40 protein-coding genes, 9 tRNA genes, 3 pseudogenes and 1 riboswitch are annotated in these 49,744 nt (G+C 57.8%); of the genes and pseudogenes, 33 read left to right on the plus strand and 19 right to left on the minus strand.

The window, feature by feature from the left end:
• Positions 1-54: 54 nt before the first annotated feature.
• Complete coding sequence (locus tag F8N12_RS28050; protein ID WP_263596520.1) at positions 55-450, plus strand: helix-turn-helix domain-containing protein; 396 nt, start codon at positions 55-57, stop codon at positions 448-450.
• Positions 399-1,277 carry an IS3 family transposase gene (locus F8N12_RS21650; protein WP_263596521.1) on the plus strand — a complete coding sequence of 293 codons (879 nt, stop codon included), beginning with the start codon at positions 399-401 and terminating at the stop codon, positions 1,275-1,277. Before F8N12_RS28050 ends, F8N12_RS21650 begins: the two co-directional genes overlap by 52 nt.
• Before the next feature lie 35 nt (positions 1,278-1,312).
• Here the strand turns inward: F8N12_RS21650 and F8N12_RS21655 are convergent, their stop codons facing one another.
• On the minus strand, positions 1,313-1,621 hold the full coding sequence (locus tag F8N12_RS21655; RefSeq protein WP_150582222.1) for a PepSY domain-containing protein: 309 nt from the start codon (positions 1,619-1,621) through the stop codon (positions 1,313-1,315).
• 164 nt (positions 1,622-1,785) lie between these two features.
• The gene (locus F8N12_RS21660; protein WP_150582223.1) at positions 1,786-2,913 is read right to left on the minus strand and encodes a glycerophosphodiester phosphodiesterase; all 1,128 of its coding nucleotides are present in this window, start codon (positions 2,911-2,913) and stop codon (positions 1,786-1,788) included.
• A 217-nt stretch (positions 2,914-3,130) separates the two neighbouring features.
• On the opposite strand from F8N12_RS21660, the gene F8N12_RS21665 reads away from it, so the two are divergent.
• Entirely contained in the window at positions 3,131-3,457 is a 327-nt protein-coding gene (locus tag F8N12_RS21665) for a DUF2025 family protein (protein ID WP_150582224.1), read from the plus strand.
• 9 nt (positions 3,458-3,466) lie between these two features.
• On the opposite strand, the gene F8N12_RS28335 is transcribed toward F8N12_RS21665, so the two are convergent.
• The 3 genes and pseudogenes from F8N12_RS28335 to F8N12_RS21675 form a co-directional block, all read right to left on the minus strand.
• Positions 3,467-4,027, minus strand: coding sequence for a methyl-accepting chemotaxis protein (locus tag F8N12_RS28335; protein WP_263596525.1), 561 nt, complete (start codon positions 4,025-4,027; stop codon positions 3,467-3,469).
• Positions 4,019-4,786, minus strand: a pseudogene (locus tag F8N12_RS28340) (PAS domain-containing protein); the annotation flags it as partial. The gene F8N12_RS28335 and the pseudogene F8N12_RS28340, both read right to left, overlap by 9 nt.
• 263 nt (positions 4,787-5,049) lie before the next feature.
• Positions 5,050-5,658 carry a TetR/AcrR family transcriptional regulator gene (locus tag F8N12_RS21675; RefSeq protein ID WP_150582226.1) on the minus strand — a complete coding sequence of 203 codons (609 nt, stop codon included), beginning with the start codon at positions 5,656-5,658 and terminating at the stop codon, positions 5,050-5,052.
• A gap of 214 nt (positions 5,659-5,872) precedes the next feature.
• Here F8N12_RS21675 and F8N12_RS21680 point away from each other — a divergent pair, with 214 nt between their 5' ends.
• Complete coding sequence (locus F8N12_RS21680; RefSeq protein WP_150582227.1) at positions 5,873-6,931, plus strand: MBL fold metallo-hydrolase; 1,059 nt, start codon at positions 5,873-5,875, stop codon at positions 6,929-6,931.
• 122 nt (positions 6,932-7,053) lie between these two features.
• On the opposite strand, the gene F8N12_RS21690 is transcribed toward F8N12_RS21680, so the two are convergent.
• From F8N12_RS21690 to F8N12_RS21735, 10 genes and pseudogenes are all read right to left on the minus strand, one after another.
• On the minus strand, positions 7,054-7,371 hold the full coding sequence (locus F8N12_RS21690) for a helix-turn-helix domain-containing protein (RefSeq protein ID WP_150582254.1): 318 nt from the start codon (positions 7,369-7,371) through the stop codon (positions 7,054-7,056).
• A 331-nt stretch (positions 7,372-7,702) separates the two neighbouring features.
• Positions 7,703-8,692 carry a hypothetical protein gene (locus tag F8N12_RS21695; protein ID WP_150582228.1) on the minus strand — a complete coding sequence of 330 codons (990 nt, stop codon included), beginning with the start codon at positions 8,690-8,692 and terminating at the stop codon, positions 7,703-7,705.
• A gap of 275 nt (positions 8,693-8,967) precedes the next feature.
• Entirely contained in the window at positions 8,968-10,146 is a 1,179-nt protein-coding gene (locus tag F8N12_RS21700; RefSeq protein ID WP_150582229.1) for a gamma-butyrobetaine dioxygenase, read from the minus strand.
• Positions 10,147-10,173: 27 nt separating this feature from the next.
• Positions 10,174-11,091, minus strand: a complete 918-nt coding sequence (gene choX, locus F8N12_RS21705; RefSeq protein ID WP_150582230.1) for a choline ABC transporter substrate-binding protein — start codon at positions 11,089-11,091, stop codon at positions 10,174-10,176.
• Between the two features lie 46 nt (positions 11,092-11,137).
• On the minus strand, positions 11,138-11,770 hold the full coding sequence (betI, locus tag F8N12_RS21710; protein WP_191623200.1) for a transcriptional regulator BetI: 633 nt from the start codon (positions 11,768-11,770) through the stop codon (positions 11,138-11,140).
• Position 11,771: 1 nt separating this feature from the next.
• Positions 11,772-12,956: an iron-containing alcohol dehydrogenase gene (locus F8N12_RS21715; protein WP_150582232.1), complete on the minus strand. Its 1,185-nt coding sequence runs from the start codon at positions 12,954-12,956 to the stop codon at positions 11,772-11,774.
• A 560-nt stretch (positions 12,957-13,516) separates the two neighbouring features.
• Positions 13,517-13,781, minus strand: a pseudogene (locus tag F8N12_RS27950) (phage antirepressor protein); the annotation flags it as partial.
• 107 nt (positions 13,782-13,888) lie between these two features.
• Positions 13,889-14,782: an HNH endonuclease gene (locus F8N12_RS27685; protein ID WP_191623201.1), complete on the minus strand. Its 894-nt coding sequence runs from the start codon at positions 14,780-14,782 to the stop codon at positions 13,889-13,891.
• A gap of 140 nt (positions 14,783-14,922) precedes the next feature.
• Positions 14,923-15,129 (minus strand): annotated as a pseudogene (locus F8N12_RS21730) (N-acetyltransferase family protein); the annotation flags it as partial.
• Between the two features lie 254 nt (positions 15,130-15,383).
• Positions 15,384-16,634 carry a ribonucleotide-diphosphate reductase subunit beta gene (locus tag F8N12_RS21735; protein ID WP_028622416.1) on the minus strand — a complete coding sequence of 417 codons (1,251 nt, stop codon included), beginning with the start codon at positions 16,632-16,634 and terminating at the stop codon, positions 15,384-15,386.
• 36 nt (positions 16,635-16,670) lie between these two features.
• On the opposite strand from F8N12_RS21735, the gene F8N12_RS21740 reads away from it, so the two are divergent.
• The gene (locus tag F8N12_RS21740; protein ID WP_150582233.1) at positions 16,671-17,066 is read left to right on the plus strand and encodes a hypothetical protein; all 396 of its coding nucleotides are present in this window, start codon (positions 16,671-16,673) and stop codon (positions 17,064-17,066) included.
• Positions 17,067-17,161: 95 nt separating this feature from the next.
• On the opposite strand, the gene F8N12_RS21745 is transcribed toward F8N12_RS21740, so the two are convergent.
• Positions 17,162-17,425 (minus strand): DUF2790 domain-containing protein, encoded by a 264-nt coding sequence (locus F8N12_RS21745; protein WP_150582234.1) that lies wholly within the window; start codon positions 17,423-17,425, stop codon positions 17,162-17,164.
• A 608-nt stretch (positions 17,426-18,033) separates the two neighbouring features.
• On the opposite strand from F8N12_RS21745, the gene acs reads away from it, so the two are divergent.
• The 7 genes from acs to F8N12_RS21780 all read left to right on the plus strand — a co-directional run bounded on the left by acs (position 18,034) and on the right by F8N12_RS21780 (position 26,095).
• Positions 18,034-19,989 (plus strand): acetate--CoA ligase, encoded by a 1,956-nt coding sequence (gene acs / locus F8N12_RS21750; protein WP_150582235.1) that lies wholly within the window; start codon positions 18,034-18,036, stop codon positions 19,987-19,989.
• Between the two features lie 698 nt (positions 19,990-20,687).
• The gene (locus F8N12_RS21755) at positions 20,688-21,461 is read left to right on the plus strand and encodes an ABC transporter substrate-binding protein (protein ID WP_150582236.1); all 774 of its coding nucleotides are present in this window, start codon (positions 20,688-20,690) and stop codon (positions 21,459-21,461) included.
• Positions 21,462-21,552: 91 nt separating this feature from the next.
• A complete protein-coding gene (locus tag F8N12_RS21760; RefSeq protein ID WP_150582237.1) occupies positions 21,553-22,242 on the plus strand; it encodes an ABC transporter permease in 690 nt (229 codons plus the stop codon).
• Positions 22,239-22,937, plus strand: coding sequence for an ABC transporter permease (locus F8N12_RS21765; RefSeq protein ID WP_150582238.1), 699 nt, complete (start codon positions 22,239-22,241; stop codon positions 22,935-22,937). Before F8N12_RS21760 ends, F8N12_RS21765 begins: the two co-directional genes overlap by 4 nt.
• A 1-nt stretch (position 22,938) precedes the next feature.
• Positions 22,939-24,051 carry a M14 family metallopeptidase gene (locus F8N12_RS21770; RefSeq protein WP_150582239.1) on the plus strand — a complete coding sequence of 371 codons (1,113 nt, stop codon included), beginning with the start codon at positions 22,939-22,941 and terminating at the stop codon, positions 24,049-24,051.
• Between the two features lie 27 nt (positions 24,052-24,078).
• A complete protein-coding gene (locus F8N12_RS21775) occupies positions 24,079-24,843 on the plus strand; it encodes an ABC transporter ATP-binding protein (protein ID WP_150582240.1) in 765 nt (254 codons plus the stop codon).
• Positions 24,844-25,114: 271 nt separating this feature from the next.
• Positions 25,115-26,095, plus strand: coding sequence for a GlxA family transcriptional regulator (locus F8N12_RS21780; protein WP_150582241.1), 981 nt, complete (start codon positions 25,115-25,117; stop codon positions 26,093-26,095).
• A 46-nt stretch (positions 26,096-26,141) separates the two neighbouring features.
• Here the strand turns inward: F8N12_RS21780 and F8N12_RS21785 are convergent, their stop codons facing one another.
• Entirely contained in the window at positions 26,142-30,980 is a 4,839-nt protein-coding gene (locus F8N12_RS21785; RefSeq protein WP_191623202.1) for a leucine-rich repeat domain-containing protein, read from the minus strand.
• Between the two features lie 54 nt (positions 30,981-31,034).
• On the opposite strand from F8N12_RS21785, the gene F8N12_RS27690 reads away from it, so the two are divergent.
• The gene (locus F8N12_RS27690; RefSeq protein ID WP_191623203.1) at positions 31,035-31,361 is read left to right on the plus strand and encodes a hypothetical protein; all 327 of its coding nucleotides are present in this window, start codon (positions 31,035-31,037) and stop codon (positions 31,359-31,361) included.
• A 374-nt stretch (positions 31,362-31,735) separates the two neighbouring features.
• On the opposite strand, the gene F8N12_RS21790 is transcribed toward F8N12_RS27690, so the two are convergent.
• Positions 31,736-33,445: a dermonecrotic toxin domain-containing protein gene (locus F8N12_RS21790; protein WP_150582243.1), complete on the minus strand. Its 1,710-nt coding sequence runs from the start codon at positions 33,443-33,445 to the stop codon at positions 31,736-31,738.
• Positions 33,446-33,731: 286 nt separating this feature from the next.
• Here F8N12_RS21790 and F8N12_RS21795 point away from each other — a divergent pair, with 286 nt between their 5' ends.
• From F8N12_RS21795 to astE, 7 genes are all read left to right on the plus strand, one after another.
• On the plus strand, positions 33,732-34,952 hold the full coding sequence (locus F8N12_RS21795; RefSeq protein WP_150582244.1) for an aspartate aminotransferase family protein: 1,221 nt from the start codon (positions 33,732-33,734) through the stop codon (positions 34,950-34,952).
• Positions 34,953-35,253: 301 nt separating this feature from the next.
• Positions 35,254-36,273: an arginine/ornithine succinyltransferase subunit alpha gene (gene aruF / locus F8N12_RS21800; protein WP_150582245.1), complete on the plus strand. Its 1,020-nt coding sequence runs from the start codon at positions 35,254-35,256 to the stop codon at positions 36,271-36,273.
• Positions 36,274-36,345: 72 nt separating this feature from the next.
• Positions 36,346-37,371, plus strand: a complete 1,026-nt coding sequence (gene astA, locus F8N12_RS21805; RefSeq protein ID WP_150582246.1) for an arginine N-succinyltransferase — start codon at positions 36,346-36,348, stop codon at positions 37,369-37,371.
• On the plus strand, positions 37,368-38,837 hold the full coding sequence (gene astD / locus F8N12_RS21810) for a succinylglutamate-semialdehyde dehydrogenase (protein WP_191623204.1): 1,470 nt from the start codon (positions 37,368-37,370) through the stop codon (positions 38,835-38,837). The genes astA and astD overlap by 4 nt, the downstream gene beginning before the upstream one ends.
• Positions 38,838-38,973: 136 nt before the next feature.
• Positions 38,974-40,320 (plus strand): N-succinylarginine dihydrolase, encoded by a 1,347-nt coding sequence (astB, locus tag F8N12_RS21815; RefSeq protein WP_150582248.1) that lies wholly within the window; start codon positions 38,974-38,976, stop codon positions 40,318-40,320.
• Positions 40,321-40,378: 58 nt separating this feature from the next.
• Complete coding sequence (locus F8N12_RS21820; protein WP_150582249.1) at positions 40,379-40,669, plus strand: topoisomerase II; 291 nt, start codon at positions 40,379-40,381, stop codon at positions 40,667-40,669.
• 12 nt (positions 40,670-40,681) lie between these two features.
• Positions 40,682-41,689: a succinylglutamate desuccinylase gene (gene astE / locus F8N12_RS21825; RefSeq protein WP_150582250.1), complete on the plus strand. Its 1,008-nt coding sequence runs from the start codon at positions 40,682-40,684 to the stop codon at positions 41,687-41,689.
• 121 nt (positions 41,690-41,810) lie between these two features.
• Here the strand turns inward: astE and F8N12_RS21830 are convergent, their stop codons facing one another.
• Positions 41,811-42,323 carry a 6,7-dimethyl-8-ribityllumazine synthase gene (locus F8N12_RS21830; protein WP_150582251.1) on the minus strand — a complete coding sequence of 171 codons (513 nt, stop codon included), beginning with the start codon at positions 42,321-42,323 and terminating at the stop codon, positions 41,811-41,813.
• A 102-nt stretch (positions 42,324-42,425) separates the two neighbouring features.
• Positions 42,426-42,597: riboswitch (FMN riboswitch) on the minus strand.
• Positions 42,598-42,794: 197 nt separating this feature from the next.
• On the opposite strand from F8N12_RS21830, the gene ltaE reads away from it, so the two are divergent.
• The 13 genes from ltaE (at position 42,795) to F8N12_RS21895 (ending at position 49,645) form a co-directional block, all read left to right on the plus strand.
• Entirely contained in the window at positions 42,795-43,799 is a 1,005-nt protein-coding gene (gene ltaE / locus F8N12_RS21835; protein WP_150582252.1) for a low-specificity L-threonine aldolase, read from the plus strand.
• A 144-nt stretch (positions 43,800-43,943) separates the two neighbouring features.
• A complete protein-coding gene (gene alaS, locus F8N12_RS21840; RefSeq protein ID WP_150582253.1) occupies positions 43,944-46,565 on the plus strand; it encodes an alanine--tRNA ligase in 2,622 nt (873 codons plus the stop codon).
• 91 nt (positions 46,566-46,656) lie between these two features.
• Positions 46,657-47,898: an aspartate kinase gene (locus F8N12_RS21845; protein ID WP_028620560.1), complete on the plus strand. Its 1,242-nt coding sequence runs from the start codon at positions 46,657-46,659 to the stop codon at positions 47,896-47,898.
• A 185-nt stretch (positions 47,899-48,083) separates the two neighbouring features.
• Positions 48,084-48,272, plus strand: coding sequence for a carbon storage regulator CsrA (csrA, locus tag F8N12_RS21850; RefSeq protein WP_002554426.1), 189 nt, complete (start codon positions 48,084-48,086; stop codon positions 48,270-48,272).
• A gap of 62 nt (positions 48,273-48,334) precedes the next feature.
• Positions 48,335-48,425, plus strand: a tRNA-Ser gene (locus F8N12_RS21855).
• A gap of 107 nt (positions 48,426-48,532) precedes the next feature.
• Positions 48,533-48,609: transfer RNA gene (locus F8N12_RS21860), tRNA-Arg, on the plus strand.
• 71 nt (positions 48,610-48,680) lie between these two features.
• Positions 48,681-48,757 (plus strand) — tRNA-Arg (locus F8N12_RS21865).
• A 71-nt stretch (positions 48,758-48,828) separates the two neighbouring features.
• Positions 48,829-48,905: transfer RNA gene (locus F8N12_RS21870), tRNA-Arg, on the plus strand.
• Between the two features lie 71 nt (positions 48,906-48,976).
• Positions 48,977-49,053 (plus strand) — tRNA-Arg (locus tag F8N12_RS21875).
• A gap of 71 nt (positions 49,054-49,124) precedes the next feature.
• Positions 49,125-49,201: transfer RNA gene (locus F8N12_RS21880), tRNA-Arg, on the plus strand.
• Between the two features lie 71 nt (positions 49,202-49,272).
• Positions 49,273-49,349, plus strand: a tRNA-Arg gene (locus F8N12_RS21885).
• A 71-nt stretch (positions 49,350-49,420) separates the two neighbouring features.
• Positions 49,421-49,497 (plus strand) — tRNA-Arg (locus F8N12_RS21890).
• 71 nt (positions 49,498-49,568) lie between these two features.
• Positions 49,569-49,645 (plus strand) — tRNA-Arg (locus F8N12_RS21895).
• Positions 49,646-49,744: the final 99 nt, after the last annotated feature.

The following is a 49,744-nucleotide window of genomic DNA, read 5'->3' on the forward strand; positions in this document are numbered from 1 at the left end:
GTGTCTCGTCCTGAATAAGGTTTACACCTTCTGGCTTCTTATCAGGAAGGTGCAATGGACACGGGCGCAAAACGTAGTCAGCGTGATTACACGCTGACTTTTAAATTGTCGGTCGTCGATCAGGTCGAAAAAGGCGAGTTGAGTTATAAAGAGGCTCAACGGCGTTATGGGATTCAGGGCCGGTCGACGGTGTTGGTTTGGTTACGCAAGCATGGTCGACAGGACTGGAGCCAAGGCGCTTCCATTCGCTCCCAGAGGATCCGACCGATGGACGAGCCCATCTTGCCGCTGACGCCCGAGCAACGAATCAAAGAGCTTGAGGAGCAGTTGGCGCTGGCGAATCAGAAAGCCAAATTCTTCGAGGACGTGGTCGATGTGCTGAAAAACGACTACGGCGTATCCATTCTAAAAAAGCGGCCCGGCAAGTCGTTGCGCAAACCCAAACCCTGAGTGTCAGCAGGGCTTGCCAGTTTATGGGGATCAGTCGCCAAGCTTATTACAAGCGTGATCGGGTCTACCGGGCCCGGCTCGAGCAAGACCAAAAGCTCATCAATTTCGTGCGCGAGATTCGCGTTCGACAGCCCTGCATCGGTGCCCGCAAGCTGCACTCCCTGATGCATGCCAAGCTTGATAGGCAAGATTTGCATGTTGGCAGAGATCGCCTGTTTGAAGTCTTGCGTGATCACCGCCAACTGGTTCGTAGAAAACGGGCCTATCACAAGACGACCGATAGCCATCATCGCTTCCGCTGCCATCCCAACCTTCTGAAGCCCGGTCCACGGCAAGTCGTTGCGACTGGGCCGGAGCAGGTCTGGGTCGCGGATATCACCTACCTCCCTACGCAAGAAGGCTCCGCCTATCTGAGCCTGGTGACGGATGCCTACTCCAGAAAGATCGTTGGCTACCACGTACATGAAAGTCTTCATGCGAAATCTGTGGCTCAAGCCTTACGCATGGCCTTAAAGACGCGTCGAACCAGCCAGAAACTGGTTCATCACTCCGATCGGGGCTCGCAGTACTGCTCCGATCTGTATCAAAAGCTGCATACCCAGCACGAGATTAGCTGCTCAATGACTGATGGCTACGACTGCTACCAAAACGCCATGGCAGAGCGGGTCAATGGCATATTGAAAACTGAACTGCTGATCTACCGGCCCACAGGTCTGGCACAGGCTGAGCAGATGGTGCGAGAGGCAATTACGATCTATAACCAGGAACGTCCGCACCTGTCTCTGAAATACAAAACGCCCGATGCGGTGCATCGGGCGTTGTGGTGAAACAGGTGTAAACCTATTTCAGGACTAGACAGGGATCAGTCGTCTTGTTTGTTTTTCAAGACTTCGCCGGTGGCGGCGTTCAAATCCACATCCCACTCAACGCCTTTGGCATCTTTGAGTTCGACTTCGTATTCGTAACCGTTGAAGTGGTTGTCCAGGTCGCTGTCGGTGATCGTGGCGCCTGGGTGCAGGTCCATCACAATCTTGTTCAGGGCTTCAACAGATTTGATTTTGCCATCCTTGACCAGCTGAGGGATTTGGCTGACTGGAACATCATCAGCCTGCGCGAGGCCAGCGGTCAGGGTCAGGGCAGCAGCGGTGAACAGGGCAGTTAATGTTTTCATCGGGTCATTCCTTGGGTTGCTGTTTAAGTGAGTCCACAGTAACTGGGGCAACTTAATCCATCCTTAATTCCCGAAATCATTTCGTCTCGATGATTTTAGAGGCGACTGTTGAGCAAGCGATGTGGGAGCAAGGCTTGCCCGCGATGCAGTCACCTCGGTTTCAATCAATACCCATTATTCGTCAGCACTTGCGCCACACTCGCCGCCGCCGGGCGTTTATAGAACTTGAGTAATTCACTGGCGCGGTTGGTGAAGATGCCATCGACCCCGGCATTCATGACGTTCTGATAGTCCACTGCATCGTCAACAGTGTAGACGTGCACCAGCAGGCCCTGATCGTGGGTGTACTGATTCATCCATGGCTTCACCAGGTCCGAATAACTCTGATCGCCTCCCTTGGTCAGCGCTGCAGAAGGACCGGTGCCGATAGCGCCCTGGGCCTTGGCATAGTCGACCCAGCGCTGGAATTCGGCTTTGTCTTTCGGCTCCTGTTTAGCGTAGTAAGCCGCCTTGTCCTTGTCACCGGATTCGGCAAATTTCACCTTGGATTTTGGCTCGATGCTGCCTTCGCCGACCCACAGCAGGAGGATTTTCGGCACTTGCGGCATCTCTTTCTGCAACAATTCGAGGCTGCTTTTCTCAAACGTTTGCAGCACCACCTTGCCTTTGCCCTGGCCAACGCCCAGGGCGCTTTTCGCCAGTTTCGAAGCGGTCGGGCTCAACCAGCCGCGATCATGCAGCTTTTCCTTGAGGTCGCGTTCGAGCCCGGGAAACTGCTTGGCTTCTTTGGTTTCAATGTACAGGCCGGGTTTGTGCAGCGGGTTGCCCTGGGCGATGTCGATGATTTCATCAAGGGTCAGGACTTTCAGGCCCTCGTACGAAGGGCGCGCGCGATCCGGATACGCCGTGTTGAACCAGCTGCCGGCGTCCAGGGTTTTCAGTTCGGCCATAGTGAATGCGTTGGCCGGGCTGTCCTTGCGCTCGGGGAATTTGCTCGCGACGTCGGTGGTGCGTTGCAGATTGTCGTCATGCAGCGCAAACAGCACGCCGTCCTTGCTGCGCTGCAGGTCCAGCTCGAGGTAATCGGCGCCAAGGTCGCGCGCCAGTTTGTAGGCGGGCGCGGTGGATTCCGGCGCATCGAAAGAGGCGCCGCGGTGAGCAATCACCGCCGGGTGCGGAATGCCTGAACGGTTGGCCAGCGCGGCCGGACTCGGCTGGTTGGCCGCGTGGGCCTGGCCAATGCCGAGCAGCATGCTCAGCAGCAGGGCGCTCTTGGTGAAGGTAACAGGCATGGTCGAGATCCTTTCGCAGAGATTTTCGAAGACGTCCCTTTTAACAACTGAAAGCTGCCAGCGCCATCGCCAGAGCGACATTAAGCATTTCAGAAGAGAAATTTCCGGTCCATTTGTGCGGTGCTTTGCAGTACTCTTGGACCTGGCAGTTTCCCCGGCAGAGGGAGCGCCCCATCCCTTGCGTGTAGACCCTCGATCAATTTTCTGTGAGGTTTACATGCGCATTACGTCTCAACTCATTTGCCAGGCCGCAGACCAACTCAAAGGCTTCGTCGGCCTTAATCGCAAGACTGGTCATTACATCGTTCGTTTCAGCGAAGACTCATTCGGCATGGACGTGGCGGATGACGGCATCATTGCGTCCAGCGAATTCGTTTGGGCAGCCGGCCCGGACGCAGCGATGACGCTCAAGCGTGAGTTGATTCAGTTGCTGCTGGATCAGCATGTCGATGACCGGATCAATATTACCGAGCCGTTGCGGGTGTACATGAATCGGCGGGAGGTGCCGGAGATTTCGGCGCTCAGAAGCCTTGTGCAGAGTTGACTCTGCGCTTCAACCGGGCAGACGCTCGTTGGCGAACATGCTTACCGCCTGCACAGCGTTGCTCGCACCGTCGCGGATCTGCAGGATCACCGTGCCAGCCTGATTGGCCAGTTCGACACCTTCCGCCGCCCGATCACGCGTGCCATCCATGCTCTTGATCGCCTGGCGGGTTTCACTCTGGATCAGGCCAATCATGCTGGAAATCTCCGCCGTCGAGCCACTGGTGCGCGCGGCCAGCTGGCGCACCTCGTCCGCCACCACGGCAAAGCCGCGACCCTGCTCCCCGGCGCGCGCCGCTTCGATGGCTGCATTGAGCGCCAACAGGTTGGTCTGATCGGCGATGCCACGGATGGTGTTGACAATGGCGGTGATCTGCTCCGAGCGCTCGCCCAGTTGTGCAATCAATGTCGACGATTGCTCGATATCGGCGGAGATTTCGCGCATTTCGCTGGCCGCCTGCTGGATCACCTGAGTGCCTTGCTCGGCGATTTTGCGCGTCTGCACCGAGATGTGATAAGCCTCACTGGCGCTGCGTGCATCCCGGTCATGCTGCTCGACCCGCGCCGTCACGTCAGAGGCGAACTTGACCACTTTGCACAAACGCCCACTCGCGTCGTATACCGGGTTGTAGTTGGCCTCCAGCCAAACGCGTTGTCCGCGCTTGTCAACCCGCTGAAACTGGCCGTGGAAAAACTCACCTTGATTCAGGCGGCGCCAGAAATCCTCATACGCGCTGCTGTTGACCAGCTCTGCCGTACAGAACAGTCGATGATGCTTACCTTTGAGTTCGGCGAGGGTGTAACCCATGCGTGTCAGAAAATTCTGATTAGCGCTGATGATACTGCCATCCAGGTTGAACTCGATCACCGCCATGGCGCGGTCGATTGCCTGCAACCGGGCAGCGGATTCACTTTCATGCTGCACTCTGGCGGTCACGTCCATTGCATATTTGACTACTTTCACGACGTTGCCCGCCGCATCAATGATCGGGTTATAACTGGCCTCCAGCCAGATCGCTCGCCCGTCGCCGCCCACCCGTTCGTAAGTTCCCGACTGGAACTGGCCGCTCTTCAGTCGCGCCCACAGTTGTGAGTACTGCTGGCTGCGCGCGTACTCGGGTGGGCAAAACTGCCGATGAGGTTGCCCCTGCACTTGATCGCGCCGATAGCCCATGGTCTGAAGAAAATTGTCGTTGGCACGCAGCACGACGCCATTGATATCGAACTCGATCACCGCCATCGAGCGATCAATCGCTTCCAGCAGGGCATTCTGGCTGTACAGGTTTTGCTGAAGGGCGTCGATGGTGGCTTTATGGCGAGTGAATAGCATGGCTGCAATGCTCGGGGGAATTAAAACACGGGGTCGTCCCTGTTCCTACGCCTGCTAACCGAAGGCAAGGCTACCTTCGGTGTTGTCTGCTCAATGTCGGCGGTCCATGACTGACAGGGAAATACTTATACAAAAATACGAAAACTTGTACAAGGATTGTATTTTTTAATCTTTTGTATAAGTTTTTCGCGGGCGCGCCGTTTTATGCGCGCGATTGAGTGTTGGAAGCGCCATTCAACGATGTCGAGAGGCCGGTGGTGTTTTCAGCGTTGGTAGCAGGCCAGGAACATGTCCAGCGCCGAGTCCACGACAATACTCTGCATCTCGGCCGCGAGGGCAGGCAACCCCATGGAGATCTGTGGCCAGAAGGCGAAGGATTTAAGCATTCCGTGAACCTGTTGCGCGGCGAATTCGGGGGCGATCGGCTTCAAGCGCCCATCAGCCTGGGCAGCGCGAATCCATACGGTCAGGCCCTCTTCGCGTTCGCCCATTCTCTCGACCATATTCTGCGCACGCTCGGGGGAATGGATGGTTGCCGCGATGGCTACCCGTGCCAGATCGAGAAAGTTGTCATCGGCCATCACTTGCATTTTTGCCATCAGCAGCACGCGCATCTGGTCACGCAAAGGCAGGTCTGCGCGATAGCTCGATTGCTGTTCCGCCGTGATCCGCGACCATAGCTGATTGAGAATCTCGGAAAACAACGCTTCCTTGCTGGGGAAATGGTTGTACACCGTGCGCTTCGACGTGCCCGCAGTGGCGGCGATTTTGTCCATGCTGGTGACGTCGAATCCGTGGGCACGGAATTCAGAGATCGCCGCTTGAATAATGGCTGCGCGTTTAAGGTCGGTCAGGCGCTGTGGGGCAGTCATAAATACGCTTCGGCAGAAAGAGGTGGGGAATTACACTCACCAGTTTACTTGTGCCCAGGTTTGATGCAACCTTGAAACTACACCGGTCAGTGTAATGTTTTATTAATGCTGCTCGGTCACAAATGGAGTATCCGGCTGATGCGTGCGTGCTTTGGCCATTTAATGTCCCACCGTGAAAAACCTGATTCGAGGATTTTTCAGGAGTCAATCAGTTATGGCCGAACCAGTTTTCAACGCGGATACCCGCCGTACACCTGACGCGTCCCGACAGGTCGATGGGCTCTTCCGAAACCATGCGCCAGTGAAGCGCGAAGGCTTACGCAAAACCTTGCGCATCATGTGGAACATGATTTTTCACAAGCCCCGCAACACGCGCCCGACTGCGCCAGTTCCAGTTCAGCGTCTCACCCACGATGCCCTGATCGCCGCGCCAAACCACAGCGTCTACCGTCTTGGCCACTCCACCGTATTGTTGAAACTGCGGGACAAATTTTTCATCACTGATCCGGTCTTCGCCGAGCGCGCCTCACCGGTGCAGTGGGCGGGCCCAAGGCGCTTTCACCAGCCGCCGATCAGCCTTGAAGAGCTGCCGCCGATTGAAGCGGTGATCCTGTCGCACGATCACTATGATCACCTCGATTATCAGGCTGTTCTGGCATTGGCGAAGAAGACCCGGTATTTCCTCACGCCGTTGGGCGTTGGCGATACGTTGATCAAATGGGGCATCGACGCCAACAAAATTCGCCAACTGGATTGGTGGCAAGGCACAGAGGTTGCCGGCATCCAGTTCGTTGCCACGCCATCGCAGCACTTTTCCGGTCGCGGTCTGTTCGATGGCAACAGCACGCTGTGGGCGTCCTGGGTCATTCTCGATGGCGCCACGCGAATTTTCTTCAGCGGCGACACCGGCTACTTCGACGGCTTCAAACGCATTGGCGAACAATACGGCCCCTTCGACCTGACGCTGATGGAAACCGGCGCTTACAACGTGGAGTGGCCGCACGTCCACATGCAACCCGAACAAACCTTGCAAGCGCACATTGACCTGAAAGGTCGCTGGCTATTGCCAATCCACAACGGCACGTTCGATCTGTCGATGCACGCCTGGTATGAACCGTTTGACCGCATTCTGGCCTTGGCTTGGGAACGCAGTGTGTCCATTACTACGCCGCAAATGGGTGAGGCGTTTAATGTGATGTATCCGCAGCGGGGTGGTGCTTGGTGGATGAAGGAGGAAAATCAGACCGGCGAGGTGAGGGTTCAAAACGTTTAGTGCTTGCTCCACTACTAGCTGAACACAACCTCAATTCGTCCCTCTTTCCTGGATCGAGGGGCAGACTTGACGACGATTTGAATGTCTCGTCCAAGGGAATAATCGTCAATCGGTGAGTTTATTCACTCACCCATCGCATAATCCGTACGCCCACCCGAATCAACTGCCGACCCTTTCCCGCTCATCCCACGCCCCGGCGCAAAGCCTGGGAAGAACACCAGCCCTTCAGACTCGAACCGATACGCCAGCGCCAACCGATCTGCATCCGGCACGTCACGCCTGGCTTCGAATCGCTCGATCGTGTCGACCGCAACGCCCGAGTCCCGGGAAAGCTCCTCGACGCTCCAACCCAGCATTGCCCGCGCTTGGGCGCAGTGGGCAGGGGTGAACTGGAAGAGGGCGATACGTTCCAGGGTGATTTTCATCGCATAAGAGGCCATGGTGTTCTCCGGGCTCAAGAGTGCTGATTCGAAAAGTACTGTGATTTTGTACAGTTGTTTTGCGTTGGGATCAAATAGATTTTTTGATTTTTGCTGGGTGGCTTCGATCATCCTGACGGACGGTGCATGGTCGACCGGGTAGAAGGGCGGAGTAGGCGGGGGTGCAAACGGTTTGAGTCGGCAATAGGTGCGATAAATCCCGGCCAGGTGGCCCGACGGGTTTGAGTGTATCGATGAGATTTTGTGCAAGTGAGCAAGGGCCCTGCTGCGCGTGTTCGGTGAACGGTATGGCAGGACGTTGAGGGCTTGGAACGGCGAGTCAAAAGGCTGACTACTGCTCCGCCAGCCCCGGCGCTTCCCGAATTATCAAGTGATCCAGATTCTCGATATTCGCACTGAACACCCCGAACGTTTGCTCGGGATTTTTCTTGCTCGGCACTTGCTGCAACTCCGGTGTCACACCGTAGAAAAAACAGAACAGCTCTTTGTCGCTGTCGACGGCGTGCTTTATTTCTTCCAGAAATGCTTTGCGCTTGCGGTAGTTCTCGATCAACTTCTTGCTCAAGTAAACGTTGACTGAGTAAGGCTTCTTCTTCGCCTCATCCGCCTGCTTGAACCAGATTTTCTGCTCGAAATCGATCCGGAAGCTTTGGGTGTAATCCTTGATCTCCTTGATCTTGCCCCAGCAAATCAGCCCCTTGTTGTCCGTCAGGTATTCGATTTTCTTGAAGAAAGACGAGTACGGCGCCGAGTGCTCGCCAATCTTCAGCGGCATCCGCTTGAGCAGATCTTTGTCTTCGAAGTTGGAAACGAAGCACTCCACGGGGTGGGCGAAAACGCTGGTTTTGTCCGGCGCCGTTTCAGGACCTGAATGCACAGCGTCGTTGTTCGTCATCGTCTTTTCCCGGGTATCCCGAGTTACATCCTCTGCAGCCACTTGGCTGGACGGCTTACGTACATACTGACGCCGGGTCAGCAACAACTCCGACGGAAAATGCTCCTCGCGACTGTCATCCGTTTCCGCACCGTCCGCGTCCACACCGGCCTCCGGTGTCTTAAAACTGACGTAAGGACAATCCGCCGCGTGCCGGGTGCTGGGGGTGTTCTTGAAGTGCGGGGTGCGAACGTAATTCACGTTTTTGGCGTTGAACGTCGTCAACACATTTGTCGCCTCGAAGGCGGATCTGCAAGCGTCATTGGGGCATTGGAAGTGTTCCTTGGCAGAATCGAATTCCATCGTCTCGTCGAAATTGAGATCGCGTACGTCATAGATCGACAGCTTGGTGTCGAGGCCGAGGCAGTAGGCGAGGTCGAATTTCATGGGGGGCTTCGATCGTTGAGTGGGAAGGGTATTAATAGCGGGAGGCGGGGCGGGTTGCACTGAATGTTTTCAACACGCCGAAACATAACGGACTTCTCTCTACTGTAGGAGCGAGTTGACTTACGAAAAATCCAAGCAGGCCACTGGATACCCTCCTTCGAAGGCCTTCTTCGCTGGCAGCCCGAATGCTAAGCTGCATTAGCGAAAAAGCTGGACGACCAAGTGGGCTGCGCAGGGGAGGCTCAAGCGCTTGGGACGGGACAAGGGTTGTGATTTCAGGATTTTCGTTCAAGCACAAACAAGCGCGATAACAACTCGTCGCGGTCCAGATAACACCCTTGGAAATGTCGTTCGCCTGATGCCGGGTCGAACGCATCCCTGGCGTGCAACACCCGCCGATTGTCGAACACCCAGGCCTGCCCGGCCTCGAGTCGTCTGGCGACTTGCAGCCGGGGCTCGCGGGTCATCCGGATGAATAAACGGTAGGCCTCATACAGCTGCGGCATGACCTCGGGCGCGACGTCAAAAGGTCCCCGCAGGAAATTGGCCATGCGGATTTCCCGATACGATCCGTCATCGTTCAGCGCAATGATCGGTGCGTTGCAGCGGTAATCGTTGCGCGCCGATTTGTTACGAAATTCAACGCTGGTCTGGGTCAGCAACTCGAAGCAGGCGGGTGCGACGCGGCGCAATTCCTCGGCCACCGCAAAGCCATCCACGAACCGGCTGTTGCCTCCAATGGCGTCATTGCGCAGGCAATACAGAAATTGCACGCCCGGCTGCAGTTCCCGCGTGGGCAAGTCGGTGTGCAGCGGCAGATTGAAGGCGGTGTAGGCGTTGCTGTCGGCGTCTGCCTTGGACTTGACTTCAAACATCACGCCAAAGCTGCTTTCGCGGATGAACGCCACTCGCCGCGCCAGCCCATCCAGCGATCCCGCCGTCGTGGGCGCGTTGCGAATCTGGGTCAACCCGCTGTCGCGTAACGCACGCAGCCAGTCAGTCAGTACCTGATCGCTGGTCATCACCTCTTCGTAATCAAACCCGGCAAGCTGCTGGTTCATCTCGGATCGCCACAAGTGCGGATGCGCCTGCTCGTGCGCCCGCTCAGCACGCGACTCGGCGTCATACGCGTGAGCGCGCAGCCAGCCAGGATGAAACACGCTGGCATGTCCGTCAGACCAACCGAGGCGCACGACGCCCGCGTCTTCGATGCGGGCTTCAACCAGCAGCAGGTCGTCAGGCACGTCGGCAATTTCGAACATTTGCTCGCGTGTCACCGGGTACACGCAGGTCGGGCAGGGGCAGTTATCCCGCAGCCACAGATCATGAAAGGGGCTGACACGCCCGTCCGACCACGTCACTTGCAGACTGCCGGGGTGCAAGGTCAGCGCGACCGGGACGGCGGTTACAGGATAGCTCCGCCAGTCGGCGATAGTGGCATTCGCTGTGGTCATACGTATCTCCTGCGGGGTGCGGGCTTGTTATTGTTGAGCAAGCTTTCCATCAACACTCGCGACACCAGCGGTCCAGCGTTGGCGATCTTCAGGATGATCCTTGAGCCATTGGCGGGCGACAGCCTCGGGCTTCTGCCCGTCGAGTATGGCGACCATCATCTGGCTCTCGCCCGAGGTGGTGAAGGTCAGTTGATCGAGCAGTTTCTGCACGTTCGGGCAGCGCTGGGCGTAGCCGGGTTGGGTCACGGTCCATACGGTCGCGGCGCCTTCATCCGGGCCCAGCGCATCCTGACTGCCGGTCAGATAATTCATGGCCAGCGTTACATTCATGGGGTGCGGGGTCCAGCCAAAAAACACAATGGCAGCCTTGCGGTTGTGGGCGCGACGTACTTCGGCAAGCATGCCCGCTTCGGATGATTCGACAAGCTTGAAATCAGCCAGTCCAAACTGGTTCTTGTCGATCATGGCCTGGATTTGTTGATTGGTGGCAGAGCCCGATTCTATGCCGTGAATCTTGCCTCCCAGTGCATCCTTGAATTTCGCGATATCGGCAAACGTCTTCAAGCCCTGATCGAACAGGTAGCGGGGCACAGCCAGCGTAGCGTTGGCCTGGGTCAAATTGGGCTTGCTGGAGACGGCGATCTGTCCGGCCGCCACCATGGGCTCGACGCTCGCGTTCATCAGCGGGTTCCAGTAGCCGAGGAACAGGTCGAGTTTCTTGTCCTTGATACCGGTCAAGACGATTTGCTCGGAAGCGAAAGTCTGCTCGGTCTTGTAGCCAAGATCATCAAGTATCACCTTGGCCACCGCGCTGGTCGCCATGACATCGGTCCAATTGGCGACGCCCATTCGGACTTGCTGGCATGACGGCGACTCTGCAGCATTTGCGCAACTGGCTGCCACCAGCAATGCGCAGATTCCTGAAAAGCGAAACACATGGGACATGGTCAATTCCTCCGGGCTAACAGGGCAATGTGGTGAAGTGCTTTTGTTATGGCGCACCGTTGGCCAACAGCAGAGTGACTACGTGCAGGCAACAGTTCTGCGCTTTGGTGGCGCTGAATGCCTTGTGATCCAGCGTCCACTCCAGCCAGAAGCCGTCAATCAGCGCCGTGAGCGTAAGGGCCGCCTGAGCGCTGTCCAGGGTAGTGCCTTGCTCGACAGCCACCTGTTCAAAACATTTTTCAAGCTCCGAGCGGTAATCGAAGTACAACTTGCGGTTGAGTTTTTTCAACTCCGGGGAAGACACGGTTGCCCCCCAGAATCCGAGCCAGGTGGTGAGTGTGAACTCGTTGAAAATGCTGCCTTTGAACGAGGACTTGATCATCGCCGTGAGCCGGTCGCGGGCCGAGTGGGTTTTGTGCGCCAGATGCTGGTCTGTCTCGGCGCGTAGTTGGTCCGTCAAGGCCTGGTACGTACACAGCATCAGCTCCTCTTTGGAGCTGAAGTGATGGCCGATCAAGCCAATAGAAATTCCGGCCTGCTCGCAGATACGCTCAATAGTGGTTCCGCTGTGCCCGTAGCGTGTAATGCACTGCATGGTCGCCTCGATGATCAAGCGCCTGCGGGCCTCCGGTTCAATGCGAGTGCGGCGTTTTTTCTCGGGTTGCAAGGTGTCGCTCATGTCAGTTCCGCGCGAGATCAATGGCTTGGGTAAGCATTCGTTCGAGTTGTGCCAGGTCGCTGGCCCTTGGGTTGGTCGTGCGGGCAGGATCGAGTAATGCATTGGCGGCGATCGCGGCCATGTTTTCCCGGGGTACACCGATGGCTGCCAGAGATTTGGGAATGCCGAGAAGGTCCAGTCGGGCACAAATGGCCGTGTAGAAAACGTCGAAATCATTCCCCTGCAAACCCATCGCGTGGCACACCGGTGGCAGCCGCGATGTGATGACCTCCCGATTGAACTGCAGGACAACTGGCAGAATGATCGCGTTAGTCAAACCGTGATGAGTGCCGCAGGCAGCGCCGACCATATGGCTCAGCGCGTGCACCAGCCCGAGTCCTTTGGTGAACGCAACGCCTGCCAGGCATGAGCCTGCCAGCATCCTGCTGCGCGCTTGCAGATCATTGCCATCAGCCACGGCCACTGGCAGGGCGTCCCACATCAGGTTCAAGGCCTGCAGCGCCACGCCATCGCACAGCGGATTAAAGCTGGGGACGAACCAGGCTTCCAGCGCATGAATGATCGCATCCATGCCGGTCCACGCTGTCAGGTTGGGGGGTAAGCCCAAGGTCAATTCAGGGTCCAGAACAACCGCCACCGGCCTGGCCAGCGGATGCCACACGCAGCCTTTGATGCGGCGCTGCGTATCAGTAATCATGGCCGTGCTTTCGGTTTCCGCGCCGGTGCCGGCAGTGGTTGGCACGCAGATAACAGGCGGGAAATCTGCGGTTTGGAAGCCTTCCGGTACCGGCCGATCAAAGTCGAAATCCCATAATCGGGCACGGGCCTGGCCGGCTATGAGCGCTATCGCTTTGCCTGCGTCGAGCCCGCTTCCTCCGCCCAGCGCCACGATTCCGTCTGCCTTCCATTCGCGATAAACGGCTGCGCCGTGCTCGACCGAAAGGTCGGTCGGATTGCTCTCGACCTCCGCATAAACCGCGCAACGCAAGCCCGCGTCTTTAAGCTGCGCCAGCAATTGCTGCGTAAAGGGCAGGGCGGCCGTCCCGGCGTCAGTCACGATCAAGGGAGCGCGCATGCCATGGCGTGCACACAATGCCGACAACTCTGCACGCGCACCGGGGCCATATTCGATGGGTACCGGCACCGTCCATTGTTGACGTAGGAGTGGGGAAAATTGATCGATCATCTGCGCAGCCTTTGAATGGTGCCTTGATGGTCGACCCTATTCTCTAATGAAATAGTTTTCAATAGCGCGCGCGCTCTTATTGAAGTTATTTTCATTAGTAGGTGGTTTGCGGTTGCCTGCCTGTGGCCCTGCCAGAATCCGCGCTGATTGAATGGATCATCCGCCGAACAAGGGGTCGGTCGCTGGGCGTCACAACAAAACTGTGGGAGCGAGCCTGCTCGCGATTCTCAAGTGCACCGCGGTAAACATGTCAGGCACCAACTGTGGCGAGGGAGCTTGCTCCCGCTGGGCTGCGCAGCAGACCCACCGCGGCGCGCGCGGTGAGTCAGACATTGTTGTTGTCAGTCCGGCAGTGAAGCCGTGTAAGGTCGAACCTGGGTTGCCTGCCTGGTTTGCGCAGGCAATTTTTCCAGATTTGCATGTGCGGCTTTAAGACGGGGGGCGGTGGAGGGACAAATTTTGTTGAGGTTGTGCCGTACATGGCGAGATTTGTCGATTGGCGCCGACAAAAAAAACGCTACTTGAAATCTCAAATAGCGATTGATTGAAGACTTGAGGATTCAGAATCCGCGCATCATTCGTGACACCTTCCTCCACCAGGATCCGCGCTGATTGAATGGATCATCCGCCAGCACACGCGGCATATCCCGCAGTCGAATCCACGGTTCATTCTGCCAATGCAACATGCACAGCACATCTTCCACTCAGCGTCGGACGCTCAACCGACCGGGAAGGGCGCGCATCACGCAGCGCTGGAACGACCAGATGAGTCAGCCATTCCCGCAGCAGCCGATACTCAGGGCAATAGTGGTAAACCAGCAATGCGTCCTCAAACACCGCGTCCGACATCTCCAATATCAGATGCAAAAAATTTCATTGGATTCGGTCGGGCCGTTTTACACGGCTCGTACATTGGTCCCGCAAGCGGCTATTTAGAGGCGACGTAACGTATCGAGGTGGGCCTGCAAAGCTTTGCTGCTTGGTCTGTCAGACAGCGTGGCGGGCAGCGATAGAGGCTTGTGCCCAAGCGAGCTGTATTCACTTTGCAAGAGCGCGCCTGCCATTCCGACGAGCAAACTATCCGGATCAACCCACAGCAGACCGAGATCAAATAAGGTATGGATGTCCGCGCGTAGCAATAAACCGTTGCTGACCACATTAGTGTCTGCACCCAAATACGGGACGATATGTGCAGCTTCTAACAGGGCTTCAATCTTGCACCCGGTCACTGCACATTGGCCTGCGTACGCTTTGAACAACTTTTTACGAAAAGAACTCTGGCCTTGGCGACGGACGATGCTTGCAAGAGTGCGCTTGCGTGCGTCGACTACATTAGCGGGATCAAACTCACCCTGATTCTTTAGCTCAGCTTCGATGTCGGCAATCTTCAGCGTGTGGCTGCTTTCGCGATGAAGCGTGAATTTGGTAGGACCTGATTCTTCATGGGCATGATGGAGAAATCGTCCTTCGTAGGTGAAGCCAGCACCAGGATGCTCGTATTTTTTCTTTCGGTAGAACAGCAGCAACTCAAGGCCGCGCTCAATGTGTTCCATAATGAGGTGGTCAGTACCTCCCTTGAGCTGACCCTCCATGTGAAGAACATCATCGACCAGCGCATCTTCATATTGCGTGCGGTCTGCGGTTTTGTGCTCTGTGACGAAAATCAAGACGGAGTCGAGCGCGACGGGTTTGAATATTCCGTTGTTAATGCTCGATGCAGTAATCTCAAAGAGATTGCGAAGGTCATCGCGGGTGTAGACCTTCCCCGCCTCCAATCGTTGGGACGCGGACGAGCCTGTAAGTGGTTGTAGTACTTTTCTGACCACGGAGTAGTCCTTTTCCATGAGTCTGTAGGAAAAGGGATAGTGCAGTAGTAGTCCATCTTGTTACAAATCCAAATTAAGGTCAGAACGCCACCATTGCGCAAATCAAGCTTTCTGCACCGACTGCCTCCGTTACGTCGTAATCACCGTGCGCCACCAGCCTTCAAATCCCTCAGAAAATAAACAACCCGCTCAGTCTCCTCGAACCCCAACGCCTCATGCATTGCATGGCTCACTTGATTCTCTACCAGCGCATCCGAAGTCAACTCGGTGCACCCCATTTTTACAGCCCATAGTTCGACGCTCGCTACCAGTTGCCGCGCGATGCCTTGGCCGCGATGGGCGGGTTGGACGTTTGCTGCTGAGCGCTCATGCGGCTGTCGACCTGGCTACGGAGGGAGGAGCTTAGATGACGTGTCACGATTACCTTTCTTGGTGCCCCTTCTGGTAAGCCCGTACGCCAGCGTGTCGTCCAATTCATAACATTCGAGGCTCGCGATTGAGACAAAAAAAGGGTTGCCATTTGGCAACCCTTTTCGACAGAAGCTATTTCATTTTTAATGAGATGGATTCAGGTCGTGATGCGACTCCACGGCCACGATTATCAATCCCAGCTCAAAGCCCCACCAGTCTGATACTCAATAACCCGCGTCTCAAAGAAATTCTTCTCTTTCTTCAAGTCCATAATCTCGCTCATCCAAGGGAATGGATTCGTCGTCCCCGGATACTCTTCCTTCAAACCAATCTGGCTCAAACGACGGTTAGCAATAAACTTGAGGTAATCCTCCATCATCGCCGCATTCATCCCCAATACCCCGCGAGGCATGGTGTCCCGCGCGTATTCAATCTCCAGCTGAGTGCCCTGCAGAATCATCTGCGAAGCTTCTTCCTTCATCTCGGCATCCCACAAGTGCGGGTTTTCGATTTTGATCTGGTTGATCACGTCGATGCCGAAGTTCAGGTGCATGGATTCGTCGCGCAGAATGTACTGGAACTGCTCGGCGACGCCGGTCATTTTGTTGCGGCGGCCCATGGAGAGGATCTGGGTGAAGCCGCAGTAGAAGAAGATGCCTTCCAGAACGCAGTAGTAGGCGATCAGGTTGCGCAGCAACTCTTTGTCGGTTTCGACGGTGCCGGTTTCGAACTTCGGATCGGAGATCGAACGGGTGTATTTGAGGCCCCAGGTGGCTTTTTTCGCGACCGACGGGATCTCGTGGTACATGTTGAAGATCTCGCCTTCATCCATGGCCAACGATTCGATGCAGTACTGGTAGGCGTGGGTGTGGATCGCTTCTTCGAAAGCCTGGCGCAGGATGTACTGGCGGCATTCCGGGTTGGTGATCAAGCGATAGACAGCCAGCACCAGGTTGTTGGCAACCAGGGAGTCGGCGGTGGAGAAGAAGCCGAGGTTGCGCATGACGATGCGGCGCTCGTCGTCGGTCAGGCCTTCCGGGTCTTTCCAGAGGGCGATGTCGGCGGTCATATTGACTTCTTGCGGCATCCAGTGGTTTGCGCAACCGTCCAGGTATTTCTGCCAGGCCCAGTCGTACTTGAAGGGTACGAGTTGGTTGAGGTCGGCGCGGCAGTTGATCATGCGCTTTTCGTCAACGGCGACACGGGCGGAGGCGCCTTCGAGTTCGGCGAGGCCTTCGGCGATGTCGAGGTTGTCCAGAGCAGCCTTGGCGCGAGCGATGGCGGCGGAGTCAGACGCGGTGACAGCGCGAGCTTCCTGGGCAGCAACACCACCGGCGGTGTCGAGGCGGTCCATGTTGGCTTCAGTCGCGTGGCCGGCGTTGGCGCCTTTGACCACGGTTTCAGCGCTGTCTTCTTTGTCGAATTCGTCCCAGCTCAGCATGACGTGTCGTCTCCTGCGTGAGGGCCAGATGCCCATGTGATGGTTATTCACACGGTCGGTCTGGCCGCGTTGGATAAAGGTCGTTTTTCAGCAGCTATACGCAGGCATCAAACAGAATTTTGTACGGGGTTCCGAGAGCCTCTGATGGCGCAGGCTGCGAAGAACGCGGCTGCGGGGCTTCAGACTGACTTTTCGCCCTGTAAGGGAATATTGCAGGCCCGTTTAAGGCGGCATTATAGGGAAATTTTTGCCGGCGTGGTGCGGCGAATCGGCTCATGGAGGGGCCGAGAGGGAGGGTTTTTCGAGCAAAGCGAGGTAATACAGGGCTTTGGCTCATGGAAAAAAAATTTCGCTGATTTGAGCGCCGAACAGATGTTGTTCAAAAAACGTTCAAAATTGCCGTTTTTCACTACATCTTGTGTTTTGCAATGACATTTTGCGTCTATCAACACAACTGAGCCCGACCGAAGCCGGGCTGAAATCGACAGTCAGCCACACGCTGAAAGGATCGATTGGCGCAGTCTTGATCAGCCGTTGGAGCAGCCGTTGCCCATGATGGTGTAGCTCATGAGATGGCGTTGGCCTTTGGAGTCGTCGTATTCCATTGTCATCGGCACAACTTCACAAACATTCGGGACTTCACTCATGTGGATAACTTTGGCGATGTCCGGGTGACTGGAGTAAGTGTATTGCTCGACGATGGGTTGTTGCTGGGCGACATCAGTCGGGACCTCGTCTGCCATGGCGGTTACGCACAGGCTGGAGAGGGCCAGAACTAATAAAGCTTTCATTTCAGATCTACCTTTTTGAAGTCGAATGGGGTCACGCAATCTTTTTGGGATTGCGTGTGGAGCCTGGTATGGGGTTTTTTGATTAACTGCCTTCGTGGGGGCTGTAACTGGTTAATCAGGGTTTGCCTTGTTGGCGGGGCAGATTCTAGGCGTGGGGGAGTGATTCATATAGGTGGGGTTTTGATAAACACTTTTGACAGATTTTGTAACAATCATCGAATAGCTCAGCAGTTGCGCGGTTTTTTGTAGCAGCTGCCGAGCCTGCGCGGCTGCGTTCGGTTGCGCAGCAGTCGTAAATTGTCCATGCGCGGCATGATTGGAAGAACCGGGCGGATCTGACGACTGCTGCGCAACCGAACGCAGCCTCGCAGGCTCGGCAGCTGCTACATGGGCGTGGCTTCGCAGCCTCGCGGGCTCGGCAGCTGCTACATGGGCGTGGCTTCGCAGCCTTGCGGGCTCGGCAGCTGCTACATGAGATAGCGCGGTGTCAGGTGCTAACCACGACAAATTGTAGGGCCTTGTTACTACCATCGTCGAATGGTTCTATAGGCCCGGCCCCGTTACAACTGGACCCATACAAAAACAACTATTCCACCGAGGTAAGAAAGATGAGTGCGGCTTCTCTGTATCCCGTTCGTCCCGAGGTAGCAGCCAACACGCTGACCGACGAGGCAACCTACAAAGCCATGTACCAGCAGTCGGTCGTCAACCCCGATGGCTTCTGGCGCGAGCAAGCCAAGCGCCTCGACTGGATCAAGCCTTTCACCGCGGTGAAACAGACGTCCTTCGACGATCACCACGTCGACATCAAGTGGTTTGCCGATGGCACCCTGAACGTTTCCTACAACTGCCTCGACCGTCATCTGGCCGAGCGCGGCGATCAAATTGCGATTATCTGGGAAGGGGATGACCCGTCCGAGAGCCGCAACATCACCTATCGCGAACTGCACGAACAGGTCTGCAAATTCGCCAACGCCTTGCGCGGTCAGGATGTACACCGCGGCGACGTGGTGACTATCTATATGCCGATGATCCCCGAAGCCGTGGTCGCCATGCTGGCCTGCACCCGGATCGGCGCGATTCACTCGGTGGTGTTCGGTGGGTTCTCGCCGGAAGCCCTGGCCGGTCGCATCATCGATTGCCGCTCGAAAGTGGTGATCACTGCTGATGAAGGTATTCGTGCGGGCAAGAAAATCCCGCTCAAGACCAACGTCGACGACGCGCTGACCAACCCGGAAACCAGCAGCATCCAGAAAGTCATCGTGTGCAAGCGCACCGGTGGCGACATCAAGTGGAACCAGCATCGCGACATCTGGTACGAAGACCTGATGAAAGTGGCGGGCAGCGTTTGCGCACCGAAAGAGATGGGTGCCGAAGAAGCGCTGTTCATCCTTTACACCTCCGGCTCCACCGGCAAACCTAAAGGCGTGCAGCACACCACCGGCGGCTATCTGCTTTACGCCGCGCTGACTCACGAGCGCGTGTTCGACTACCGCCCGGGCGAAGTCTACTGGTGCACCGCCGACGTTGGCTGGGTCACCGGCCACACTTACATCGTCTATGGCCCGCTGGCCAACGGCGCGACCACGCTGCTGTTCGAAGGCGTGCCGAACTATCCGGACATCACCCGGGTGGCGAAGATTGTGGACAAGCACAAGGTCAACATCCTCTACACCGCACCGACTGCGATCCGCGCAATGATGGCGTCGGGCCAGGCCGCAGTTGAAGGTGCTGACGGCAGCAGCCTGCGATTGCTCGGCTCGGTCGGTGAGCCGATTAACCCGGAAGCGTGGGACTGGTACTACAAGAACGTCGGAAAATCCCGCTGCCCGATCGTCGACACCTGGTGGCAGACCGAAACCGGCGGCAACATGATGAGCCCGTTGCCGGGCGCTCATGCCTTGAAACCGGGTTCCGCTGCGCGGCCGTTCTTCGGTGTGGTGCCGGCATTGGTCGATAACCTGGGCAACATCATCGAAGGCGTTGCCGAGGGCAATCTGGTGATTCTCGATTCGTGGCCAGGTCAGGCCCGCACGCTGTATCGCGACCATGACCGCTTCGTCGACACCTACTTCAAGACCTTCCGCGGCATGTATTTCACCGGTGACGGCGCGCGTCGCGATGAAGACGGCTATTACTGGATCACCGGTCGTGTGGACGACGTGCTGAACGTGTCCGGCCACCGGATGGGCACTGCCGAAATCGAGAGCGCGATGGTTGCGCACCCGAAAGTCGCCGAGGCCGCTGTGGTGGGTGTGCCGCACGACATCAAGGGGCAGGGCATTTACGTCTACGTGACATTGATCGGCGGCGAAGAGCCGAGCGAGCAACTGCGTATCGAGTTGAAGAACTGGGTGCGCAAGGAGATCGGTCCGATTGCTTCACCGGATGTCATCCAGTGGGCGCCGGGGCTGCCGAAGACCCGTTCGGGCAAGATCATGCGCCGCATTCTGCGCAAGATTGCTACGGCTGAATACGATGGGTTGGGCGACATTTCGACCCTGGCGGATCCGAGTGTGGTGCAGCATTTGATTGATACGCACAAGACGATGAATGTGGCGTAAACCCTATTCATGAGTCATTGAAACCCCGTCTGGCGGCGCGCCTGACGGGGTTTTTTCTTGCCTGGTTTTCATGTTGGTCAGACCGGCCTCATCGCGAGCAGGCTCACTCCCACAGTTGATCTGCAGCGAACCCAGAATGTGCGCCTGACTCAACTCCCCTGTAGGAGCCAGCCTGCTGGCGATGGCCATCTGTCAGACACCGAATAAAGCCAGCCAATAATTATCGACATACCCTGTAGTCCATTTCCCTCTGTTACCCGCAGTCCTTCAAGTAACCAAATGTGTAACCCGCCGCGCCGATACGGGGCGATGGGAAACGCGATGCATCGCTCTAGAGCCCCCATATCCTCTGCATAAAATTAGAATCAACGCTACGCTTGCCGGATTAGAAGGCTTTGCCAATAATAGGCCCGCAATTTGCAGCATAGATCGGTTCAATGTCTTTTGGTCTTGCATGAAACTGCAGGGCTGTCAACGTGCCCAATCGGCATTCTCGGTGCTTCTGTAATTTGTTGTCGCATTGAAGAAATATCGACTTCGGGCCTGTCGTTAGAATGCCGGTCACTCGCTCGTCGTTGCGTTTGTTGAAAACAACGTACGCTTGGCATGACGCAGCAACCGCTTTCCGGTTCCACTCACTCGCATATTGGGCTATCGCTCACTCTGCCGTTTTTGCCCTATACCGATGGAGTCCAAAGATGAAGAAACTCGTGCTGCTTGGCGCCTTGGCACTGTCTGTGCTGTCCCTGCCAACCTTCGCTGATGACAAGCCTGTAAAGATTGGTATCGAAGCGGCGTACCCGCCATTCGCCTCCAAAGCTCCAGACGGCAGCATCGTTGGGTTCGACTACGACATCGGCAACGCACTGTGTGAGGAAATGAAGGTCAAGTGCGTTTGGGTCGAGCAAGAATTCGACGGCCTGATCCCGGCCCTCAAAGTGCGCAAGATCGACGCGATTTTGTCCTCGATGTCGATCACTGAAGATCGCAAGAAGTCGGTCGACTTCACCAACAAGTACTACAACACCCCGGCACGTCTGGTGATGAAATCGGGCGCTCAGGTCAGCGACAGCCTGGCCGAACTCAAGGGCAAGAACATCGGCGTGCAGCGCGGTTCGATCCATGAGCGTTTTGCCCGCGAAGTCCTGGCCCCGCTGGGTGCCGAGATCAAGCCGTATGGTTCGCAGAACGAAATCTACCTCGACGTGGCTGCCGGTCGCCTCGACGGCACCGTGGCAGACGCCACCTTGCTGGACGACGGTTTCCTGAAAACCGACGCGGGTAAAGGTTACGCCTTCGTAGGCCCGGCCTTCACCGACGAGAAATACTTCGGCGATGGCATCGGTATCGCCGTTCGCAAAGGTGATGCGCTGAAAGAAAAAATCAACACCGCGATCACTGCCATTCGCCAGAACGGCAAATACAAGCAAATCCAGGACAAGTACTTCGCCTTCGATATCTACGGCAAGTAACAACGTCCCGGCGACAGTCCGAAATGGCGCAAGCAACAGGATCTCTGCGGTTTGCGCCATTTTTTCATCCGAACATTCGAGGACCTGAATCATGTTGAAAGGCTACGGGGCTGTCATCCTCGATGGCGCATGGCTGACGCTTCAGCTCGCCTTGTCGTCCATGGCCCTGGCCATCGTTCTGGGTCTGATCGGCGTGGCATTGCGGCTGTCGCCGGTGCGCTGGCTGGCCTGGCTGGGCGACCTGTATTCCACGGTCATCCGCGGCATTCCCGATCTGGTCCTGATCCTGCTGATTTTCTACGGTGGTCAGGACTTGCTCAACCGCGTGGCGCCGATGCTCGGTTATGACGACTACATCGATCTCAATCCACTGGCCGCCGGTATCGGCACCTTGGGTTTCATCTTCGGTGCCTACCTGTCGGAGACGTTCCGTGGTGCGTTCATGGCCATTCCCAAAAGCCAGGCCGAAGCCGGCATGGCGTATGGCATGAGCAGTTTTCAGGTGTTCTTCCGGGTGTTGGTGCCGCAGATGATTCGCCTGGCAATTCCGGGTTTCACCAACAACTGGCTGGTTTTGACCAAGGCGACCGCGCTGATTTCGGTGGTCGGACTGCAAGACATGATGTTCAAGGCCAAGCAGGCGGCAGATGCCACCCGCGAACCTTTCACCTTCTTCCTCGCAGTGGCAGCCATGTACCTGGTGATCACCAGCGTCTCGTTGCTGATACTGCGTCAACTTGAGAAGCGCTACTCGGTAGGCGTAAGGGCGGCTGATCTATGATCTTCGACTACAACGTCATTTGGGAGGCCCTGCCGCTGTATTTCGGCGGGTTACTGACGACCCTCAAATTGCTCGCACTGTCGCTATTTTTCGGCCTGCTGGCGGCCTTGCCGCTGGGGCTGATGCGCGTTTCGAAAAACGCCGCGATCAATATGTCGGCGTGGCTGTTCACCTACGTGATTCGCGGCACGCCGATGCTGGTGCAATTGTTTTTGATCTACTACGGCCTGGCGCAATTCCAGGCGGTGCGCGAGAGCTTCATGTGGCCGTGGCTGTCCAGCGCGACGTTCTGTGCGTGCCTGGCATTCGCCATCAACACCAGCGCCTACACCGCCGAGATCATCGCCGGCAGTCTGCGCGCGACGCCGAACGGCGAGATCGAAGCGGCCAGGGCGATGGGCATGTCACGCTTCAAGATGTACAAGCGCATCCTGCTGCCGTCCGCCCTGCGCCGGGCGCTGCCGCAGTACAGCAACGAAGTGATCATGATGCTGCAAACCACCAGTCTGGCGTCCATCGTCACGCTGATCGACATCACCGGCGCCGCGCGCACCGTCAATGCGCAGTACTACCTGCCGTTCGAGGCGTACATCACGGCGGGCGTGTTCTACCTGTGCCTGACTTTCATTCTGGTGCGCCTGTTCAAACTGGCCGAGCGTCGCTGGCTGGGCTATCTGGCCCCACGGAAGCATTGATATGGAGCGCATCGATCACGTATTGCCGTGGAACAACCTGGGCAGCGAACGGCAGATTTCGGTCTTCCGCTTCGGAAGCGGCGAGCGCAAGGCCTACATTCAGGCCAGCCTGCACGCGGACGAGTTGCCGGGCATGCGCGTGGCCTGGGAACTCAAAAAGCGCCTGAGCGAACTCGAAGCGCAAGGCTTGCTCAACGGAGTGATCGAACTGGTGCCGGTCGCCAATCCGCTGGGCCTGGGGCAATTACTGCAAGGCAATCACCAAGGGCGTTTCGAGGCAGGCAGCGGCAAGAATTTCAACCGCGATTTCGTCGAGCTGAGCGCCCCGGTAGCGGCTGCGCTGGACGGGCGCCTGGGTGATGATCCGCACGCCAATATCCGCTTGATCCGCCAGGCCATGAGCGACGTGCTCGACGCATTGCCACCGGCCGCGAGCCAGTTGCAAGGCATGCAACGCATTTTGCTCGGTCATGCCTGTACCGCCGATGTCGTGCTGGACCTGCATTGCGATACCGACGCCGCGCTGCATATGTACGCGTTGCCGCAACACTGGCCGCAATGGCGCTCGCTCGCCGCGCACCTGGGTGTGAAAGTCGGCCTGCTGGCGGAAGAGTCCGGCGGCAATTCGTTCGACGAAGCGTGCTCGATGCCGTGGTTGCGCCTGTCGCGGCTGTTCCCTGATGCACGGATTTCATTGGCGTGCCTGGCGACCACCCTCGAGCTGGGCGGCCAGGCCGACACTGATCGGCCAGATGCCGAAGCCTACGCTGAGGGCATCCTCGCGTTTCTGGCCGAGCAGGGCCTGATCAGCGGCGACTGGCCCAAACCTGCGCAAGACGCTTGCGAAGGTTTGCCGTTCGAGGGCACCGAGTTGCTGTTCGCGCCGCATCCGGGTGTGATCAGTTTCCTGCGTAAACCGGGCGAGTGGGTTGAGGCCGGTGATGAAATTTTCGAAGTGATCGATCCGTTAGCCGATCGCGTCAGCACGGTGTGTGCTGGTACGTCCGGGGTGCTGTTTGCCATTGAACGGCTGCGCTACGCCCAACCGGGTTTCTGGCTGGCCAAGGTGGCGGGGCGCGAAGCGCTGCGTCACGGGCGCTTGCTCAACGACTGACTGACTGTTTTTGTGAGAACCGACCGCATGTACAAACTTGAAGTCCAAGACCTGCATAAACGCTATGGCAGTCACGAAGTGCTCAAGGGCGTGTCCCTGAAAGCGGCGGCCGGTGATGTGATCAGCATCATCGGCTCCAGTGGCTCCGGCAAAAGTACCTTTCTGCGCTGCATCAACCTGCTCGAGCAGCCGCACGCGGGCAAGATTCTGCTGAACAACGAAGAGTTGAAACTGGTCGCCAACAAGGACGGCGCGCTGAAGGCTGCCGACCCGAAGCAGCTGCAACGCATGCGTTCGCGCCTGTCGATGGTGTTCCAACACTTCAACCTGTGGTCGCACATGACCGCGCTGGAAAACATCATGGAAGCGCCGGTCCATGTACTTGGCATGTCCAAGGCCCAAGCCCGCGAGAAAGCCGAGCATTACCTGAACAAGGTGGGCGTGGCGCATCGCAAGGACGCCTATCCGGGCCATATGTCCGGTGGTGAACAACAGCGTGTGGCGATAGCCCGTGCGCTGGCGATGGAACCGGAAGTGATGTTGTTCGACGAACCGACCTCCGCGCTCGACCCGGAACTGGTCGGCGACGTGTTGAAAGTGATGCAGGCGCTGGCGCTGGAAGGCCGGACCATGGTGGTGGTGACCCACGAAATGGGCTTCGCCCGTGAAGTGTCGAACCAGTTGGTGTTCCTGCACAAAGGTATCGTTGAAGAAAGCGGCAATCCCCGTGAGGTGCTGGTCAATCCACAGTCCGAACGCCTGCAACAGTTCCTCTCGGGCAGCCTCAAGTAAAACGAACGCCCGTGGCGCGCCGGGATCGTCCATGCTCCTCAACCTGGAGCCTGGCGCAATCCCCTGTAGGAGCTGCCGAAGGCTGCGATCTTTTGACCTTGATGTTTCAAATCAAAAGATCGCAGCCTCGTTTCACTCGACAGCTCCTACAGAGGGAGGGGTGCGAGCCAGCTTCCACAGTTGATCTGCGCCTGTTTCAAGATTTACGTTGATTTACGGGCTAGCATTGGCCCATGCCTTCATCACTGTTTGAGTTTCGGATTGCCCGCCCATGACTGCCCATCGAATTGGTTTCCTGATTTGGCCCAGCACTAAAGCACTGACGCTTGCGCTGGCTGAGGAGGCCTTGCGCGTTGCTCAGCGTGTGCATCCGGACGTGGTTTACGAACTGACGTTTTTGCAGGCCGAACCGCCAACCGACGGCGCCTGGCAATTGCCGGGTGAACCGTGGGCGGGCAAACTGGAAAACTTCCAGAAACTGTTCCTGCTGGCAGATGAGCCGCCAACGTTGTTGGCGCCGGCGCTCAGCAGTTCCCTGAAACAACTGGTGCGAGCCGGTTGCGTCATCGGCGGCTTGTCGGCTGGTGTCTACCCGCTGGCGCAACTCGGCCTGCTCGATGGTTATCGCGCCGCCGTGCACTGGCGTTGGCAGGACGATTTCGCTGAGCGTTTCCCGAAGGTGATTGCCACCAGTCATCTGTTCGACTGGGATCGCGATCGCCTGAGCGCGTGCGGCGGCTTGTCCGTACTCGATCTGTTGCTGGCGGTGCTGGCCCGTGATCACGGCGCCGAACTGGCCGGTGCTGTATCAGAAGAACTGGTGGTCGAACGTATTCGCGAGGGCGGCGAACGCCAGCGCATTCCGCTGCAGAATCGCCTCGGCTCCAGTCATCCCAAGCTCACGCAAGCCGTGCTGCTAATGGAAGCGAATATCGAAGAACCGCTGACCACCGACGAAATCGCCCAGCATGTGTGCGTGTCTCGCCGGCAGCTGGAACGGATCTTCAAGCAATACCTCAACCGAGTGCCGAGCCAGTATTACCTTGAACTGCGCCTGAACAAGGCCCGGCAAATGTTGATGCAAACCAGCAAGTCGATCATCCAGATCGGCCTGTCGTGTGGCTTTTCTTCGGGGCCGCACTTCTCCAGCGCCTATCGCAATTTCTTCGGCGCCACGCCGCGGGAAGATCGCAACCAGCGGCGCAGCAGCAGCCCGTTTGAATTGTCGTCGGTGCCTTCAGAGCGCGGCTGAATCCGGCAATGCCATGGCGGTGCACCCTGGCGTCGCTGGCGCCCGATCAGTCCTCAATTGATTCGATCGGGGGCATATTGTCTTCGTCGTCGGAAATATCAGCCACTTCATTGATGCCCAGATCGTTGTCCGTTTCTCGATAATAATTGGCAATGATGCGCAGACTTTCCTCATTGAATGGATTGCCGCTGAAATCCAGGTTTTCACCGACATCGGGAGGGACCTCCAACAACTCAGGCGGCATCACAGTGATCGCGTTGTTACTCAAGTCGACGTTCAGCCAGGTTTCGATGCGCCACAAGCCGTCTGGAATGTGAGTGATGCCGGTCTCACTGAGGTTCAGTATCGACATACCGTTCATGTTGCTTAAGTCCGGCGTCAGCCCCAATGGGTTGTTCCTGAGATTCAGATAATCAAGTTGTTCCATTCCTGCCAGCGCGTTGAGCGTTGAGTGGGTCAGGGTGATGTTGCCGTGCGGCAGGCTCAACGACGTCAACTGTTCCATTCGGAAGATGGCGTCGGGAATGTTATTCAGTTGGTAGCCGCGTACTGCCAGCGACTGCAAGTTGGGGAAGTAATCAAGGAAATTGCCAACTCGGGTGCGAGCTTCGACAGCGCTGGTCAGGTACATCTCGGGCACATGGCTGAAGTCGGCCGTCAATGTCGGCAATTCGCCGAAGATCGCTGAGCTCGAATAGAACGCGTACGGGTCGCCTGTCAGCGTCTCGGTTGGTATCCGTCGCCAGCAATTCTCCAGACTTTCCTTGAACGCGCGTCGTTTGCGTTGTTCCTCCAGCAAGCTCTGCGCATCGAGTGGCAGCCCGGTGACGGGGTGCTCTGGAATGTCAGTCATCCATACCGTGAGGTCGCTGATCAACGTCGAAAGTTCGGCCTCCCTGCGTAACAGTTCCATTCGCCCGTCATTCAAGGTGCCGGGTATCCGGTAAATGAAATCACTGGCTGCCGTAGCGTCCATGGTCGGGTACAGCGATTGAAGCAAATCGCGGTCAGCCTGATCGGCCGGCACTCCCATGTCCTTACCTGTTTGCTGGTAATACGCTTTTAACTGCTCTCGAGTGACAGCTGAGAGTGGATTGCCGCCCAGGAAAAGGTCCTTGTCGCTGCTTGCGCTGTAGAGCTCTCGGGGGATTTCGGCTATTCGATTGTCAGTCAACAGAGCGACTGTAAGCGCGGGATGATCGGCCAGACCGACCGGAATTTGTTCAATGCCAGTGCTGGAGAGGTCAATGTAGGAGAGGGTCGGCAAAGTGGCTAAATTCGGCGCCTGCCCCAACGGATTGAAGAACAGATCCAGACTGGTTAATTTGGCCAGCGACGACAATACGGCCTGCCCCGGCGCGTCGAGCACGATCGCACAGTTACTCAATGTCAGACTCTGTAGGGACTGCATGCCGCTGATCGCCTGCGGTACGCGACCCAGGCCGAAACCGCGCAACGCAAGATGCTGCACGCCAGTGAAACATTCCAGGAAGCCAGCGCAGACATTCGACGCCGGGTTGCCGTTAAGGGCGAGCGTCCTCACGTGACTGAAATCTGCTGAGAGGGGCGGTATCTCCCCGGTAAACCCCAGGTTTGAACCAAACGCGTCTGCCCTTTTTTCTGAAGTCTCGACCAGTCTTTGTCGCCAGAATTGCTCCAGCTCCTTGCGAAAGTGATATCTGCCGTTGCGTTCGGCGATTTTTTCGGCGTCGCTCATCGCTGCGCCGGTGGCTGAGTGTGTGGGTATGTCATCGGCCCATGTGCGCAGATCGTGGGTGAGCTGAGCGATTTCCACTTCCCACTGACCTAGTTGAGCGCGACCGTCTTCCAGTGTGCCGGGCAGTTTGTAGATCATGCGACTGGCTTCTTCCGGGTTCATTCCGGGAAACAATGCGCGTGCGCGGTCGATGTCGGCTTGTTCAGCCCATATGCCAAAGTCATCCGTGAATGCAGCGAAGTAAGTCTTTATCAGGTCCCGGCTGGTGACCGACAGCGGGTTGTTGGCAAGATTTATCCCGGCGGCGAGCTCCTGCCTCAATGTGAAAAACGCGGCTGGTAATTCGGTTATCTGATTGTCGCTAAGCATCGCGACTTTAAGGCGCGTGCGGCTGATAAGACCGTTCGGCAGGTGTGTGATGCCGGTGTTGGACAGCCAGAGATCGACGAGTCCCGGCATGTTCTCCACATCGGGTGCAGTGACCAAGGCGTTGTGGCTCAGATCCAGTACTTGAAGTTCACCCAATGCCGACAGCGCCGCCTGACCGGAGGGCGTCAGCGTCACATTGCAATTGCTCAGTGTCATCTGCTTGAGAGCGGGCATACGCGTGACAGCCTGGGGTATTTGCTGCAGGTTGAAATTACGCAGATCAAGGTTGTAAAGATTGGGAAAGAGCTCGATAAACGCGTCTACTCCCTCAATCGCGACGTTGCCACTGAGCGTGAGTCGCGTCACATGGCTGAAGTCCGTCGAAAGCTGCGGCATGTCTGCGGCAAAAGACAGGTTTGCCAGGAAATGGTCATCCCTGAGCCGGGCAATTTCCGGACGGCGCCGCCAGAATTTCACCAGCGTCTGGCTGAACGCCGCCATGGCTTCCGCGTCGGCTTGCGCTGGCTTGTTTTGTTGCCAAATCGACAGATCAAGCTTCAACTGGCTGAATTCTGCGTGCCACTGGTGGAGCCGGACCCGACCCTGCGCCAAGGTGCCAGGCAGGTCATAAATGACGTCGCTGGCATCTTGGTGATCCAGTGCTGGAAACATCGCTCTGACCCTCTCGACATCGGCCAATTCTGCACTGACACCAAAATCCTGTCGGACGGTTTGAAAGTAGTTTTTGATCCGATCCCGGGTCGCGGGTGACAACGGATTGTCCTCAAAGTCGATACCATCACTGCGATGTGCAGTGAGATTGAACAGAGCCTCGGGCAAGTCTCTGAACTGGTTACCGGTGAGATAGGCGGAATCCAGGCTGGGGTGGTCGGCTAACCCTGCAGGCACGGTCGAAATGCCGGTCCTTGACACGTCGAGGTGAGTCAGTTGGGTAAGGGCAGTGATATCAGGCGGGACGCCTAATGGATTATCGTTGAGCTCCAGCGTGTGCAGATGGCTCAGAGTGTCGAGTAAGGACTGACTCTCGGGATTCAGCACTACGCCGCAGTCTTCCAGGATCAGCGTTCGTAGCTCAGGCATGCCGGTCACTGACTGTGGAATTGTACCCAACGTAAACTCAATCATTTCCAGACGTTCCAGATTCGGGAAGCGCTGCAGGAATGCGTTCGGCGCCCTCAGGGTGCGATTTCCGCTGATCGTCAAGCGGGTAACATGGTTGAAATCTGCGCTGATGGCTGGCATGTCTTCAGAGAATTCAGCGGTTAACACCAGGTCTGGTTTGATCCGGCTTCGCCATGCCTGCTCCAGCGCTTGACGGAAGTTCTCTCGGGCCAGGCGCTCCTGTTGGCGTTCAATGGCAGTCAGTTGCTCCCCGCTGACAGCGTGTCGATCAGGACCGCGATCGATCCATTGCACCAGGTCATTGTTCAACTGCGTGAGTTCTGCCTCCCAATTAGTCAGCTGGGCTCGTCCTTCAGCCAGCGTTCCTGGCAGGCGATAAAGCAGATCCGATGCCTGGTAAGGACCCAGCTCCGGGAACAACGCTACGGTGCGCAGAATATCCGCTGGGTCGGCCAATACGCCAAAGTGCTGCGAAGTTCGAATGTAATGCGCTTTTATTCGCTCCCTGGTCGCCAGGGACAGCGGGTTATTGGAAAAATCGAAACCTTCGCTGAGTTCGGCGGACAGTTCGAAAAAAGCCTCGGGAAGTTCGCCAATCAGGTTGCCGTCAAATCGGGCGATGATCGTCTGGGGGCGGTCCAGCAAATCGGCTGGTACTGAGGAGATGCCGGTGTCGGCCAGGTTCAGATGACCCAGCGATGGCAGGGCGCCGATATCAGGTGCTCCTGAGAGCAGGTTTCCTTGCAGATCCAGCAGCGTAAGCTCGGTCAGGGAGGCGAGCAGCTGTCGGTCGGCGGGTGTGAGGGTGATGGCACAATTGCGGACAATCAGCTGGCGCAGTCTGGGCATGTCAGCGAGAGACTGAGGAAGCTCCGGCAGGGTGAAGTTACGGACGTCCAGATACACCAGATTGGGGAAAAGCTGGCGAAACGGTTCGAGCCCCTGTGTACTTGCACTGCCGACGACTGTCAGGCCGGATACATGGCTGAAATCGGCATTCAGGACGGGAAGCTCGCCCAATATCGGTTCTGCCACATACAACACGTCCCCGAGAGGTACGCGTGTTTCCCGACGCCAGCAACGTTCGATGGCGGTTCTCAATAATCCTCGATTCTGCAAGGATGCCCGCCGTTGTATGGGCGTAAGCATCGTCCCCGTGGCAGGGTCGTTAACCGGTGTGTTGTTTGCCCAGCGGGCCAGGTCAAGGGTGAGCTGGTTGTATTCGAGGCTCAGACGGGACAGTTCAGCGTGCGCACCCGCGGGGCGGTCCCGTAGCCAGCTGATAAAGGCCTGCAGTTCCTGCTGACTCAGCCTGGGATATAACGCTCGTGCTCTGTTTTCCAGCGTGAATGTGCGCGAGCGATTGCGTCGCGGCAATGGTCGATAACCGTCTGCACCGAGCAGGCGCAGCGTATCCGCCGCCGGCTCAATCACCGGTGGCGGGGTGATCGCAAGTCGCAGTTCGTCTCTTGGTACTGGCCGCGCGCGGATCGCATTTTTCAGTGTTTCGCTCTGGCCGATGTCAATGTCCAGCGCCTGGCGTTCCGAGTCGGGCAGCGCGTACAGGACACTGGAAAAGAAGTCGGTCGCCGCCTGCAATTCCTGACCGCGATCATCGTAAGGTTGGTAGCGGCCATCGCTCTGGCGGACCAGCACTTTTTGCGATGGCGCATCTGCACGACCGGTGCTGTCCAGCAGAACGCCCTCGTAATGGCGATCACGTATTTCGATACGCACCTGGCCTGTCCAGCCCGGCAACTGCTTGAGGCTATGCAAGGCCAGCGTCTCGCTGTCCGGGTTGCTCACCGATTCCAGCTCCAGACCTTCATAGGCCCGTGTTACCCGCAGTTCCTGATTCGCCACTCGAACCAGTTGCTGCTGACGGACCGGCATGTGCCCTCCACTGATTTCCAGCAGTTCCTCGCCGGTGGCGGTGTTGAGCAGTTCACGCGTGACGCTGGCTGGCAACTGAGGATCGTATTGGAAGATGACCGGCGCCAGCGGGTCTTCCATTCGCTCAAGCGCCTGATAGCGTGATTCGAATTCGGTCGTGCGTTGTTCCCAGGCGAGCTGCGCCAGTTGTTTTCGCAGTGCTTTAGCGCCTGTTTCGAGTGAGGGCGTCGGGCCGGAAAACTCCCACCCCAGCAGCGCCTTGACGGCGTCCTCGTCGAGTGCGCTCAGCAACGTTTTCAACAGGTCACCGTCCACCAGAGCATCTTGCCGAAGCTCGATCAACGGCAGGTTTTCTTCATTGGCCGATTGCCATTGGACAGTGCCCTCCCGATCAATCAACCGCATGGGTTTGTCGGTGGGCCATTTGCCGTGGTCCGTCAACAGCTGCAGCTGCATCGACGGATCAGCGCTCAGGTAGCGCTCCGGCAGTTCGCTGTGGAGTTGATCGACAAACCGTTTCAGGTCCTGATCGATCTTGAAGCGTTTGATCGTGTCGGCAAGCAGTGGCGGCAGCGGCGCGTGGTCGACATGCATTGCCCGTCTGGCAGCGCGACCGGCTTGAAGCGGTCGATGAAGGCGACGATTTCTTCTGGCAGTACCTTGCGAAATTCACCCGCGCCAATGACCCCGCCTAGCGCAAACGTGCCCAGCTGGATCAGCGATTCCACGGTTCCCATCAAATGCTCGAACGCCTCGGTGGTCCGGCCTTGTGCCCATTCGACGATGCCCTCGAAGGTTTCGTCGAGCAGCTGATAAGCCATGTAAGCCAGCATCGCTTCCCCCAGCCCGGGCACAAAAGGCGCAATGACAAAGGCGGCGGTTTCGATAATTGACGTGGCGATCTTCACCACTGAATCCCAGAACGCCCAACGGGCCTTTTGATCGACTGTCGCAGTGGGCACGGCGATAACAAGCGCGTCATTAAGAATCTTGTTGAGTTTGGTTTGATACAAATGCCGCCACAGATCGCGCTGGATGGGGGTAATGGCGAGCTGCAGGATCGGCTTGTCCAGAGGCGTTTCCCGCCATGTCGGTTCGGCACTGCCGGGCACTGGCGGATGCCAGGTGATTTTGCTCAAGCGGTTGTTCAAAGTGGCGAAGAACTCGCCCCGACGTTCGTAATCGACGAACCGACTGAAGAAGCGCTGGTAATCTTTCGAACGTAGTCGGCGAGTGAGCGCGTGCGCCAGATCGGCCATTGAAGCGTATTGCTTGACCGGATGTTCCGGGTCGTCCGGGATATAGATCACCGGTTTGACAGTGTTACGCGTACTTTCCGGGTCCGGGCTGAACACGAGGACACCCGTGAGGGAGGCGGACAACATCGTCAACTCATGACACAGCAACTCGGCCCCGTTGATCCGCATGCCTTGCAATCCATCGAGCAGCCCGGTGATCAGGATGAAGTGACTCTGCGAAATGTCGCGGTTCATCAGGGCAAAATGCAGCGCCGCAGTGAGTGCAGACTTTTGGCTTTGGTCGATTTTCAGCTGCAGGACTGCGGCGGCGACGGGGTTGTCTAAACCGAGATTTTCTTTCAGGTAACTCTGGTACCGGGCGCCGATGTCCAGCTCCCTGCAGAGTTGGGTGAAAGCCGCGATGCTCAATTTGTCCTTGATAGCCGCCAGTGTTTCGAACTGTCCGGTAGACGTGGGCTCGGTGCTGAAGGTCGATTCGATTTCAAAAGCGTCGTCTTCGGTCTCCTTTTCTTCAAAGTTGTGCAACACCGCGTCCAGCAGTGAAACGCTCCAGACGCGGGCGCCGGTCTTGACAGGAAACCAGGGGGTGGTCACCGGGACATAGAGGCGCAAGAACGTGGTGCGGACGTCCAGCTCGATATCGAAACGGTTTTTCAAGGCCGCTGTGAGTATCGGTTCGGCGAAGGCACTGACATCCTGTATGTGCGCGAGCCTTTGATCGACATCATTTTGGGCCGTCCAATGGGCGCCGTTGAGTGTTTTCATTCGCAAATGCTGCGCGGCCGGCACCGCTTTGAGCTGATCCGGAAGGCGCGGCTGAGTGTTCTTCAGTGCGAGGCGCCTGGCGGCAGAGGCTTTGCCAAGCCACTCGGGAATGGCTGCTTTGAGCGGTTGATAATGCGCATCGGGATGTTGTGAGTTGGGCGCGGCGCCAGTGGCTGTCGGTTCCGATCCGGCGGACAGTTGCATAATGTCATTCCTTGAGCGTTAAAAGAGCACCCAGAAAAACAAAACGCGGCAATCAATGTGCGGTACATATTTGCCGCACCCTTTGACAAGCCTGCCTATAACCTGTGATCGCGGTTTAAACTGCGCCTTTGCGACGCTATATGTCGCATTGCCGTAAACCCGGCTGAAACCGGGGTTGGCGCTATAAGAAGTTGTCGCTTGGCGGCAAGGCCGGGCCGAGAACTGTCCTTACAATCCCCCCATCGCTCGCCAGTATCCGGCGAGTGTTCCTCTTCAGGAGACTCCGATGTCCGTTGAGCACGCTGCGGTAGAACGCGCCGATTTCGACCAGGTAATGGTTCCCAACTACGCGCCTGCCGCTTTCATTCCCGTGCGTGGCGCCGGTTCCCGCGTGTGGGACCAGTCAGGCCGCGAGCTGATCGACTTTGCCGGCGGCATCGCCGTCAACGTATTGGGCCATGCGCACCCGGCGCTGGTCGGTGCCTTGACCGAGCAGGCGAACAAGCTGTGGCACGTGTCCAACGTGTTTACCAACGAGCCGGCGCTGCGCCTTGCCCATAAGCTGATCGACGCGACGTTTGCCGAGCGTGCGTTCTTCTGCAATTCCGGCGCCGAAGCCAACGAGGCTGCGTTGAAGCTGGCCCGTCGTGTCGGTTTTGACCGGTTCGGCAGCGAGAAGTACGAGATCATCGCCACCCTGAACAGCTTTCACGGTCGCACCCTGTTCACCGTGAACGTCGGTGGCCAGTCGAAATATTCTGACGGTTTCGGACCGAAAATCACCGGCATCACCCACATTCCTTACAACGACCTGGCCGCTTTGCAAGCCGCCATCTCCGAGAAGACTTGCGCGGTAATCCTCGAGCCGATCCAGGGCGAAAGCGGCGTGATCCCGGCCGAACTTGAATTCCTGCAAGGCGCCCGCGATCTGTGCGACGCGCACAACGCGCTGCTGATTTTCGACGAAGTGCAAACCGGTATGGGCCGCAGCGGGCATTTGTTCGCCTACCAGCATTACGGTGTGACGCCGGACATCCTCACCAGCGCCAAGAGCCTGGGCGGCGGTTTCCCGATCGCGGCGATGCTGACCACCGAAGATCTGGCCAAACACTTGGTCGTCGGCACTCACGGCACCACCTACGGCGGCAACCCGCTGGCGTGTGCGGTCGCGGAGGCGGTGATTGATGTGGTCAACACGCCTGAAGTGCTGGCAGGTGTGAACGCCAAGCACGACAAGTTCAAGGCGCGCCTTGAGCAGATCGGCGAGAAATACGGCATGTTCACTCAGGTTCGCGGCATGGGCCTGTTGATCGGCTGCGTGCTGAACGACGCCTGGAAGGGCAAGGCCAAAGAGATCTTCAACGCCGCCGAACGCGAAGGCCTGATGATCTTGCAAGCCGGACCGGACGTGGTGCGTTTTGCTCCAAGCCTGGTAGTTGAAGACGCAGACATCGACGAAGGCCTGAACCGCTTCGAACGTGCTGCGGCGAAATTGACGCAAGCCTGATAAACCTTTCGACGCCTGACATTTCAGGCGTCGAACCCGATTTTAATGCCGGACCAGTTCAATGTGGGAGCGAGCTGCTGTGGCGAGGGGGCTTGGCGAAACGTCGCACCGCCCCGTTGGGATGCGAAGCATCCCTAAAACCAGTCACCACTATTTTGAATCACAAAGTGGAGATGGTTTTACGACTGCTTCGCAGCCGAACGGGGAGGTGCGACTTTTCGACGAGCCCCCTCGCCACAAAGCTTCACTCCTGCAAGGGTTCGGCTTATTGCCCTCAAGAGTATGAGAAAGGAGTGACACCATGCTGGTGATGCGCCCCGCGCAAATGGCTGATCTGGGCGAGGTACAGCGTCTGGCTGCGGACAGCCCGATTGGTGTCACTTCCCTGCCGGATGATGTCGAGCGCCTGAGCGACAAGATCGCCGCAAGCGAAGCATCGTTTGCCGCCGAAGTCAGTTTCAATGGTGAAGAAAGCTACTTCTTCGTTCTCGAAGACAGTGTCACCGGCAAACTGGCCGGTTGTTCGGCCATCGTCGCCTCGGCCGGCTATTCCGAGCCGTTCTACAGCTTTCGCAACGAAACGTTCGTGCACGCTTCCCGCGAGCTGAAGATCCACAACAAGATTCACGTGCTCTCGCAGTGCCACGACCTGACCGGTAACAGCCTGCTGACCAGTTTCTACGTGTTGCCGGAGCTGGTGGGTTCGGCGTGGTCGGAGCTCAACTCGCGCGGGCGCTTGCTGTTTGTTGCCAGCCATCCGGAACGCTTCGCCGATTCCGTGGTGACCGAAATCGTCGGCTACAGCGATGAGAATGGCGACTCGCCGTTCTGGGATGCAATCGGGCGCAACTTCTTCGACCTCAACTACGCCGCTGCCGAGCGTCTGTGCGGTCTGAAGAGCCGCACCTTCCTTGCCGAACTGATGCCGCACTATCCAATCTACGTGCCGTTGCTGCCGGACACCGCGCAAGAAGCGATGGGCCAGGTGCACCCGCGTGCGCAGATCACTTTCGACATCCTGATGCGCGAAGGCTTTGAGACCGATCATTACATCGATATTTTCGACGGTGGCCCGACCTTGCATGCACGTGTTTCGGGGATCCGTTCGATCGCCCAGAGCCGCGTGGTGCCGGTGAAGATCGGCGAGACGGTCAAAGGCGTCGGCCGGCAGTATCTGGTGGCCAATGCGCAGTTGCAGGATTACCGCGCCGTGTTGCTCGAGCTCGATTACGCGCCGGGCAAACCGGTGGTTCTGGACCTGGAAGCGGCGGAGGCCCTGGGCGTCGGCGAAGGTGCCAGCGTGCGCCTGGTCGCGGTTTGACGCCTGCTGTAAAGAATGCTGAAAAGCAGCGAGTTTCACGGGTGGCGCAAGCGGCCCGTTTGAGGAGATAGCATGATCGTTCGTCCCGTACGCAGCAGCGACTTACCTGCTCTGATCGCCCTGGCGCGCAGCACCGGCACCGGCCTGACCACGTTGCCGGCCAACGAAGAGCGGCTGGCCCATCGGGTCGGCTGGGCCGAAAAAACCTTTCGCGGCGAAGCCGGGCGGGGCGATGCGGACTACCTGTTCGTGCTCGAAGATGACGAGGGTCGCGTGGTTGGCATTTCCGCCATCGCCGGCGCCGTTGGCCTGCGCGAGCCGTGGTACAACTTTCGCGTCGGCCTGACCGTCAGTGCCTCGCAGGAACTGAACATTTACCGCGAAATTCCGACGCTGTTTCTGGCCAACGACCTGACCGGCAATTCCGAATTGTGCTCGCTGTTCCTGCACGCCGATTACCGCAACGGCCTCAACGGCCGCATGCTGGCCAAGGCGCGGATGCTGTTCATTGCCGAGTTCCCACAATTGTTCGGCAACAAGATCATCGCCGAGATGCGCGGCGTGTCCGATGACGCCGGGCGTTCGCCGTTCTGGGAAAGCCTGGGCCGGCACTTCTTCAAGATGGAGTTCAGCCAGGCCGATTACCTGACCGGCGTGGGCAACAAGGCATTCATCGCCGAATTGATGCCGAAATTCCCGTTGTACACGTGCTTCCTGTCGCCGGATGCGCGCAACGTCATCGGCCAGGTTCACCCGGACACCGAGCCGGCGCTGTCGATGCTCAAAAGCGAAGGCTTCAGCTATCAGGGTTACGTCGACATTTTCGACGCCGGCCCGGCTGTGGAGTGCGAAACCGGCAAGATCCGCGCCGTGCGCGACAGCCAGGCACTGGTGCTGGCCATTGGCACACCGGGTGACGACGCCACGCCGTTCCTGATTCACAACCGCAAGCGCGAAGACTGCCGGATCACCGCCGCACCCGCACGCTTCGCCGCCGGCACGTTGGTGGTCGATCCGCTGACCGCCAAACGTCTTCAACTCAACGCCGGCGATCAAGTGCGCGCCGTTCCGTTGTCCGCCGCACGGGAGTCGAAATAATGAATTCGCTATACATCGCAGGTGAGTGGCTGGCCGGGCAGGGCGACGCGTTTCAGTCGCTGAATCCAGTCACCCAGCAGGTGCTGTGGGCCGGCGAAGGTGCAACGGCCGCTCAGGTCGAATCGGCCGTGCAAGCCGCGCGTCAGGCCTTTCCGGGCTGGGCGCGACGCACGCTGGACGAGCGCATTGCGGTGCTGGAAGCTTTCGCCGCCGCGCTGAAAAATCACGCTGACGAGCTGGCTCGTACCATCGGTGAGGAAACCGGCAAACCGCTGTGGGAATCGGCCACTGAAGTCACCAGCATGATCAACAAGATCGCGATCTCCGTGCAGAGCTACCGTGAGCGCACCGGCGAGAAGAGCGGCCCGCTGGGCGACGCCACCGCCGTCTTGCGTCACAAGCCGCACGGCGTGGTGGCTGTGTTTGGCCCGTACAACTTTCCCGGTCACTTGCCCAACGGCCACATCGTTCCGGCCTTGCTCGCGGGTAACAGCGTGCTGTTCAAGCCGAGCGAACTGACCCCGAAAGTGGCCGAGCTGACGGTCAAATGCTGGATCGAAGCCGGCCTGCCCGCGGGCGTGTTGAACCTGCTGCAAGGCGCTCGCGAAACCGGGATTGCCCTGGCGGCGAATGCGGGTATCGACGGGTTGTTCTTCACCGGATCGAGCCGCACCGGCAACCATCTGCACCAGCAATTCGCCGGTCGTCCGGACAAGATCCTCGCGCTGGAGATGGGCGGTAACAATCCGCTGGTGGTCGATGAGGTGGCGGATCTCGACGCCGCTGTTTATACGATCATCCAGTCGGCGTTCATCTCTGCCGGTCAGCGTTGCACCTGTGCCCGCCGCTTGCTGGTGCCGCAGGGCGCCTGGGGTGATTCGCTGTTGGCGCGTCTGGTCGAGGTCAGTTCGACCCTCGAGGTCGGCGCCTTCGATCAGCAACCGGCGCCGTTCATGGGCTCGGTGATCTCCCTCGGTGCGGCGAAAGCGTTGATGGATGCGCAGGAACATCTGCTGGGCAATGGTGCGGTGGCGTTGCTGGAAATGACGCAGCCGCAGGCCCAGGCCGCGTTGCTGACCCCGGGCATTGTGGATGTCACGGCCGTCGCTGATCGTCCTGACGAAGAACTGTTCGGCCCGTTGCTGCAAGTGATCCGCTACGCTGATTTTGAAGCGGCGATCGCAGAAGCCAACGACACGGAATACGGTCTGGCGGCCGGTCTGTTGTCGGACTCCGAGGCGCGTTATCAGCAGTTCTGGCTGGAAAGCCGCGCCGGTATCGTCAACTGGAACAAGCAGCTGACAGGCGCCGCGAGCAGCGCGCCATTCGGCGGTGTCGGCGCCTCGGGCAACCACCGCGCCAGTGCCTACTACGCGGCGGACTACTGTGCATACCCGGTGGCCTCGCTGGAAACTCCGAGCCTGGTGATGCCCGCTGCTTTAACGCCAGGTGTGAAAATGGCGTAGGACATTTGTAGCAGCTGCCGCAGGCGGCGTCCGTGCGCGACCTGACCCGGACGCCGCCTTCGGCAGCTGCTACAGAGATCCTGTTCCAGTCAATTCCCTGAAGCCTTAAATACCCGATTCCCGTGGAGCCTCGCTGATGAAATCCTGTGAAGTCAATTTTGACGGTCTAGTGGGGCCGACCCATAACTACGGCGGTTTGTCTTACGGCAACGTCGCCTCCCAGAGCAACAGCCAGCAATCTTCGAACCCGAAGGAAGCCGCGCTGCAAGGCCTGGCCAAAATGAAAGCGTTGATGGAAATGGGCTTTCAACAAGGTGTGCTCGCGCCGCAGGAACGGCCCGACGTCGCCGCGCTGCGCCGCCTCGGCTTCAGCGGCAGCGACGCTCAGGTGATCGAAAAGGCCGCGAAGGAAGCGATGCCGTTGCTGGTTGCCAGCTGCTCGGCGTCGAGCATGTGGGTGGCCAACGCCGCCACGGTCAGCCCGAGCGCCGACACCGCCGATGGCCGCGTGCATTTCACCGCCGCCAACCTCAACTGCAAATACCACCGCAGCATCGAACACCCGACCACCAGCCGCGTGCTCGGCGCTATGTTCGCCGATCAGAAACACTTCGCCCATCACGCCGCATTGCCGGCGGTGGCGCAGTTCGGTGACGAAGGCGCGGCCAACCACACGCGTTTCTGCCGGGATTATGGCGAAGCGGGTGTCGAGTTTTTCGTGTTCGGCCGCAGCGCTTTCGACAACCGTTATCCGGCGCCACAAAACTACCCGGCCCGCCAGACACTCGAAGCTTCGCAAGCGGTGGCCCGCCTGCACGGCCTGAGCGAGGACGGCGTGGTCTACGGTCAGCAGAATCCGTCAGTGATCGACCAAGGCGTGTTTCACAATGACGTGATCGCGGTCGGCAATGGCGAGGTGTTGTTCCATCACGAGGACGCCTTCCTCGACACTGAACAGATGCTCGAAGAACTGGCGCGAAAACTCGGCAAAGTCGGTGGGACATTTCAGTCTGTGTGCGTACCGCGTTCCGCCGTGACCGTTGATGACGCCGTTCGCTCCTACCTGTTCAATAGCCAGTTGCTGTCGCGTCCTGACGGCTCAATGCTGTTGATCGTGCCGGAAGAATGCCGTAGCAACGAGCGCGTCTGGCAGTACCTGCAAAGCTTGACCGGCACCGGCGGGCTGATCCGTGAAGTGAAAGTGTTCGATCTCAAGCAAAGCATGCAGAACGGCGGTGGCCCCGCTTGCCTGAGGCTGCGCGTGGCGTTGAATGAAACCGAACTGGCGGCCGTCAACCCAGGGGTTATCATGACGGCACCGTTGTACGGCACGCTGACCGAATGGGTCGACAAGCACTATCGCGACCGCATGGCCGAAAGCGATCTTGCAGACCCGCAATTGCTGCTCGAATGCCGGACGGCACTGGATGAACTGACGCAAATCCTTAAACTGGGCGCGGTTTATCCATTCCAGATCAATTGAAAACCGGCGCGCGCGGTTTTTCCTGCGCGCCGCTTATCTCCAAATGAGAGCGTAAAACATGAGCGATACCCTGCAGCTGATCCTTGAAGACACCGACGGCACGCAACTGGAAACCTCCTGCACCCGCGTCGCGGTCCTGTGGCAAGGCAAAGAGCTGTGGATCCAGCAGGACGGCCGCGGCCAATTGCTGATCGGCGTGGACGTCGAAGAAGGTGACGCCGAATACGCCAACCTGTTGCTGCGCCCATTGGCGACTAATCTGGTAAGTCTGCAACTGGAAATGGAACCGGCCGACGTCGGCGACGAAGAGGACCACGTGCACGGCCCGGATTGCAATCACGACCATTAAGGAAATCGCGCTATGCTCGCCCTCGGCAAACTGCTTGAACTGACCCTCGCCGGCCGCGAACCGGCGGAGAAGACTCAACTGACTGTCGAAGGCGTGCGGATGCGCTGGTTGAGCGAAGGTGCGCTGGAAGTCCGGCCACCGCAAGCTCGCGACAATGGTCTGGACCTGCTGCTGTCAGCCGGCATTCATGGCAACGAAACAGCGCCGATCGAGCTGCTCGATCGCCTGTTGCATGACATCGCCCGCGGCGATCTGAAACCGTGCGCACGAATTCTGTTCCTGTTCGGTAACCCGGAAGCGATCCGCAAAGGCGAGCGCTTCGTCGAGCAGGACGTCAATCGGTTGTTCAATGGCCGTCACGAGCAGAGCAGCGGCTCGGAAGCATTGCGCGCCTGTGAGCTGGAACGGCTGGCGGCGAGTTTCTTCAGCCTGCCGGACCGAGAGCGTCTGCATTACGATCTGCACACCGCCATCCGTGGTTCGAAAATCGAGCAGTTTGCCTTGTATCCCTGGTCCGAAGGTCGCCAGCATTCCCGTCAGCAACTGAGCCGCCTGCGCGATGCCGGGATGGAAGCGGTGCTGCTGCAGAACAAACCCTCGATCGTTTTCAGCTCGTACACCTACGACAAACTGGGCGCCGAATCTTTCACGCTAGAGTTGGGCAAGGCGCGTCCGTTCGGGCAAAACGACGGGGTCAATGTCGATTTGCTGGAAACCAGAATCAAGCAGATCATTGATGGCACCGAGCCGCCAGTTGAGGAGCAGCTGGACGGCCTGCAGCTGTTCAGCGTGGCCCGGGAAATCATCAAGCACAGCGACAGTTTCCGCCTGAACCTGCCGGCGGACATCGAGAATTTTACTGAACTGGACGTCGGTTACGTGCTGGCTGAAGACATCGCCCAGACCCGTTGGATCATCGAGGAGGAGGGTGCCCGGATCATTTTCCCCAATCCCAAAGTGAAAAACGGCCTGCGCGCCGGCATCCTGATCGTGCCGGCTACCGACGAAAACCTCGCCTGAGTTCACCGCAAACCAATGTGGGAGCTAGCCTGCTAGCGATCGCAATGAGTCAGTCCACCCTGGGTGTCGACTGATACTCCGCTATCGCCAGCAGGCTAGCTCCCACAGTTATGTCCGGTGTTTAGACGGCTACCGCACGCGGCTCGGTACGACGCAACGCACGAATCTTGCTCAACGTATCGGCACAGGTCTTCGCCGCTTCTTGGCCTTTGTGCACGAAGTGATCGAAGAAGAACTGATGATGCAGTTCTTCGCCGGCATGGAAGTGGTGCGGGGTCAGAGACACCGAGAACACCGGCACTTCGGTTTCCAGCTGAACCTGCATCAGGCCGCTGACCACCGACTGGGCGACAAACTCGTGACGATAGATCCCGCCGTCCACCACCAGGGCGGCTGCGACGATGCCCGCGTAACGACCGGACTTGGCCAGCAATTTGGCGTGAAGGGGCATTTCAAAGGCGCCGCCGACTTCGTAGAAATCGATGTCTGATTCCTGGTAGCCCTGAGCAATCATTTCAGCGACGAAGCCCTTACGGCTCTGGTCGACGATATCCTTGTGCCAGCAGGCCTGAATGAACGCAACGCGCTCGCCATTGTGGTGTTTGCTTTTGCTGTCGATTGCGGTGGGTTGCATGTTCTGACTCCTGTTTGTGTGAAAAACAGGGCATATGAATCGAATGGGATTTAAGAGTGCGCACGCTGGCACGAATGCCCGCGGACGGCCCTTTGGCGCCAATCCCGTTCTCTCTTCATCCGGACTATGACCGTCGGCCCCGGGATCACACCGGGTCTGCTGACCTTGCCGCCCGACACGCTAAAAACTGTGTCTGCCACCAAGCGCTCGCGGGCTATGCGCATTGCGCGCAATCACCGCCGGTGGGGAGTTGCACCCCGCCCTGAGAACGTTTTTGCCGCCGGAAAGTGTGGCGGCGAAGCGTTTTTACCACATATTTATCGCGTCTGCATTGTGGCTATCTGATGATTGCCATCGACTTTTCTGTTGAAACAATTAGCCTTTTCCTGAAACCAGGGTTGATTAATCATCGGCAAGGCCGCAGTAATTCCACCCTGACAAGCATTTCATTTGTTCAAAGAGGCCGGATTCATGAGCGTTATCGATCTTCGCAGCGACACCGTCACCCAACCTTCGGCGGCAATGCTCGACGCAATGGCCGCAGCGGCCACCGGTGACGACGTGTATGGCGAAGATCCGACGGTCAATCGGCTGGAAGCGGAGTTGGCCAGGCGTCTGGGGTTCGCCGCGGCGTTGTTCGTGCCAACGGGCACCATGAGCAACCTGCTCGGGTTGATGGCGCATTGCGAGCGCGGTGATGAATACATCGTCGGTCAGCAGGCGCACACCTACAAATACGAGGGCGGTGGTGCGGCAGTGCTTGGGTCGATCCAGCCGCAACCGCTGGAAGTGCAGGCTGACGGGTCGCTGGATCTGGCGCACGTGGCCGCAGCGATCAAGCCCGACGATTTCCATTTCGCCCGTACTCGCTTGCTGGCACTGGAAAACACCATGCAGGGCAAAGTGCTGCCGTTGGCGTATCTGGCCGAGGCGCGGCAGTTTACCCGCAAACATGGCTTGCAGTTGCACCTGGACGGCGCTCGGCTTTACAACGCGGCGGTTAAACTCGGGGTGGACGCACGCGAGATCGCGCAGCACTTCGATTCGGTCTCGGTGTGCCTGTCCAAAGGCCTCGGCGCGCCAGTCGGTTCGGTGTTGTGCGGCTCGGCCGACTTGATCGGCAAGGCCCGGCGTTTGCGCAAAATGGTCGGTGGCGGCATGCGTCAGGCCGGTATTCTGGCTGCAGCGGGTCTGTATGCGCTTGATCACAATGTTCAGCGCCTGGCTGACGACCACGCCAATGCCGAACGAATCGCCGAAGGCTTGTGTGCTGCCGGTTATGACGTCGAACCGGTGCAGACAAACATGGTTTACGTGCAAATCGGGGAGCGGGCCGAAGCACTCAAGGCCTTCGCCGCCGAACGCGGGATCAGGTTGAGTGCGGCCGGTCGTCTGCGCATGGTCACGCACATGGACGTCAGCCCGGCGCAAATCGAGCAGGTCGTCGCGGCATTCGTCGAGTTTTCCCGCAACTGATCGCGTTAGCCGTCCAATTGACCGTTTCTATCGTATAAACACGCTGCACCCCGCGCGCAGGGCCGATATAATGCGGCCCTTTGCCGTCGCTTCGTCTGTTGACGTTCGCACAGGCCTTTGGCCGCAGCCTCCGTGGAAGAACCTATGAAAAGCGCAGAAATCCGTGAAGCCTTCCTTCGCTTCTTCGAAGAGCAAGGCCACACCCGTGTAGCCTCCAGCTCTTTGATTCCGGGCAACGACCCCACCCTGCTGTTCACCAACGCGGGGATGAACCAGTTCAAGGACTGCTTCCTGGGCCAGGAAAAGCGCGCGTACACCCGCGCCGTTTCGAGTCAGAAATGTGTGCGCGCCGGCGGCAAGCACAACGACCTGGAAAATGTCGGTTATACCGCCCGTCACCACACCTTCTTCGAGATGCTGGGCAACTTCAGCTTCGGTGATTACTTCAAGCGCGATGCGATCACCTACGCCTGGAACTTCCTGACCTCGGACAAGTGGCTGAACCTGCCAAAGGAAAAGCTCTGGGTCACCGTCTACGCCAGCGATGACGAGGCGTACGACATCTGGACCAAGGAAATTGGTGTTCCGGCTGAACGCATGGTTCGTATCGGCGACAACAAAGGCGCGCCCTACGCCTCCGACAACTTCTGGACCATGGGCGACACCGGCCCGTGCGGCCCTTGCACCGAGATTTTCTACGATCACGGCGCCGACATCTGGGGCGGCCCACCGGGTTCGCCGGAAGAGGACGGCGACCGTTACATCGAAATCTGGAACAACGTCTTCATGCAGTTCAACCGCACCGCCGACGGCGTGCTGCACCCGCTGCCAGCACCATCGGTGGATACCGGCATGGGCCTGGAGCGGATCAGTGCCGTGCTGCAGCACGTGCACTCGAACTATGAAATCGATCTGTTCCAGAGCCTGCTGAGCGCATCGGCCAAAGCCATCGGTTGCACCAACGACAATCAGGCCTCGCTGAAAGTCGTGGCTGACCACATTCGTTCGTGCGGCTTCCTGGTGGCCGACGGCGTGCTGCCGTCCAACGAAGGTCGCGGCTACGTGCTGCGCCGGATCATTCGTCGCGCTTGCCGTCACGGCAATAAACTGGGGGCCAAGGGCAGCTTCTTCTATCAGATCGTTGCAGCGCTGGTTGCCGAGATGGGCGAAGCGTTCCCGGAACTGAAAACCCAGCAGGCGCACATTGAGCGCGTGTTGAAGGCTGAAGAAGAGCAGTTCGCCAAGACCCTGGAGCAGGGCCTGAAAATCCTCGAGCAGGATCTGGCTGAACTCAAAGGCGACGTGGTACCGGGCGACGTGGTGTTCAAGCTCTACGACACCTACGGTTTCCCGATGGACTTGACCGGCGATATCGCCCGCGAGCGCAACCTGACCCTCGACGAAGCCGGTTTCGAACGGGAAATGGAAGCCCAGCGAGTCCGTGCCCGTTCCGCCAGCTCCTTCGGCATGGACTACAACAGCCTGGTCAAGGTTGATGTAGCCACCGAGTTCACCGGTTACAAAGCCACCAGCGGTTCGGCGAAAGTGGTCGGCCTCTATAAGGACGGTCAAGCGGTCGACGTATTGAATGAAGGCGAAGAGGGTGTGGTCGTTCTCGATCAGACACCGTTCTACGCAGAATCCGGCGGTCAGATTGGCGACAGCGGTTATCTGCAGGCCAGCGGCGGTCGTTTCGACGTGCGTGACACCACCAAGACTGGCGGCGCTTTTCTGCACCACGGCGTGCTGGCATCGGGCAGCCTGACTATCGGCGCCCCGGTTGAAACCCACGTGGAAGCCGAAGTCCGTAACGCGACGGCGCTCAACCACTCGGCCACTCACTTATTGCACGCCGCACTGCGCAAAGTGCTGGGCGAGCATGTGCAACAGAAAGGTTCGTTGGTCGACAGTCAGCGTCTGCGCTTCGACTTCAGCCACTTCGAGGCGATCAAGCCTGAGCAGTTAAAAGCACTGGAAGACATCGTCAACGCCGAGATTCGCAAGAACTGGGCGGTTGAAACCGAAGAAACCGACATTGAAACCGCCAAGCAGAAAGGCGCCATGGCACTGTTCGGCGAGAAGTACGGCGATAGCGTGCGCGTGCTGAGCATGGGCGATTTCTCGGTTGAACTGTGCGGCGGTATTCACGCCAACCGCACCGGCGACATCGGCCTACTGAAAATCATCAGCGAAGGCGGTGTGGCGTCGGGTGTGCGTCGTATCGAGGCGGTCACCGGTGCTGCGGCCCTGGCCTACTTGAACGCGGCAGAAGAACAACTCAAGGAAGCGGCCAGCCTGGTCAAGGGCAGCCGCGACAACCTGATCGACAAGCTGTCGGCTGTGCTGGAGCGCAACCGTCTGCTGGAGAAGCAACTCGAGCAGTTGCAGGCCAAAGCGGCCAGCGCGGCGGGCGACGATCTGTCGGCCTCCGCCCTGGATGTCAAAGGCGTGAAAGTGCTGGCCGTGCGTCTGGACGGTCAGGACGGCAAGGCGCTGCTGGCGCTGGTCGATCAACTGAAAAACAAACTCGGCCGCGCAGTGATCCTGCTCGGCAGTGTCCATGAGGAAAAGGTCGTTCTGGTTGCAGGCGTAACCAAAGACCTGACTGGCCAACTCAAAGCCGGTGATTTGATGAAGCAAGCCGCTGCGGCAGTGGGCGGGAAGGGCGGCGGTCGTCCAGACATGGCGCAGGGTGGCGGTATCGACGCTGACGCACTGGACGCCGCATTGGCCCTGACCGTTCCGTTTGTAGAGCAGGGTCTATAAGGCAGCGTGTCCAGCCCGCAGTCCAGTGGCGGGCCGGGCGCTGTTCGAGTGATTATTTGGGCGCCCTTCATGGGGCTGAGGCGGCTTTGAGATGGCTTTGATCGTACAGAAATTTGGAGGCACCTCGGTCGGCACTGTCGAGAGAATCGAGCAGGTCGCCGACAAGGTTAAGAAATTCCGCGATGCCGGCGATGACCTGGTGGTTGTGCTGTCTGCAATGAGCGGCGAGACCAACCGTCTGATCGATCTGGCCAAGCAAATCAGTGGTGACGATCAACCGGTTCCGCGTGAACTGGATGTCATCGTTTCCACCGGCGAGCAGGTGACGATTGCACTGCTGGCCATGGCGCTGATCAAGCGTGGTGTGCCGGCGGTCTCCTACACCGGTAATCAGGTGCGGATTCTGACGGACAGCGCGCACAACAAAGCGCGTATCTTGCAGATTGACGATCAGAAAATTCGCGGTGACCTGAAGGCCGGCCGGGTAGTGGTAGTCGCCGGTTTCCAGGGCGTCGACGAGCACGGCAACATCACTACCCTTGGTCGTGGCGGTTCGGACACCACCGGCGTGGCGCTGGCAGCAGCCTTGAAGGCTGACGAATGCCAGATCTACACCGATGTCGACGGCGTCTACACCACGGACCCGCGCGTGGTTTCCGTGGCGCAGCGTCTGGACAAGATTACCTTCGAAGAGATGCTGGAAATGGCCAGCCTCGGTTCCAAGGTGTTGCAGATCCGTGCGGTGGAATTCGCCGGCAAGTACAACGTACCGCTGCGCGTTCTGCACAGCTTCAAGGAGGGTCCGGGCACCCTCATTACTATTGATGAAGAGGAAACCATGGAACAGCCGATCATTTCCGGCATCGCTTTCAATCGCGATGAAGCCAAGCTGACCATCCGTGGCGTGCCAGACACCCCGGGCGTTGCGTTCAAGATTCTAGGCCCGATCAGTGCCGCGAACATCGAAGTCGACATGATCGTGCAAAACGTCGCGCACGATAACACCACCGACTTTACCTTCACCGTGCACCGTAATGACTACCAGGCCGCCGAAGCTGTGTTGAAAAAGACGGCTGACGAAATCGGTGCTCGTGAGGTGGTCGGTGATACCAAGATCGCCAAGGTCTCGATCGTCGGCGTCGGCATGCGCTCGCACGCAGGCGTTGCGAGTCGCATGTTCGAATCCCTGGCCAAGGAAAGCATCAACATCCAGATGATCTCGACTTCGGAAATCAAGGTTTCGGTGGTCATTGAAGAGAAATACCTGGAACTGGCCGTACGCGCCCTGCACACGGCTTTCGAACTGGACGCTCCGGCCCGACAGGGCGAGTGATGCGTTTGCCAAAGGGCGCGGTCTGACCGCGCCCTTTTGTTTTCCTGAATGGCGCGGCGAACCTGTTCTTTCGCTGGCGCTGGTCAATACTCAGGCATGTAGGGCTGCGACCGCTCAGGTTGTCGGTCGAGTGCCTTTTTTTTGCAGACTGTTGTCCCTGAAATGAAATGCGTGAGGAGAAAGGTATGTTGATTCTGACTCGTCGGTGCGCAGAAAGCCTGATTATTGGTGATGGCGAAATCACCGTGACCGTGCTCGGCGTTAAAGGAAATCAAGTGCGCATCGGTGTCAACGCCCCGAAAGAGGTTGCGGTCCACCGTGAGGAAATTTACCTGCGTATAAAGAAAGAGAAGGACGAAGAACCAAGCCATTAATTTTTATCGTTTTTTATGTTTGCAAACGGGGAAGAAGCTGGTTAATATACGCCCCGTGTTGCGGAGAGCTGGCCGAGTGGCCGAAGGCGCTCCCCTGCTAAGGGAGTACACCTCAAAAGGGTGTCGGGGGTTCGAATCCCCCGTTCTCCGCCATTATTTGCGTAGTACGTTGTAATCTGGCTTATTCGGTAAGTTGTTGAAATTACTGGAAAAAGCGCTTTACAAAAAGATTCGACGGCCTATAATGCGCGGCAACAAATGCACTCGTAGCTCAGCTGGATAGAGTACTCGGCTACGAACCGAGCGGTCACAGGTTCGAATCCTGTCGAGTGCACCATTTAAGAGTTGTTTGCAGCAATGCAAATGACTTGGCTTCAACCAGTTGTGATCTGGTATAAAACCACATATGCACTCGTAGCTCAGCTGGATAGAGTACTCGGCTACGAACCGAGCGGTCACAGGTTCGAATCCTGTCGAGTGCACCATTTAAGAGTTGTTTGCAGCAATGCAAATGACTTGGCTTCAACCAGTTGTGATCTGGTATAAAACCACATATGCACTCGTAGCTCAGCTGGATAGAGTACTCGGCTACGAACCGAGCGGTCACAGGTTCGAATCCTGTCGAGTGCACCATTTAAGAGTTGTTTGCAGCAATGCAAATGACTTGGCTTCAACCAGTTGTGATCTGGTATAAAACCACATATGCACTCGTAGCTCAGCTGGATAGAGTACTCGGCTACGAACCGAGCGGTCACAGGTTCGAATCCTGTCGAGTGCACCATTTAAGAGTTGTTTGCAGCAATGCAAATGACTTGGCTTCAACCAGTTGTGATCTGGTATAAAACCACATATGCACTCGTAGCTCAGCTGGATAGAGTACTCGGCTACGAACCGAGCGGTCACAGGTTCGAATCCTGTCGAGTGCACCATTTAAGAGTTGTTTGCAGCAATGCAAATGACTTGGCTTCAACCAGTTGTGATCTGGTATAAAACCACATATGCACTCGTAGCTCAGCTGGATAGAGTACTCGGCTACGAACCGAGCGGTCACAGGTTCGAATCCTGTCGAGTGCACCATTTAAGAGTTGTTTGCAGCAATGCAAATGACTTGGCTTCAACCAGTTGTGATCTGGTATAAAACCACATATGCACTCGTAGCTCAGCTGGATAGAGTACTCGGCTACGAACCGAGCGGTCACAGGTTCGAATCCTGTCGAGTGCACCATTTAAGAGTTGTTTGCAGCAATGCAAATGACTTGGCTTCAACCAGTTGTGATCTGGTATAAAACCACATATGCACTCGTAGCTCAGCTGGATAGAGTACTCGGCTACGAACCGAGCGGTCACAGGTTCGAATCCTGTCGAGTGCACCATTTAAGAGTTGTTTGCAGCAATGCAAATGACTTGGCTTCAACCAGTTGTGATCTGGTATAAAACCACATATGCACTCGTAGCTCAGCTGGATAGAGTAC

The sequence above is a fragment of the Pseudomonas fluorescens genome (assembly GCF_902497625.1).
Lineage (GTDB): Bacteria > Pseudomonadota > Gammaproteobacteria > Pseudomonadales > Pseudomonadaceae > Aquipseudomonas > Aquipseudomonas fluorescens_BQ.

Excerpts from the sequence above, each read along its gene's own strand:
- F8N12_RS28050 (WP_263596520.1), top strand. The coding sequence starts at position 55 with ATGGACACGGGCGCAAAACGTAGTCAGCGTGATTACACGCTGACTTTT.
- F8N12_RS21655 (WP_150582222.1), bottom strand. The coding sequence starts at position 1,621 with ATGAAAACATTAACTGCCCTGTTCACCGCTGCTGCCCTGACCCTGACC.
- F8N12_RS21660 (WP_150582223.1), bottom strand. The coding sequence starts at position 2,913 with ATGCCTGTTACCTTCACCAAGAGCGCCCTGCTGCTGAGCATGCTGCTC.
- F8N12_RS21665 (WP_150582224.1), top strand. The coding sequence starts at position 3,131 with ATGCGCATTACGTCTCAACTCATTTGCCAGGCCGCAGACCAACTCAAA.
- F8N12_RS21675 (WP_150582226.1), bottom strand. The coding sequence starts at position 5,658 with ATGACTGCCCCACAGCGCCTGACCGACCTTAAACGCGCAGCCATTATT.
- F8N12_RS21680 (WP_150582227.1), top strand. The coding sequence starts at position 5,873 with ATGGCCGAACCAGTTTTCAACGCGGATACCCGCCGTACACCTGACGCG.
- F8N12_RS21690 (WP_150582254.1), bottom strand. The coding sequence starts at position 7,371 with ATGGCCTCTTATGCGATGAAAATCACCCTGGAACGTATCGCCCTCTTC.
- F8N12_RS21695 (WP_150582228.1), bottom strand. The coding sequence starts at position 8,692 with ATGAAATTCGACCTCGCCTACTGCCTCGGCCTCGACACCAAGCTGTCG.
- F8N12_RS21700 (WP_150582229.1), bottom strand. The coding sequence starts at position 10,146 with ATGACCACAGCGAATGCCACTATCGCCGACTGGCGGAGCTATCCTGTA.
- choX (WP_150582230.1), bottom strand. The coding sequence starts at position 11,091 with ATGTCCCATGTGTTTCGCTTTTCAGGAATCTGCGCATTGCTGGTGGCA.
- betI (WP_191623200.1), bottom strand. The coding sequence starts at position 11,770 with ATGAGCGACACCTTGCAACCCGAGAAAAAACGCCGCACTCGCATTGAA.
- F8N12_RS21715 (WP_150582232.1), bottom strand. The coding sequence starts at position 12,956 with ATGATCGATCAATTTTCCCCACTCCTACGTCAACAATGGACGGTGCCG.
- F8N12_RS21735 (WP_028622416.1), bottom strand. The coding sequence starts at position 16,634 with ATGCTGAGCTGGGACGAATTCGACAAAGAAGACAGCGCTGAAACCGTG.
- F8N12_RS21745 (WP_150582234.1), bottom strand. The coding sequence starts at position 17,425 with ATGAAAGCTTTATTAGTTCTGGCCCTCTCCAGCCTGTGCGTAACCGCC.
- acs (WP_150582235.1), top strand. The coding sequence starts at position 18,034 with ATGAGTGCGGCTTCTCTGTATCCCGTTCGTCCCGAGGTAGCAGCCAAC.
- F8N12_RS21755 (WP_150582236.1), top strand. The coding sequence starts at position 20,688 with ATGAAGAAACTCGTGCTGCTTGGCGCCTTGGCACTGTCTGTGCTGTCC.
- F8N12_RS21760 (WP_150582237.1), top strand. The coding sequence starts at position 21,553 with ATGTTGAAAGGCTACGGGGCTGTCATCCTCGATGGCGCATGGCTGACG.
- F8N12_RS21765 (WP_150582238.1), top strand. The coding sequence starts at position 22,239 with ATGATCTTCGACTACAACGTCATTTGGGAGGCCCTGCCGCTGTATTTC.
- F8N12_RS21770 (WP_150582239.1), top strand. The coding sequence starts at position 22,939 with ATGGAGCGCATCGATCACGTATTGCCGTGGAACAACCTGGGCAGCGAA.
- F8N12_RS21775 (WP_150582240.1), top strand. The coding sequence starts at position 24,079 with ATGTACAAACTTGAAGTCCAAGACCTGCATAAACGCTATGGCAGTCAC.
- F8N12_RS21780 (WP_150582241.1), top strand. The coding sequence starts at position 25,115 with ATGACTGCCCATCGAATTGGTTTCCTGATTTGGCCCAGCACTAAAGCA.
- F8N12_RS27690 (WP_191623203.1), top strand. The coding sequence starts at position 31,035 with ATGGCGATCACGTATTTCGATACGCACCTGGCCTGTCCAGCCCGGCAA.
- F8N12_RS21790 (WP_150582243.1), bottom strand. The coding sequence starts at position 33,445 with ATGCAACTGTCCGCCGGATCGGAACCGACAGCCACTGGCGCCGCGCCC.
- F8N12_RS21795 (WP_150582244.1), top strand. The coding sequence starts at position 33,732 with ATGTCCGTTGAGCACGCTGCGGTAGAACGCGCCGATTTCGACCAGGTA.
- aruF (WP_150582245.1), top strand. The coding sequence starts at position 35,254 with ATGCTGGTGATGCGCCCCGCGCAAATGGCTGATCTGGGCGAGGTACAG.
- astA (WP_150582246.1), top strand. The coding sequence starts at position 36,346 with ATGATCGTTCGTCCCGTACGCAGCAGCGACTTACCTGCTCTGATCGCC.
- astB (WP_150582248.1), top strand. The coding sequence starts at position 38,974 with ATGAAATCCTGTGAAGTCAATTTTGACGGTCTAGTGGGGCCGACCCAT.
- F8N12_RS21820 (WP_150582249.1), top strand. The coding sequence starts at position 40,379 with ATGAGCGATACCCTGCAGCTGATCCTTGAAGACACCGACGGCACGCAA.
- astE (WP_150582250.1), top strand. The coding sequence starts at position 40,682 with ATGCTCGCCCTCGGCAAACTGCTTGAACTGACCCTCGCCGGCCGCGAA.
- F8N12_RS21830 (WP_150582251.1), bottom strand. The coding sequence starts at position 42,323 with ATGCAACCCACCGCAATCGACAGCAAAAGCAAACACCACAATGGCGAG.
- ltaE (WP_150582252.1), top strand. The coding sequence starts at position 42,795 with ATGAGCGTTATCGATCTTCGCAGCGACACCGTCACCCAACCTTCGGCG.
- alaS (WP_150582253.1), top strand. The coding sequence starts at position 43,944 with ATGAAAAGCGCAGAAATCCGTGAAGCCTTCCTTCGCTTCTTCGAAGAG.
- F8N12_RS21845 (WP_028620560.1), top strand. The coding sequence starts at position 46,657 with ATGGCTTTGATCGTACAGAAATTTGGAGGCACCTCGGTCGGCACTGTC.
- csrA (WP_002554426.1), top strand. The coding sequence starts at position 48,084 with ATGTTGATTCTGACTCGTCGGTGCGCAGAAAGCCTGATTATTGGTGAT.